General features: G+C 55.4%; 51 protein-coding genes and 7 tRNA genes (2 of these 58 cut by a window edge). 45 read left to right on the forward strand and 13 right to left on the reverse strand.

Features of this window, described 5'->3' with window-relative positions; translation table 11 throughout:
• From pxpC to URZ40_RS09865, 5 genes are all read right to left on the reverse strand, one after another.
• Nucleotides 1-48, reverse strand: partial view of a 5-oxoprolinase subunit PxpC gene (gene pxpC, locus URZ40_RS09845; protein WP_316380481.1) — the 5' portion only. The gene continues 885 nt to the left of window position 1, outside the view; only the first 48 of its 933 coding nucleotides appear in the window; its start codon is at nt 46-48; its stop codon lies beyond the left edge, outside the window.
• Complete coding sequence (gene pxpB / locus URZ40_RS09850; protein WP_166710450.1) at nt 42-698, reverse strand: 5-oxoprolinase subunit PxpB; 657 nt, start codon at nt 696-698, stop codon at nt 42-44. Before pxpB ends, pxpC begins: the two co-directional genes overlap by 7 nt.
• A 14-nt stretch (nt 699-712) precedes the next feature.
• Complete coding sequence (locus URZ40_RS09855) at nt 713-1456, reverse strand: type 2 GTP cyclohydrolase I (RefSeq protein ID WP_116343919.1); 744 nt, start codon at nt 1454-1456, stop codon at nt 713-715.
• 10 nt (nt 1457-1466) lie between these two features.
• Complete coding sequence (gene phrB, locus URZ40_RS09860; protein WP_320720479.1) at nt 1467-2879, reverse strand: deoxyribodipyrimidine photo-lyase; 1413 nt, start codon at nt 2877-2879, stop codon at nt 1467-1469.
• Nucleotides 2880-3478: 599 nt separating this feature from the next.
• Entirely contained in the window at nt 3479-3685 is a 207-nt protein-coding gene (locus URZ40_RS09865; protein WP_014069366.1) for a YbfA family protein, read from the reverse strand.
• Between the two features lie 309 nt (nt 3686-3994).
• Between URZ40_RS09865 and kdpF the strand changes: the two genes are divergently transcribed.
• From kdpF to potE, 9 genes are all read left to right on the forward strand, one after another.
• Complete coding sequence (kdpF, locus tag URZ40_RS09870; RefSeq protein ID WP_014069365.1) at nt 3995-4084, forward strand: K(+)-transporting ATPase subunit F; 90 nt, start codon at nt 3995-3997, stop codon at nt 4082-4084.
• Complete coding sequence (gene kdpA / locus URZ40_RS09875) at nt 4084-5763, forward strand: potassium-transporting ATPase subunit KdpA (protein ID WP_320720480.1); 1680 nt, start codon at nt 4084-4086, stop codon at nt 5761-5763. The genes kdpF and kdpA overlap by 1 nt, the downstream gene beginning before the upstream one ends.
• 18 nt (nt 5764-5781) lie before the next feature.
• Complete coding sequence (gene kdpB / locus URZ40_RS09880; protein ID WP_116343903.1) at nt 5782-7830, forward strand: potassium-transporting ATPase subunit KdpB; 2049 nt, start codon at nt 5782-5784, stop codon at nt 7828-7830.
• A gap of 12 nt (nt 7831-7842) precedes the next feature.
• A complete protein-coding gene (gene kdpC, locus URZ40_RS09885; RefSeq protein WP_316380485.1) occupies nt 7843-8418 on the forward strand; it encodes a potassium-transporting ATPase subunit KdpC in 576 nt (191 codons plus the stop codon).
• Nucleotides 8419-11106 carry a two-component system sensor histidine kinase KdpD gene (kdpD, locus tag URZ40_RS09890; RefSeq protein WP_116343901.1) on the forward strand — a complete coding sequence of 896 codons (2688 nt, stop codon included), beginning with the start codon at nt 8419-8421 and terminating at the stop codon, nt 11104-11106.
• Nucleotides 11103-11780 carry a two-component system response regulator KdpE gene (kdpE, locus tag URZ40_RS09895; RefSeq protein ID WP_024908812.1) on the forward strand — a complete coding sequence of 226 codons (678 nt, stop codon included), beginning with the start codon at nt 11103-11105 and terminating at the stop codon, nt 11778-11780. Before kdpD ends, kdpE begins: the two co-directional genes overlap by 4 nt.
• Before the next feature lie 278 nt (nt 11781-12058).
• Nucleotides 12059-12163, forward strand: coding sequence for a leader peptide SpeFL (gene speFL / locus URZ40_RS09900; protein ID WP_003858645.1), 105 nt, complete (start codon nt 12059-12061; stop codon nt 12161-12163).
• Between the two features lie 255 nt (nt 12164-12418).
• Complete coding sequence (gene speF / locus URZ40_RS09905) at nt 12419-14617, forward strand: ornithine decarboxylase SpeF (protein ID WP_320720481.1); 2199 nt, start codon at nt 12419-12421, stop codon at nt 14615-14617.
• Nucleotides 14614-15927: a putrescine-ornithine antiporter gene (potE, locus tag URZ40_RS09910; protein ID WP_116343898.1), complete on the forward strand. Its 1314-nt coding sequence runs from the start codon at nt 14614-14616 to the stop codon at nt 15925-15927. The genes speF and potE overlap by 4 nt, the downstream gene beginning before the upstream one ends.
• Before the next feature lie 98 nt (nt 15928-16025).
• Here the strand turns inward: potE and pgm are convergent, their stop codons facing one another.
• Entirely contained in the window at nt 16026-17666 is a 1641-nt protein-coding gene (pgm, locus tag URZ40_RS09915) for a phosphoglucomutase (alpha-D-glucose-1,6-bisphosphate-dependent) (RefSeq protein WP_320720482.1), read from the reverse strand.
• Nucleotides 17667-17690: 24 nt separating this feature from the next.
• Nucleotides 17691-18239: a replication initiation negative regulator SeqA gene (gene seqA, locus URZ40_RS09920; RefSeq protein ID WP_163330461.1), complete on the reverse strand. Its 549-nt coding sequence runs from the start codon at nt 18237-18239 to the stop codon at nt 17691-17693.
• Nucleotides 18240-18422: 183 nt separating this feature from the next.
• Here seqA and ybfF point away from each other — a divergent pair, with 183 nt between their 5' ends.
• The 4 genes from ybfF to fur all read left to right on the forward strand — a co-directional run bounded on the left by ybfF (nt 18423) and on the right by fur (nt 21035).
• Nucleotides 18423-19196 (forward strand): esterase, encoded by a 774-nt coding sequence (ybfF, locus tag URZ40_RS09925; protein WP_320720483.1) that lies wholly within the window; start codon nt 18423-18425, stop codon nt 19194-19196.
• Between the two features lie 128 nt (nt 19197-19324).
• Nucleotides 19325-19612: a LexA regulated protein gene (gene ybfE, locus URZ40_RS09930; RefSeq protein ID WP_014883017.1), complete on the forward strand. Its 288-nt coding sequence runs from the start codon at nt 19325-19327 to the stop codon at nt 19610-19612.
• Between the two features lie 155 nt (nt 19613-19767).
• The gene (fldA, locus tag URZ40_RS09935; RefSeq protein WP_008501067.1) at nt 19768-20298 is read left to right on the forward strand and encodes a flavodoxin FldA; all 531 of its coding nucleotides are present in this window, start codon (nt 19768-19770) and stop codon (nt 20296-20298) included.
• A gap of 290 nt (nt 20299-20588) precedes the next feature.
• Nucleotides 20589-21035, forward strand: a complete 447-nt coding sequence (gene fur, locus URZ40_RS09940) for a ferric iron uptake transcriptional regulator (protein WP_028012361.1) — start codon at nt 20589-20591, stop codon at nt 21033-21035.
• Nucleotides 21036-21127: 92 nt separating this feature from the next.
• On the opposite strand, the gene chiQ is transcribed toward fur, so the two are convergent.
• The 4 genes from chiQ to nagE all read right to left on the reverse strand — a co-directional run bounded on the left by chiQ (nt 21128) and on the right by nagE (nt 27143).
• Nucleotides 21128-21454: a ChiQ/YbfN family lipoprotein gene (gene chiQ / locus URZ40_RS09945; RefSeq protein ID WP_316380509.1), complete on the reverse strand. Its 327-nt coding sequence runs from the start codon at nt 21452-21454 to the stop codon at nt 21128-21130.
• 47 nt (nt 21455-21501) lie between these two features.
• Complete coding sequence (chiP, locus tag URZ40_RS09950; protein WP_320720484.1) at nt 21502-22899, reverse strand: chitoporin ChiP; 1398 nt, start codon at nt 22897-22899, stop codon at nt 21502-21504.
• Nucleotides 22900-23346: 447 nt separating this feature from the next.
• Nucleotides 23347-25014, reverse strand: coding sequence for a glutamine--tRNA ligase (gene glnS / locus URZ40_RS09955; protein ID WP_041910779.1), 1668 nt, complete (start codon nt 25012-25014; stop codon nt 23347-23349).
• A gap of 179 nt (nt 25015-25193) precedes the next feature.
• A complete protein-coding gene (gene nagE / locus URZ40_RS09960; RefSeq protein WP_320720486.1) occupies nt 25194-27143 on the reverse strand; it encodes a PTS N-acetyl glucosamine transporter subunit IIABC in 1950 nt (649 codons plus the stop codon).
• Between the two features lie 328 nt (nt 27144-27471).
• Here nagE and nagB point away from each other — a divergent pair, with 328 nt between their 5' ends.
• The 12 genes from nagB (at nt 27472) to URZ40_RS10020 (ending at nt 34337) form a co-directional block, all read left to right on the forward strand.
• Nucleotides 27472-28272, forward strand: a complete 801-nt coding sequence (gene nagB / locus URZ40_RS09965; protein ID WP_028012356.1) for a glucosamine-6-phosphate deaminase — start codon at nt 27472-27474, stop codon at nt 28270-28272.
• 55 nt (nt 28273-28327) lie between these two features.
• A complete protein-coding gene (gene nagA / locus URZ40_RS09970; RefSeq protein ID WP_028012355.1) occupies nt 28328-29476 on the forward strand; it encodes an N-acetylglucosamine-6-phosphate deacetylase in 1149 nt (382 codons plus the stop codon).
• Nucleotides 29477-29484: 8 nt separating this feature from the next.
• The gene (locus URZ40_RS09975) at nt 29485-30705 is read left to right on the forward strand and encodes an N-acetylglucosamine repressor (RefSeq protein WP_028012354.1); all 1221 of its coding nucleotides are present in this window, start codon (nt 29485-29487) and stop codon (nt 30703-30705) included.
• Nucleotides 30706-30750: 45 nt separating this feature from the next.
• Nucleotides 30751-31503 (forward strand): ribonucleotide monophosphatase NagD, encoded by a 753-nt coding sequence (gene nagD / locus URZ40_RS09980; protein ID WP_116343890.1) that lies wholly within the window; start codon nt 30751-30753, stop codon nt 31501-31503.
• 248 nt (nt 31504-31751) lie between these two features.
• The gene (gene asnB, locus URZ40_RS09985) at nt 31752-33416 is read left to right on the forward strand and encodes an asparagine synthase B (protein ID WP_316380491.1); all 1665 of its coding nucleotides are present in this window, start codon (nt 31752-31754) and stop codon (nt 33414-33416) included.
• Between the two features lie 226 nt (nt 33417-33642).
• A tRNA-Met gene (locus URZ40_RS09990) sits at nt 33643-33719 on the forward strand.
• A 9-nt stretch (nt 33720-33728) separates the two neighbouring features.
• A tRNA-Leu gene (locus URZ40_RS09995) sits at nt 33729-33813 on the forward strand.
• Nucleotides 33814-33836: 23 nt separating this feature from the next.
• A tRNA-Gln gene (locus URZ40_RS10000) sits at nt 33837-33911 on the forward strand.
• A 32-nt stretch (nt 33912-33943) separates the two neighbouring features.
• A tRNA-Gln gene (locus URZ40_RS10005) sits at nt 33944-34018 on the forward strand.
• Between the two features lie 17 nt (nt 34019-34035).
• Nucleotides 34036-34112 (forward strand) — tRNA-Met (locus URZ40_RS10010).
• Nucleotides 34113-34151: 39 nt separating this feature from the next.
• Nucleotides 34152-34226 (forward strand) — tRNA-Gln (locus tag URZ40_RS10015).
• Nucleotides 34227-34262: 36 nt separating this feature from the next.
• Nucleotides 34263-34337 (forward strand) — tRNA-Gln (locus URZ40_RS10020).
• Between the two features lie 108 nt (nt 34338-34445).
• On the opposite strand, the gene ubiF is transcribed toward URZ40_RS10020, so the two are convergent.
• The gene (ubiF, locus tag URZ40_RS10025) at nt 34446-35621 is read right to left on the reverse strand and encodes a 3-demethoxyubiquinol 3-hydroxylase (protein WP_316380492.1); all 1176 of its coding nucleotides are present in this window, start codon (nt 35619-35621) and stop codon (nt 34446-34448) included.
• A gap of 135 nt (nt 35622-35756) precedes the next feature.
• On the opposite strand from ubiF, the gene miaB reads away from it, so the two are divergent.
• The 10 genes from miaB to rihA all read left to right on the forward strand — a co-directional run bounded on the left by miaB (nt 35757) and on the right by rihA (nt 46034).
• Nucleotides 35757-37181: a tRNA (N6-isopentenyl adenosine(37)-C2)-methylthiotransferase MiaB gene (miaB, locus tag URZ40_RS10030; RefSeq protein ID WP_116341175.1), complete on the forward strand. Its 1425-nt coding sequence runs from the start codon at nt 35757-35759 to the stop codon at nt 37179-37181.
• A gap of 163 nt (nt 37182-37344) precedes the next feature.
• A complete protein-coding gene (locus tag URZ40_RS10035) occupies nt 37345-38391 on the forward strand; it encodes a PhoH family protein (RefSeq protein ID WP_080327896.1) in 1047 nt (348 codons plus the stop codon).
• Nucleotides 38388-38855, forward strand: coding sequence for an rRNA maturation RNase YbeY (ybeY, locus tag URZ40_RS10040; RefSeq protein ID WP_119915100.1), 468 nt, complete (start codon nt 38388-38390; stop codon nt 38853-38855). The genes URZ40_RS10035 and ybeY overlap by 4 nt, the downstream gene beginning before the upstream one ends.
• An 84-nt stretch (nt 38856-38939) precedes the next feature.
• Nucleotides 38940-39818, forward strand: a complete 879-nt coding sequence (corC, locus tag URZ40_RS10045; protein ID WP_021242574.1) for a CNNM family magnesium/cobalt transport protein CorC — start codon at nt 38940-38942, stop codon at nt 39816-39818.
• Between the two features lie 5 nt (nt 39819-39823).
• The gene (gene lnt, locus URZ40_RS10050) at nt 39824-41362 is read left to right on the forward strand and encodes an apolipoprotein N-acyltransferase (protein ID WP_320720488.1); all 1539 of its coding nucleotides are present in this window, start codon (nt 39824-39826) and stop codon (nt 41360-41362) included.
• A gap of 409 nt (nt 41363-41771) precedes the next feature.
• The gene (locus URZ40_RS10055; protein ID WP_014831086.1) at nt 41772-42677 is read left to right on the forward strand and encodes an amino acid ABC transporter substrate-binding protein; all 906 of its coding nucleotides are present in this window, start codon (nt 41772-41774) and stop codon (nt 42675-42677) included.
• Between the two features lie 155 nt (nt 42678-42832).
• Nucleotides 42833-43573, forward strand: a complete 741-nt coding sequence (locus tag URZ40_RS10060; RefSeq protein WP_028012347.1) for an amino acid ABC transporter permease — start codon at nt 42833-42835, stop codon at nt 43571-43573.
• On the forward strand, nt 43573-44247 hold the full coding sequence (gene gltK, locus URZ40_RS10065) for a glutamate/aspartate ABC transporter permease GltK (RefSeq protein ID WP_013097580.1): 675 nt from the start codon (nt 43573-43575) through the stop codon (nt 44245-44247). Before URZ40_RS10060 ends, gltK begins: the two co-directional genes overlap by 1 nt.
• On the forward strand, nt 44247-44972 hold the full coding sequence (locus URZ40_RS10070) for an amino acid ABC transporter ATP-binding protein (RefSeq protein ID WP_014883001.1): 726 nt from the start codon (nt 44247-44249) through the stop codon (nt 44970-44972). The genes gltK and URZ40_RS10070 overlap by 1 nt, the downstream gene beginning before the upstream one ends.
• A 120-nt stretch (nt 44973-45092) precedes the next feature.
• Complete coding sequence (rihA, locus tag URZ40_RS10075) at nt 45093-46034, forward strand: pyrimidine-specific ribonucleoside hydrolase RihA (protein ID WP_316380494.1); 942 nt, start codon at nt 45093-45095, stop codon at nt 46032-46034.
• Nucleotides 46035-46180: 146 nt separating this feature from the next.
• Here the strand turns inward: rihA and URZ40_RS10080 are convergent, their stop codons facing one another.
• Nucleotides 46181-46663, reverse strand: a complete 483-nt coding sequence (locus URZ40_RS10080; protein WP_316380510.1) for a zinc ribbon-containing protein — start codon at nt 46661-46663, stop codon at nt 46181-46183.
• 216 nt (nt 46664-46879) lie between these two features.
• Between URZ40_RS10080 and leuS the strand changes: the two genes are divergently transcribed.
• The 10 genes from leuS to dacA form a co-directional block, all read left to right on the forward strand.
• A complete protein-coding gene (gene leuS / locus URZ40_RS10085; RefSeq protein WP_116341181.1) occupies nt 46880-49462 on the forward strand; it encodes a leucine--tRNA ligase in 2583 nt (860 codons plus the stop codon).
• Between the two features lie 14 nt (nt 49463-49476).
• A complete protein-coding gene (lptE, locus tag URZ40_RS10090) occupies nt 49477-50046 on the forward strand; it encodes an LPS assembly lipoprotein LptE (RefSeq protein ID WP_232935945.1) in 570 nt (189 codons plus the stop codon).
• Complete coding sequence (gene holA / locus URZ40_RS10095) at nt 50046-51077, forward strand: DNA polymerase III subunit delta (RefSeq protein WP_316380511.1); 1032 nt, start codon at nt 50046-50048, stop codon at nt 51075-51077. Before lptE ends, holA begins: the two co-directional genes overlap by 1 nt.
• Complete coding sequence (gene nadD / locus URZ40_RS10100) at nt 51070-51735, forward strand: nicotinate-nucleotide adenylyltransferase (protein WP_316380495.1); 666 nt, start codon at nt 51070-51072, stop codon at nt 51733-51735. Before holA ends, nadD begins: the two co-directional genes overlap by 8 nt.
• Before the next feature lie 268 nt (nt 51736-52003).
• On the forward strand, nt 52004-52321 hold the full coding sequence (gene rsfS / locus URZ40_RS10105) for a ribosome silencing factor (protein ID WP_003858696.1): 318 nt from the start codon (nt 52004-52006) through the stop codon (nt 52319-52321).
• Nucleotides 52322-52324: 3 nt separating this feature from the next.
• Nucleotides 52325-52792 (forward strand): 23S rRNA (pseudouridine(1915)-N(3))-methyltransferase RlmH, encoded by a 468-nt coding sequence (gene rlmH, locus URZ40_RS10110; protein WP_003858701.1) that lies wholly within the window; start codon nt 52325-52327, stop codon nt 52790-52792.
• Between the two features lie 28 nt (nt 52793-52820).
• Nucleotides 52821-54722, forward strand: a complete 1902-nt coding sequence (gene mrdA / locus URZ40_RS10115; protein WP_163330468.1) for a peptidoglycan DD-transpeptidase MrdA — start codon at nt 52821-52823, stop codon at nt 54720-54722.
• 2 nt (nt 54723-54724) lie between these two features.
• The gene (mrdB, locus tag URZ40_RS10120; protein ID WP_042715186.1) at nt 54725-55837 is read left to right on the forward strand and encodes a peptidoglycan glycosyltransferase MrdB; all 1113 of its coding nucleotides are present in this window, start codon (nt 54725-54727) and stop codon (nt 55835-55837) included.
• Between the two features lie 16 nt (nt 55838-55853).
• Nucleotides 55854-56963, forward strand: coding sequence for an endolytic peptidoglycan transglycosylase RlpA (gene rlpA / locus URZ40_RS10125; protein WP_316380496.1), 1110 nt, complete (start codon nt 55854-55856; stop codon nt 56961-56963).
• A gap of 139 nt (nt 56964-57102) precedes the next feature.
• A protein-coding gene (dacA, locus tag URZ40_RS10130) for a D-alanyl-D-alanine carboxypeptidase DacA (protein WP_116341193.1) crosses the window boundary here: on the forward strand, nt 57103-57671 show its start. It continues 643 nt past the right edge of the window; 569 of the gene's 1212 nt are visible here — the first part of the coding sequence; the start codon lies at nt 57103-57105; its stop codon lies beyond the right edge, outside the window.

Here is a 57671-nt window from a genome sequence, read left to right on the forward strand (position 1 = left end):
GGCATCCTGAACGGAGGTGTAAAGCCCCGCGCGAATAAGCGTTAACATACCCCCTCCTTCTGCGGGATAAAGCGCAGGGTATCACCCGGTTGCAGGAGGATCGGCGCATCCTGCCCCGGTTCAAATAGCGGCATGGAGGTGTGCCCGATAAGCTGCCAGCCACCCGGTGAGGTAAGCGGATAAATTCCGGTTTGTTCACCGCCAATCGCCACCGTTCCCGCGGGAACGCTCAGGCGCGGTTCGGCCCGACGCGGGGTATGCAGCCGGGGAGATAGTCCGCCCAGATACGGAAAGCCCGGCTGAAAACCCAGAAACCAGACGACGTACTCCACCGAGCTGTGCAGTTCAACAACCTGCTTTTCCGTGAGCCCACAGTGTTCGGCTACTACGCGCAGATCGGGGCCGCCCTTACCGCCATAAACAACCGGGATCTCGATCGTCCTCGATTCCGGCTCCAGCGCTTCGCTCTCCTCCCACCAGCGCTGCAGGCGCTCAATCGCATCCAGCGCCCCCGTGTGCGGGTTACGCAACACCACCGTGATATTATTCATACCCGGAATGGCCTCAACGACGCCCGGCATGTCGGGCAGACGCTGTGCCAGCCGCCAGATACGCTTCTGCGTGGCGAGCGTAACCGGCGGTTCAAGCTCCAGAACGACTGCGGTTTCACCCAGAAGATAACAACGCGCTCGCTGCACTTAACTACCTCTCATCAGGCCGGATTAGGAATATCAATAAAAGTCACATCAAGATCGGTATTTTCCGTCAGCCACTCGCTGAGGGCGCGAATACCGCCGCGCTCGGTAGCGTGGTGGCCTGCCGCGTAAAAATGCAGCCCCTGCTCGCGCGCAGAGTGAACCGTCTGCTCGGAGACTTCGCCGGTAATAAACGCATCGACACCAAAGCGCGCGGCGCTGTCGATAAAGCCCTGACCGCCGCCGGTACACCAGGCCACACGCTTCACCTTATCCGGCCCGGTGTCGCCGCACCACAGCGGACGACGCCCCAGGCGCGCCTCGATCCAGGAAGCCAGCTCCAGGCCCGGTACCGGCATCGACAGTTCACCCCACGGCACCAGCGGCTCGATTTCGCCCATTACGGTAATCCCCAACAGCTGCGCCAGCTGAACGTTATTCCCCAGTTCCGGATGTGCATCCAGCGGCAGATGGTAACCGTACAGGTTGATGTCATTCGCCAGCAGCGTTTTGAGGCGATTGCGCTTCATGCCGCGAATAATCGGCGATTCGTTTTTCCAGAAGTAGCCGTGATGGACAATCACCGCATCGGCGTCCTGACGCACCGCCTCATCCAGCAGCGCCTGGCTTGCCGTCACGCCGGTGATGATTTTCTGCACCGTTTCGCGCCCTTCCACCTGCAGGCCATTCGGGCCGTAGTCGCTGAAGGAGGCGGTATTAAGCTTTTCGTTAATCAGGCGTTCCAGTTCACTGTTTTTCATCATCATTCTCTCAAACTTTTCGTGCGGCCTCGTACGCCGCCAGCGTGGCGACGCGCGCCTGTTTATGGTCAACGATCGGGCGGGGATAATCGAGCTTTACGCCCTGTTTATCCGCCCATGCCCACGGGTCGTGGATCGCTTTTGCAGGAACGTTCCTGAGCGCGGGCAACCAGCGGCGAATAAAGTCGCCGTTAGCATCAAATTTTTGCCCCTGGGTAGTCGGATTAAAAATCCTGAAATAGGGAGCCGCATCGGTGCCGGTAGAGGCCGCCCACTGCCAGCCGCCGTTATTCGCCGCCAGGTCACCGTCAATCAGCTGAGAAATAAAATAGCGCTCCCCGACGCGCCAGTCGATAAGCAGATCTTTCACCAGGAAGCTGGCGGTAATCATTCGCAGACGGTTGTGCATCCATCCGGTTTCATTTAGCTGGCGCATGGCGGCATCAACAATCGGAAAGCCCGTCTCCCCTTTTTTCCAGGCCTGTAAAAGTGCCTCATCGTGCTGCCATTTAACGTTATCGGTCCAGGGAATGAACGGACGATGCTTACAGAGATCGGGATGATACGTCATCAGATGGCGATAGAATTCACGCCAGATAAGTTCGTTCAGCCACACCGAGCCCGCCCCTCCGTCCAGCGCCTGCGGCTGTTCGGCCAGAAGACGATGTAAACACTGGCGAGGAGAGAGCACGCCCAGCGCCAGGCTTGCCGATAAACGGCTTGTCCCTTCAATTGCCGGGAAATCCCTGCGCGCGTCGTACTCTCCAGCACCCTGTTTGCAAAACTGGCGCAGCTTCGCAATAGCGGCCTTCTCATTGGCAGGAAACAGTAGTTCATCAAATGCCTGTTGGGGATAGTTAAACGTTAATTCAGGCTGATTGGTTATAACCTCCCCTCTGACGGCGGGCGCAGGTACGCACTCCGGCAGCGCCTCTTTCAGGCGTTTAACAAAAGCATTTTTAAACGGCGTAAACACTTTATACATTTCGTGACCGCCAGTCATCACGCTGCCCGGTGCCAGCATCACGCTGTCATCAAATCCCTCACAAACCACCTCTTCGAGCATTTTCTCCAGCTGGCGGTCCCGCTGCTGTTCGTTCAGTTCGTACTGGTAGTTATAAAAAAGATGTGTAACTCCGTTCTGCTGGCATATCTCCTGCAGCATATGAAGCTGCGCGGTAAAATCGCTGACCTCTTTGTAGATCAGCGGAATGCCTTTTTCGGCAAGCGCGCGTTGCAGTTCGTTCAGATGGGATTTGAGGTAAGCCGCCTGCCGCGGAGCCATATCGTGCTGCCGCCACTGCTCGGGCGTAGCCATAAACAGAGCCAATACGTTAGCGTCTTTGGCGCGACAGGCCGCCGCGAGTGCGATGTTGTCATGTACGCGCAAATCCGCGCGAAACCAAACCAGATGGGTGGGCATAAAACTCCAGGCGAATATCCATTATGTCCATAAGGGCATGCCGTAAAAGGAAAAAGCATGCATTGAACTACTTTGCCATGAAGTGTAGACGGGATGAAATAAAAAAGGCCGCTCAAGGCGGCCTTAACGCTACTTGTCCTGCGCTATCGTAGTTAAAGCGACAAACACATTCGGTTCATCGCTCTTTACAACGAGTACGCTGGCGACAATGAACGCGATGCAAAAATAGCGTTTCATTATGCGGTCCCTGCAGCTAACCGCTCCACCGTTCACCACCGGTGATAAGTCGGTGGACACAAGCCCGGGTAGGCGGGCTGCTTTACGGCTGTAAATACACCTTTCCCAGGACCGATGCCCATTTGCGAGATGGCGGAAAGGGACGCAGCATCATAATTAACATCCGCTATAAAGGTAAGATACTCGAATAAAATTAGGAATTTATAAAGGTTTCGAGGGGTTGCCATCTGATTACAGGAGGGTATGATAAGAATCCCGGGTAGGGGCTGCAAGACCACCCAACGGACCGCGAATCCCGAGGGACAAAAAAACCGCCATATTGCTATTGGCGGTTTTTTTTATAGCTACGCGTCAGCGTCGTTTCAGTAGAAATCGCAGGTCGCTTTCTCGGCCTGATCCATCCACACCGGCTTTTCGCTGGTTTTCGCCCAGACGCGGTGCAGATAACTGTAAAAACGCGCACGATCTTTCCAGAACAGCATCACCGGCAGGGCCAGCACGCCAGCCACTACGGCGAAAGTGCGACGCATGAACACGATATGAGCCGGATACTCTTTATAAAGATCCATATTTTTCTCCCCTGTAGTTGGCCGGAAATCTTCTCCGGAAAATGTGAAATCTGTGACCTGGCTAAAATAATATCGCTTTGCGTGTAATTTTACTACTCATCCGACCACTTATTTTTATCCATTTAGTGAATATTTACACTTCCGCCGTAATTAAGTTACAAAAAAGTTAACAGTTTACTTATCAATAGTTAATTTGTGGCCTTTGGCATTTTTATACTTTTTTTACATCCGCCCTCCGCATTTTTGCGAAATCTTTGCGCCGTAAATCCTACCGTTAGCACAACAACAAAAGTCACCCGGAGGTGGATTGTGAGTGCAGGTCTTATTGCCGGCATCGTGCTGGTGTTCCTGTTATTGGGTTATCTGGTCTATGCCCTGATTAACGCGGAGGCATTCTGATGACTGCTCAGGCGTTTTTGCTTATTGCCAGTTTCTTAGTGGTATTGTTCGTTCTGGCAAGGCCGCTGGGAACGGGACTGGCACGGCTTATCAACAACGTCCCCCTGCCCGGCACGGGAAGCGTTGAGAAAGGGATCTGGCGCGTACTGGGAATCGACGATCGGGAGATGAGCTGGCGTGAATATCTGATCGCCATTCTGCTGCTGAATATTGTCGGGCTGATTGCACTTTTTGCCATGCTGATGCTTCAGGGCATCCTGCCGCTGAATCCGCAACAGTTGCCGGGCCTGTCCTGGCACCTGGCGCTGAATACGGCAGTCAGTTTCGTTACCAACACCAACTGGCAGTCCTATGCCGGTGAAACCACGCTCAGCTATTTCAGCCAGATGGCTGGGTTAACCGTGCAGAACTTCCTCTCTGCCGCCAGTGGTATCGCGGTAATTTTCGCGCTGACGCGTGCGTTTGCGCGTCAAAAAATCAGTACTCTGGGTAACGCCTGGGTGGATTTAACGCGCATTACGCTGTGGATCCTGCTGCCGATTGCGCTGCTTATCGCGCTGTTCTTTATTCAGCAGGGCAGCCTGCAAAACCTGCTGCCTTACACGCCTTATACCTCGCTTGAAGGCGCAAAACAGCTCCTGCCGATGGGGCCAGTGGCGTCACAGGAAGCCATCAAGATGCTCGGGACGAACGGGGGCGGCTTCTTCAACGCCAACTCGTCGCATCCGTTTGAAAACCCTACCGCCCTGACCAATTTTGTGCAGATGCTGGCGATCTTCCTGATCCCCGCTGCGCTCTGCTTTGCCTTTGGTGACGTGGTCAACGATCGCCGTCAGGGCCGCACCCTGCTCTGGACCATGTCGCTGATCTTCGTGGTCTGCGTGGCGCTGGTGATGTGGGCGGAATGGAACGGTAACAGCCATTTCATGCAGCTTGGGGCGAATAGCAATATCAATATGGAAGGGAAAGAGAGCCGCTTCGGCATTCTCGCCAGCAGCCTGTATGCGGTGGTCACTACGGCGGCCTCGTGCGGGGCGGTGAACGCCATGCACGACTCTTTCACCGCGCTTGGCGGCATGATCCCGATGTGGCTGATGCAGATTGGCGAGGTGGTGTTTGGCGGCGTGGGTTCAGGTCTTTACGGCATGCTGCTGTTCGTACTGCTGGCGGTATTTATTGCCGGTCTGATGATTGGCCGCACCCCGGAATACCTCGGTAAAAAAATCGACGTTCGCGAGATGAAGTTAACCGCGCTGGCGATTCTGGTCACCCCGGCGCTTGTGCTGCTCGGCACCGCGCTGGCGCTGATGACCGAGGCCGGACGCAGCGGCATCTTTAACCCCGGCATTCACGGCTTTAGTGAAGTGCTTTATGCAGTCTCCTCTGCCGCCAACAACAACGGCAGCGCCTTTGCGGGCTTAAGCGCCAACTCACCGTTCTGGAACTGCCTGCTGGCGTTCTGCATGTTCGTGGGTCGCTTCGGGGTCATTGTGCCGGTCATGGCGATTGCCGGATCGCTGGTGAATAAGAAAATTCAACCGACCACCACCGGGACATTACCGACCCACGGCGCGCTGTTTATCGGCCTGCTGACGGGCACCGTGTTGCTGGTCGGCGCCCTGACCTTTATCCCCGCCCTCGCGTTAGGCCCGGTCGCGGAAACTCTCTCTTTACGCTGATTTTGCGGAGTATTTGTCATGAGTCGTAAACAACTGGCCCTGCTCGAACCGACGTTAGTTCGTCAGGCGCTTATGGATGCGGTCAAAAAGCTGAGCCCGCGCGTGCAGTGGCACAACCCGGTGATGTTTATTGTCTGGGCGGGAAGCGTCCTGACCACCGCCCTGGCGATTGCCATGGGGACGGGCCACATGCCGGGAAACGCGATGTTTACCGGCGCCATCAGCCTGTGGCTGTGGTTTACCGTGCTGTTCGCCAACTTTGCGGAAGCGCTGGCGGAAGGCCGGAGTAAAGCGCAGGCCAACAGCCTGAAAGGGGTGAAAAAAACGGCGTTTGCGCGCAAGCTGCGTGAGCCGAAATACGGCGCGCAGATGGACCACGTTCCGGCGGATGAACTGCGCAAAGGCGATGTGGTGCTGGTGGAAGCCGGAGACATCATCCCCTGCGACGGTGAAGTCATTGAGGGTGGCGCATCGGTAGACGAAAGCGCCATTACCGGAGAGTCCGCGCCGGTGATCCGTGAATCCGGCGGCGATTTTGCCTCCGTGACGGGCGGGACGCGCATTCTTTCCGACTGGCTGGTGATCCAGTGCAGCGTCAACCCGGGCGAAACTTTCCTCGACAGGATGATCGCCATGGTGGAAGGCGCCCAGCGCCGTAAAACACCTAACGAAATCGCCCTGACCATCCTGCTGGTGGCCCTGACAATCGTCTTCCTGCTGGCAACCGCGACGCTGTGGCCGTTCTCCGCTTACGGCGGCACCGCGGTCACCATCACGGTGCTGGTGGCGCTGCTGGTCTGCCTGATCCCCACCACCATCGGCGGCCTGCTGTCGGCCATCGGCGTGGCCGGCATGAGCCGCATGCTCGGTGCAAACGTCATCGCCACCAGCGGGCGTGCGGTTGAAGCAGCCGGTGACGTGGATGTCTTGCTGCTGGATAAAACCGGGACCATTACCCTCGGTAACCGCCAGGCGTCCGAATTCTTACCCGCTCCGGGCGTGGATGAAAAAACGCTGGCGGACGCCGCGCAGCTCTCCTCGCTTGCCGATGAAACCCCTGAAGGTCGCAGTATCGTGATCCTCGCCAAGCAGCGTTTTAACCTTCGCCAGCGCGACGTTCAGAGCCTGCATGCCACCTTCGTGCCCTTCACGGCGCAAACCCGCATGAGCGGTATTAACATTCAGGACCGGATGATCCGTAAAGGCTCCGTTGACGCCATTCGTCGCCACATTGAGGCAAACAATGGCCACTTCCCGCCAGAAGTGGACAGCCTGGTCGAAAGCGTGGCCCGTCAGGGGGCCACGCCGCTGGTGGTGGCAGAAGGCTCGAACGTGCTGGGGGTGATTGCCCTGAAGGATATCGTCAAAGGCGGCATCAAGGAGCGCTTTGCCCAGCTGCGTAAAATGGGCATCAAAACGGTGATGATCACCGGGGATAACCGTCTTACCGCCGCGGCGATTGCCGCCGAGGCGGGCGTGGATGATTTCCTTTCCGAGGCCACGCCGGAAGCGAAGCTCGCGCTGATCCGTCAGTATCAGGCGGAAGGCCGTCTGGTCGCCATGACCGGTGACGGTACCAACGACGCCCCTGCCCTGGCGCAGGCCGACGTGGCGGTGGCGATGAACTCCGGTACCCAGGCGGCAAAAGAGGCGGGGAACATGGTCGACCTCGACTCAAACCCAACCAAGCTGATTGAGGTGGTGCACATTGGCAAGCAGATGCTGATGACGCGCGGTTCGCTGACCACGTTCAGTATCGCTAACGATGTGGCAAAGTACTTCGCCATCATTCCGGCCGCGTTTGCCGCGACCTATCCGCAATTAAACGCGCTGAACGTGATGCACCTGCACTCCCCGGCATCGGCCATTCTGAGCGCCGTGATCTTTAACGCCCTGATTATTGTCTTCCTGATCCCGCTGGCGCTGAAGGGCGTGAGCTATAAGCCACTTACGGCGGCCGCCATGCTGCGCCGCAACCTGTGGATTTACGGCCTGGGCGGGCTGGTGGTGCCTTTCATCGGTATCAAGGCTATCGACCTGCTGTTGACCCTGTTCGGGCTGGTTTAAAAGGTGAATCAAATGACAATGTTACGCCCCGCTATACTTCTGTTTATTCTGCTGTCTCTCATTACCGGCGGGCTGTACCCGCTGGTAACTACCGCGCTGGGCCAGTGGTGGTTTAAGGATCAGGCCAACGGCTCGCTGATTATGCAAAACGGTGAAAATCGCGGTTCGCGCCTGATTGGTCAGAACTTTACGGATGCTCGTTACTTCCAGGGTCGCCCTTCCGCCACTGCCGAAAGCCCGTATAATCCGATGGCATCCGGCGGCAGTAACCTGGCGGGCAGCAACCCTGAGCTGGATAAAGCCGTTGCTGAGCGCGTGGCAGCCCTGCGCGCTGCCAATCCTCAGGCCAGCCGTGAGGTGCCCGTCGAGCTGGTAACCGCCTCGGCCAGCGGGCTGGACTACAGCCTGACCCCGGCAGCAGTGGCCTGGCAAATCCCGCGCGTCGCCGCCGCCCGTCAGTTGACCATCGAACAGGTGAGCAAGCTGGTTGCTGAGCACACGCAAAAACCGCTGGTCAGCTTCATCGGCATGCCCGTGGTGAATATTGTTGAGCTGAATCTGGCGCTGGACGCGCTAAGGAAAAACTAAATGACCGACGAGCCCATGCGCCCGGATCCGGACAGGCTGCTTGAACAGACGGCTGAAGCCCATCGCGGCAAACTGAAAATTTTCTTTGGCGCCTGCGCGGGCGTCGGGAAAACCTTCGCCATGCTGACAGAAGCCCAGCGGCTTCGGGCGCAGGGGCTCGATATTCTGATCGGCGTGGTTGAAACCCACGGACGTAAAGAGACGGCGTCGCTGCTGAAAGGGCTGGCTACCCAGCCGCCCCGCCGCATCAGCCACCGTGGTCGGTTAGTCACTGAGTTTGATATTGATGCCGCCCTCGCCCGCCGTCCCGCCCTTATCCTGATGGACGAACTGGCGCACAGCAATGCGCCAGGATCACGCCACCCAAAACGCTGGCAGGATGTTGAAGAGCTACTTGAAGCCGGCATCGATGTTTTCACGACGGTTAACGTTCAGCATCTGGAAAGCCTGAACGACGTGGTCAGCGGCGTGACCGGCATTCAGGTGCGAGAGACGGTGCCGGATCCCTTCTTTGATTCCGCGGACGAGGTGGTGCTGGTCGACCTGCCCCCCGATGATTTACGCCAGCGCCTGCATGAAGGCAAAGTCTACATCGCCGGCCAGGCCGAGCGCGCCATCGAACATTTTTTCCGAAAAGGTAACCTGATTGCCCTGCGCGAGCTGGCTCTGCGTCGTACTGCCGATCGCGTCGACGATCAGATGCGCGCCTGGCGCGACCTGCAGGGCCAGGAGCGCGTCTGGCATACGCGGGATGCCATCCTGCTGTGCGTGGGGCACGGCAGCGGCAATGAAAAGCTGGTCCGCACCGCTGCGCGCCTGGCAGCCAAATTTGGCAGCGTCTGGCATGCAGTGTATGTCGAAACGCCGCAGTTGCACGCTCTGCCCGAAAACCAGCGCCGCGCGATCCTGAGTTCGCTGCGCCTGGCGCAGGAGCTGGGCGCTGAAACCGCAACGCTCTCCGATCCACAGGAAGATAAAGCCATACTGCGCTACGCGCGAGAGCATAATCTGGGGAAAATTGTCATTGGCCGCCGCCAGCATCGCCGCTGGTTTAGCCGCGAATCCTTTGCCGACAAGCTGGCCCGCCGCGCGCCGGATCTTGATCTGGTGATCGTGGCGCTGGATGACAAGCCCACGCCGTTACCCAGCCGCGCCCCGGACAGCCGAGCCTTCAGCGATAAATGGCGCATTCAGCTTCGCGGCTGTTTTGTCGCCGTTGTGCTCTGCGCCCTGATCACTATTATTGCCAGCAAATGGCTGATTGCCTTCGACGCGGCCAACCTGGTGATGATCTACCTGCTTGGCGTAGTGGTGGTGGCGCTCTTTTACGGACGCTGGCCGTCGGTACTGGCGACGGTGATCAACGTCATCAGCTTCGATCTATTCTTTATTGATCCTCGCGGGACGCTCGCGGTTTCAGACGTGCAATACATCCTCACCTTCGGCGTGATGCTCACCGTCGGGCTGGTGATCGGGAACCTGACGGCCGGCGTGCGCTACCAGGCGCGTATCGCCCGCTATCGCGAACAGCGCACGCGCCATCTGTATGAGATGTCTAAATCGCTGGCGGTGGGCCGTACGCCGCTGGATATTGTGCAGACCAGCGAGCAGTTTATTCGCTCGACGTTTCATGCCAGCAACCTGATTTTACTCCCTGACGAACACGGTAAGCTGCGCCCGCTGACGTCGGCCTCAGGCATGACGCCCTGGGATGAAGCCATCGCGCGCTGGAGCTTTGATAAAGGGCTACCCGCGGGCGCAGGGACTGACACCCTGCCCGGCGTGCCCTATCAAATTCTGCCGCTGCGCAGTGCCGATAAAAATCAGGGGCTGGTGATTGTTGAGCCCTCCAACCTGCGCCAGCTGATGATCCCCGAACAGCAGCGACTGCTGGAGACCTTTACCCTGCTGGTTGCCAGCGCGCTGGAACGGCTGGCGCTCACCGCCAGCGAAGAACAGGCCCGGCTGGCGAGCGAGCGGGAAAGCATTCGTAACTCGCTGCTGGCGGCGCTGTCTCACGATCTGCGTACGCCACTTACCGTCCTGTTTGGCCAGTCAGAAATTCTGACGCTGGACCTGGCAGCGGAAGGCTCCAAACACGCCCTTCAGGCCAGCGAAATCCGCCAGCATGTGCTGAATACCACGCGCCTGGTGAATAACTTGCTCGATATGGCGCGTATCCAGTCAGGCGGTTTTAACCTCAAAAAAGAGTGGCTCACGCTCGAAGAAGTGGTGGGCAGCGCGCTGAAAATGCTCGAACCTGGCTTAGGCGGGCGGCATATTGCGCTGAACATGCCCGAGCCACTGACGTTAATTCACGTTGATGGCCCGCTCTTTGAGCGGGTGCTGATCAACCTGCTGGAAAATGCCGGCAAATATGCGGGTGCCAGCGCCCGGATTGGCGTGGATGCTACGGTGGACGATGGAACGCTTCATCTTGACGTCTGGGATACCGGACCGGGCATTCCTGCCGGGCAGGAGATGGCTATTTTTGAAAAATTCGCGCGCGGCAATAAGGAGTCGGCCATTCCGGGCGTGGGGCTGGGGCTGGCGATTTGCCAGGCAATTATTGACGTCCATGGCGGGACCATCTCCGCGGAGAATCGTCCGGAAGGCGGCGCGCGTTTTTGTGTTACACTTCCTCTGGAAACCCCGCCAGAACTTAATGAATTACCAGAGGATTTGTGATCAACGTTCTGATTGTTGAAGATGAGATCGCCATTAGCCGGTTTCTGCGCGCTGCGCTGGAAGGCGATGGTCTGCGCGTTCATGATGCGGGTACGCTTCAGCGGGGTTTAATTGAAGCCGCCACCCGCAAGCCGGACCTGGTGATCCTTGATCTTGGCCTGCCGGACGGTGACGGCATTGATTTTATCCGGGAAGTGCGTCAGTGGAGCCAGATGCCGATCCTCGTGCTCTCGGCCCGTACAGAAGAGACGGATAAAATCGCGGCGCTGGATGCCGGGGCGGACGATTATCTGATTAAACCTTTTGGTATCGGCGAGCTACAGGCTCGCCTGCGCGTGGCGCTGCGCCGCCACAGCGCAACCACGCCCGCTGACCCAACCTACACGTTTGGGGATATCCGGGTTGACCTGGCCGCGCGGCGCATTGTGCGCGGCGATGAGGAAATTCACCTCACGCCAATAGAATTTCGCCTGCTCGCCGTACTGCTCAACAACCACGGCAAGGTACTCACCCAGCGCCAGCTGTTAAGTCAGGTGTGGGGACCCAATGCTGTAGAACATAGTCATTATCTACGCATATATATGGGACATCTTCGTCAGAAACTCGAAGTCGACCCCGCTCGCCCTCGCCATCTATTAACTGAAACCGGTATCGGTTATCGGTTTATGCTTTGAATAACTATTCACTTTATTTTTAAATAAAACGAAATCCCTCAGAAAATATTTCACAAATAACCCATGCGTTATTTTTGCGGGTTATTTTCGCTCATTTAAAACATTAACAGAACAACCCATTAACACATCATCAACAAATCAGAGTTTTGATCTGCGATATTCATTTTAAACGAATATTTATTTCTGATTTGATCGGTTAACGGTGATCTACCTCACGGTTAATCGGCTTTTTCTGGATAAAATGACCATGCTTTCAATTACTGAAAGGAAAATGAAACATGGAAAACAACAATCGCTTAATGCCCCATATAAGGCGGACAACACATATCATGATGTTTGCCCACCGAAACTGCTTTGACTTTCATCTCTTTAATGCCCGGTAGTCCTTCGACTTCTGGCGCACTCGCTTACAGGCTATCCTTAAACACCTTATTTTACAGGCTATTGCCTGTTATCTCGTGCGCTCATTCATCCTGATTCAGAATCATCCGCACCGGGCGGACTGAATTTCAATCATCAAAAAAGCAATTCACTGATTTTAATCAGCGGCCACCCTTTGCTTTTTTTCCGGAAAAATTATCGATTTCTTTCTTGCAAGAAATCGAAGGACGCTTATTACCTAAAATAAAGAGAGAAAGATGAAAAGTTTAAAAATCGCAGCCAGCCGTGCATGTCCGGATTGCTTTACTACCCAACGTGAACTGGTGGATGTCCGCGCCTCTGATTATATTGATGTTGCCGCCATTGTTCTGACGGTTACGGATATTGCCAGCGGTATTCTGGACGAAATAGAAGCCACCGGTTTTGGCATTCCCGTATTTGTCGCAACGCACAAAGAAGAGTTCATCCCGGCAGACTATTTATCTCGCATTCATGGCGTATTTGAGTTCTCAGACACCAGCAACGACTTTTATGGACGCCAGCTGGAAGCGGCCGCCCAGAAGTATGAAACCCAGCTGCGCCCGCCGTTTTTCCGCGCCCTTGTCGACTATGTAAAACAGGGCAACAGCGCGTTTGACTGCCCGGGGCATCAGGGTGGCCAGTTCTTTCGCCGCCATCCTGCCGGCAATCAGTTTGTCGATTTCTTTGGTGAGACGCTTTTCCGCGCCGATCTGTGCAACGCCGACGTGGCGATGGGCGATCTGCTGATCCACGAAGGCGCGCCGTGCATCGCCCAGCAGCATGCGGCAAAAGTCTTTAATGCCGATAAGACCTACTTCGTGCTGAACGGTACCTCGTCATCCAACAAAGTGGTGCTTAACGCTCTGCTCACCCCGGGCGACCTGGTGCTATTCGACCGTAATAACCACAAATCTAACCATCACGGTGCACTCCTCCAGGCTGGCGCAACGCCGGTCTATCTGGAAACGGCGCGCAACCCGTACGGCTTCATTGGCGGCATTGACGCCCACTGCTTCGAAGAAAGCTATCTGCGCGAGCTGGTAGCAGAGGTGGCGCCGGGCCGCGCGCGCGACGAACGTCCGTTCCGTCTGGCGGTTATCCAGCTGGGTACCTACGACGGCACCATCTATAACGCCCGTCAGGTGGTGGATAAGATTGGGCACCTGTGTGATTACATCCTGTTTGACTCGGCCTGGGTGGGTTACGAGCAGTTTATTCCGATGATGGCCGACTGCTCGCCGCTGCTGCTGGAGCTGAACGAAAACGATCCGGGGATCCTGGTCACCCAGTCCGTGCATAAACAACAGGCTGGCTTCTCGCAGACCTCGCAAATCCATAAGAAAGACAGCCATATCAAAGGGCAACAGCGCTATGTCCCACATAAGCGGCTGAATAATGCCTTCATGATGCACGCCTCCACCAGCCCATTTTATCCGCTGTTCGCTGCGCTGGACATCAACGCCCGCATGCATGAAGGCCAGAGCGGCCGCAACATGTGGATGGACTGCGTGGTTAACGGTATCGAAGCGCGCAAGCTGATCCTGGAGAACTGCCGGTATCTGCGCCCGTTCGTGCCGGAGACAGTGGATGGCCGTCCGTGGGAAAGCTGGGACACGGCGGAGATTGCAACCGATCTACGCTTCTTCCACTTCGTGCCGGGTGAAAACTGGCACGCTTTTGAAGGCTACGCTGAGCACCAGTATTTTATCGACCCGTGCAAGCTCCTGCTGACCACGCCGGGCATTAACGCCCGCACCGGGGAGTATGACGACTTCGGCGTGCCCGCCACTATCCTTGCCAACTTCCTTCGCGAAAACGGCATCGTGCCGGAAAAATGCGATCTCAACTCGATCCTGTTCCTGCTCACGCCGGCGGAAGATATGGGCAAGCTGCAGCAGCTTGTGGCACAGCTGGTGCGCTTCGAAAAACTGCTCGAGAGCGATGTTCCGCTGAAAGAGGTATTGCCTTCTCTCTACAAACAACATCCGGAACGTTACGCGGATTACACCCTGCGCCAGATCTGCCAGGAAATGCATGACCTGTACGCCCGCCACAACGTGAAGCAGCTGCAAAAAGAGATGTTCCGCAAGTCTCACTTCCCACGCGTGATGATGAACCCGCAGGACGCGAACTACGCCTACCTGCGCGGCGAGGTCGAGCTGGTCTCCCTGCGCAACGCGGAAGGCCGCATCGCCGCTGAAGGTGCGCTCCCTTACCCACCGGGGGTGCTGTGCGTGGTTCCAGGGGAAGTCTGGGGTGGTTCCGTGCTGCGCTACTTTGCCGCGCTGGAAGAAGGCATCAACCTGCTGCCGGGCTTCGCGCCGGAGTTGCAGGGCGTGTATGTCGAGGAGTGTGACGGTCGCAAACAGGTTCGCTGCTACGTCATCAAACAATCCGCCGCTCAGCCCGCGCTGCTGAAAGGAGAGAAATTATGAGTAAGTCCAATAAGATGGGCGTGGTGCAGCTGACTATCCTTACCATGGTCAACATGATGGGTTCCGGGATCATTATGCTGCCCACCAAGCTCGCCGAAGTGGGGACGATTTCGATTATCTCCTGGCTTGTTACCGCCGTAGGATCGATGGCGTTGGCGTGGGCGTTCGCCAAGTGTGGGATGTTCAGCCGCAAGTCAGGTGGCATGGGCGGCTATGCAGAGTACGCCTTTGGTAAGTCCGGAAACTTTATGGCGAACTACACCTACGGCGTATCGCTGCTGATCGCCAACGTGGCGATTGCCATTTCCGCCGTCGGCTACGGCACGGAGCTGTTTGGCGTGACGCTCAGCCCGGTACAAATTGGGCTGGCGACCATCGGGGTTCTGTGGATCTGCACCGTGGCCAACTTTGGTGGCGCGCGCATTACCGGTCAGCTCTCCAGCATCACCGTCTGGGGCGTGATTATCCCGGTTGTCGGCCTGTGCATCATCGGCTGGTTCTGGTTCAGCCCAACGCTCTACGCCAACTCCTGGAATCCGCACCACGTGCCGTTCTTTACGGCAGTGGGCTCGTCTATCGCCATGACGCTCTGGGCCTTTCTGGGTCTGGAATCCGCCTGTGCGAACGCGGAAGTGGTAGAGAACCCGGAGAAGAACGTGCCGATTGCGGTCCTCGGCGGAACGCTGGGCGCGGCGGTGATCTATATCGTCTCGACTAACGTCATTGCCGGGATTGTGCCAAACATGGATCTGGCTAACTCCACGGCGCCGTTCGGGCTGGCCTTTGCCCAGATGTTCACCCCGGAAGTCGGGAAAGTGATCATGGGTCTGATGGTGATGTCCTGCTGCGGCTCGCTACTCGGCTGGCAGTTCACCATCGCGCAGGTGTTTAAATCCTCGGCTGATGAAGGTTACTTCCCAAAAATCTTCTCCCGCGTGACCAAAGCCGACGCGCCGGTGCAGGGTATGCTGGCAATTGTCATCTTCCAGAGCGGATTGTCGCTGATGACCATTAGCCCGTCCCTGAACAGCCAGTTTAACGTGCTGGTCAACCTGGCGGTGGTGACGAATATCATTCCGTATATTCTGTCGATGGCGGCGCTGGCGATCATTCAGAAGGTGGCGAAAGTTGATCCACGCAAAGCGCGTGCGGCGAATATTGTGGCGCTGATTGGGGCAATCTACAGCTTCTATGCGCTCTACTCATCCGGCCAGGAAGCGATGCTGTATGGCGCGATGGTGACCTTTATGGGCTGGACGCTGTACGGTCTGGTGTCACCGAGATTTGAATTGAAGAATAAGCATAGTTAAAAAAAAGCCCGGTGGCGCTAGCGCTTACCGGGCCTTTTTCTCCCTCTCCCTTTGGGAGAGGGCCGGGGTGGAGGCATCAGCCCGCACCAGAACCGCACTTACGCGTTTTTCAGCACTTCGCTGACAATCTCTACCGCTTCTTTCTCAATCTGCTGGCGGTGCTCAGCGCCGAGGAAGCTTTCGCAATAGATTTTGTACGCATCTTCCGTACCGGACGGACGCGCGGCGAACCAGCCATTTTCGGTCATCACTTTCAGTCCACCGATAGACGCACCGTTACCCGGTGCCGCCGTCAGACGGGCAGTGATCGGATCGCCTGCCAGGGTACTTGCGCTGACCATCTCTGGGGAGAGTTTGGACAATGCAGCTTTCTGCGCAGAGGTCGCGCCAGCCTGGATACGGTTATAGCTTGGCGCACCAAAGCGTGCCGCCAGCTCGTTGTAGTGTTCCTGCGGGTTTTTACCGGTAACCGCGGTGATTTCCGCAGCCAGCAGGCACATGATGATGCCGTCTTTATCGGTTGACCACGGGGTGCCGTCGAAGCGCAGGAAGGACGCGCCCGCGCTCTCTTCGCCGCCGAAGCCAAAGCTGCCGTCGTGCAGACCGTCAACGAACCACTTGAAGCCCACCGGCACTTCCACCAGCTTGCGGCCCAGCGCGTCCACCACGCGGTCGATCATCGCAGAAGAGACCAGCGTTTTACCGACAGCCACCTCTTTGCCCCACTGCGGGCGGTGCTGGAACAAGTAGTTGATCGCAACAGCCAGGTAGTGGTTCGGGTTCATCAGCCCGGCAGGGGTGACGATGCCGTGACGGTCATAATCCGGGTCGTTAGCAAATGCCAGATCGAACTTGTCGCGCAGCGCCAGCAGGCCCGCCATCGCGCACTCGGAGGAGCAGTCCATACGGATCGCGCCGTCTTTGTCCAGGTGCATGAAGCGGAAGGTCTGATCAACGTGATCGTTCACGATGGTCAGATCCAGCTTGTAGTGCTCGGCGATGCGCTTCCAGTACTCAATACCGGAGCCGCCCAGCGGATCCACGCCCAGCTTCAGGCCGGCTTTCTGAATCGCCGCCATATCGACGATATCCGCCAGCCCTTCCACGAACGGCTGAACCAGATCCTGCTCTTTCACGTGGCCGGAGGCCATCGCTTCATCAAGAGAAATACGTTTAACGCCTTTCAGGCCGTCGGCCAGCAGCGCGTTTGCACGATCTTCCACCACTTTGGTGACGTTGGTGTCAGCCGGGCCGCCGTTAGGTGGGTTGTATTTGATACCACCGTCTTCCGGCGGGTTGTGGGATGGCGTGATAACGATCCCGTCTGCCAGTGCGCCACCTTTTTTGTTGTGCACAAGGATTGCGTTTGATACCGCCGGCGTTGGGGTGAAGCCGTTGTTCTCCTGCACAATCATGTCAACGCCGTTTGCCGCCAGCACTTCCAGCACGGAAATGAACGCCGGTTCAGACAGCGCATGGGTATCTTTGCCCACGTAGCACGGACCGGTAACGCCGTTTTTGGCGCGCTCTTCCGCAATGGCCTGAGCAATGGCCAGAATATGCGGTTCGTTAAAGCTGTGGCGAGCCGCGCTGCCGCGGTGACCAGATGTACCAAACTTCACTGCGTGTTCTGCGTTGCCCACGACCGGTTTCAGCACGTAATACTGCGCGGTCAGCTGAGCGACGTTAATCAAATCGCTTTGTTGTGCAGGTTGGCCTGCACGGCTGTGATTTGCCATTACCGGGTCCTTATGATGCAAGGGTTAAATTGTACCGCAAACCTTTTCAATCAATTCCGCCGGGAACTGCATGGACTGCATGATGTGTTCAATCATGCTGCACTTGCGGCCCGTATTGGTATTGGTGATCACCCAGTACGGGGTGCCAGGGACATGTTTAGGTTTGGTTTGATTGCCATTTTGCAGCAGCGTCTGCTCGTCGCCCGCGAAATAGACGCGGGTACGGCCGTGCAGCGACTCGGTCGCTTCAGCAAACGCTTTGTTATCCAGGGCGTAAAGTGTAGACAGCACCAGCATAAAACGGTTGACCGCCTTTTTCTGCTCCGCATATTCGTCGGAGAGCAGCAGCTCACGCATCGCGCGCACTTTATCTTTTACCGGCGTCACGGCAGGTTTTGCCTGTGCAGCAACGCTCGGCTGAGACACGACATCTTTGGTAACTGGGGTGGCAGGCTGTGAAGCGGCGGAAATTTTAAGCATGCGCCGTAAAATGTCGGACGCGCTCTCCCCGATATGCCGCGTCTGGCTGGCAATATACTGATAGAGTTCGTCATCAACTTCGATTGTTTTCATCTTAATCCAGTGCGATATCTTATCTGAATACAAGTCATTGGGATTATAAGGTCAAATCCCAACAGCGGATAGCGTCAAACCAGGTTGGCGGCAAAAGTCAGATTAAACTGGAACCTTGCAGCCGGGCGGCAGAATGGTCAACATGATACCCTAACCTGACATACGTAAAAAAAGAACTTTGCCATGAAATTGAATACCCGAGCGCAAACTGCACAATCGCCGAACAATAATTCCCCCATCGTGCTGGTTCATGGACTTTTTGGCAGCCTGGATAACCTGGGCGTGCTGGCCCGCGATTTGGTCACCGATCACGATATTCTACAGGTTGATATGCGCAATCACGGGCTTTCCGGCCGCTCAGACGAAATGACCTATGCGGCAATGGCGAAGGATCTGCTGGATACGCTTGATGCGCACAATCTGCAGAAGGTGACCCTCATCGGGCATTCAATGGGCGGTAAAGCGGTTATGGCGCTCACCGCGCTGGCGCCAGAACGCATTTCCGGGCTTGTGGTCATTGATGTTGCCCCTGTGGACTACGACGTTCGACGTCATGATGAGATTTTCGCAGCAATTAATGCTGTAACTGCAGCTGGCGTTTCCACACGTCAGCAGGCGGCAACGGTTATGCGTGAGCATCTTGATGAAGAAGGCGTGGTGCAGTTCCTTTTGAAATCGTTTGTTGACGGGCAATGGCGTTTTAACGTGCCGGTGCTGTGGGACCAGTACAACAACATCGTGGGCTGGGAAACCGTCCCCACCTGGCCGCACCCTGCTCTCTTTATTCGCGGCGGCCACTCTCCTTATATTACCGACGCTTACCGCGACACGCTGCTGGCACAGTTCCCGCAGGCGCGCGCCCACGTGATTGCCGGGGCCGGGCACTGGGTTCACGCCGAAAAACCTGACGCTGTACTGCGCGCTATCCGCCGCTATCTCGCTGATACTGCAAATTGATTAAAAAGAGAGCGACTGGAAGATGACAGGCTTCCAGTCGTTGGCGTGCCGTTTTTGGTGATGTATGATGGCGCGCTTATCGCCCGGGCTTTAGCAGGGCGGCGTGTTTCCCCCGAAGTCTCAGAATCATGGCCAAAGAACAAACGGACCGTACGACACTAGATCTGTTCGCGAATGAGCGTCGACCGGGACGACCGAAAACGAATCCGCTTTCGCGCGATGAACAGCTGCGTATCAATAAACGCAATCAGCTTAAACGCGATAAAAATCGTGGGCTTAAGCGTGTCGAACTGAAGCTCAACGCTGACGCTGTCGATGCGCTTAACGAGCTGGCCGAGGCGCGTAATATCAGCCGCAGCGAGCTTATTGAAGAGATGCTCATCGCTCAGCTTGAGACGCTTCGCAGCCAGGCATAAGTCTGAAAAACCCCTTTATCGCCCTTTTCATGTAGCACAGAGTGCAGTCCTGCGCGATAGCGGTTTCCGCAGGGTTGCCAGTTCTGCTATTATTGCCCTTATCCGTGGCCGAATTGCGCCACCATACCATTAAGTTTCAAGAGGTTATTTTACTCATGGCAATCATCGGCATTTTCTTCGGCAGTGATACCGGCAATACCGAAAATATCGCAAAAAACATTCAGAAACAGCTCGGTAAAGACGTTGCTGATGTGCATGACATCGCCAAGAGCAGCAAAGAAGATCTCGAGGGCTATGACATTCTGCTGCTGGGTATTCCAACCTGGTACTACGGTGAAGCCCAGTGCGACTGGGACGATTTCTTCCCGACGCTGGAAGAGGTGGACTTCAACGGGAAGCTGGTCGCACTGTTTGGCTGTGGCGATCAGGAAGACTATGCCGAGTACTTCTGTGACGCGCTGGGGACGATTCGCGACATCATTGAGCCGAATGGCGCGGTTATTGTTGGTCACTGGCCGACTGCCGGTTACCACTTCGAAGCCTCTAAAGGCCTGGCCGATGACGATCATTTTGTCGGTCTGGCCATTGACGAAGACCGTCAGCCTGAGCTTACGGCAGAGCGTGTAGAGAAGTGGGTTAAGCAGATCCGTGAAGAACTCCACCTGGACGATATTCTCAACGCCTGATTTTTTCTACGGCGCAACGCAGGTTGCGCCCGTTTTCCAGGTAAAACCGATTAAATTAATTGCTACAAACTTTTAACTTTTTCGCCCAGACCTGTACAATGTCTCCCTGGCAAAATGTGGTTTCCATTGAGCAAGTTTGTTGGTGATACCACGTTTTTATAAGCATACTTTGCCTGAGACTTGCAGTTTTCATTTAGGCATGGCAGTTCTATAATGAGACGCATTAACCCAGGTGCATTTTCTGTCACTTCCTTCAGAAGTGAATCGTTTAGCAACAGGACAGATTCCGCATGACTGACAACAATACCGCATTAAAGAAGGCTGGCCTGAAAGTAACGCTTCCTCGATTAAAAATCCTCGAAGTGCTTCAGGGTCCAGACAATCACCATGTCAGTGCGGAAGACCTTTATAAACGTCTTATCGACATGGGTGAAGAGATTGGGCTGGCCACCGTTTATCGCGTGCTGAACCAGTTTGATGACGCGGGCATTGTTACCCGTCATAATTTCGAAGGCGGTAAATCTGTATTCGAACTGACCCAGCAGCATCACCACGATCACCTGATCTGCCTCGATTGCGGCAAGGTCATTGAATTTAGCGATGATTCCATCGAAGCGCGTCAGCGTGAAATCGCAGCTCGTCACGGCATTCGCCTGACCAACCACAGCCTGTACCTATACGGTCACTGCGCTGAAGGGGATTGCCGCGAGAATGAACACGCTCACGACACAAAATAAGTTAGCGTTCATACTCTGAGCCAGCCGCGAGGTTGGCTTTTTTTTGCGTCAAAAAAGCCCGGTAAGCAAAGTGCCACCGGGTGTAAAGCAACTTATTTATTGTTATTGCGTATCTCGTTCCAGATCTTATCGCAACGCTTCGCCACTTCCTGATCGTTACCGGTTTTACGCGCCTGAATACAGGCCTGATAATCCATCACCCGAACGTTCTCCTGCGTCGCGAACTGCTCATGCGCTTTCTCTTTCTTCAACACATTCAGCACGCTCCGACAGGCTTCGATTTTCTCCGGCGATCCTTCCGCGGTATTAATACAGGCGCTATACGCCTCCTTCAGACGGGAATCCTCTTTTGGCGCCTGAGTCTGAGCGCACGCCACCAGCCCTGATGCCAGCAACGCGACGATTACGATTTTTTTCATCATGTGCAGTCTCCAGACCGGCGGGACTCAGCCCGCCGGTGTGCTCATCAGAAGATGGTGAATGGGGCGATAACCATGAATTTGACGTCACGTTCATCCTGGAAGATGTTGCCGTAACCGCCCGCATAGCTTGGAATATCGGAGTGGTTGTCATACTGGGTGAAGTGCAGCTTGAACATCGTGCCTTTCGCGCGGCCATCCTGCAGGGTATAGATAGCATCCAGGCTGTAGGAGGACTCTTTCAGGCGATAGTTAGGATCGTAGTAGGCATCCGGCGTCGCCATGTCTGCTGGTTTTGCGTCCCAGGCGTATGCGTAAGAAGCCCCCACCGCCCAGCCAGGCAGGTTCCAGTTTTTCAGGTCATACATGGCGCCGAAGAAGACCGCTTTCTCGCCGTCGGCGTTGAAGTCGGAGCGGTTATCCCACCAGATATCCAGACGACCGTTGGATGATGCATAGGTCGGGGTCATACGCTGCAGGAAGTAGCCCTGCTGCCCTTCCGCCTTCACCCATGTCCCTTCCAGACGCAAATCAACCTGACCGACTTTGTAGCCGAAGGTCAGCGCCTGAAGCCACGCGGTGCCGTTATAAATGTCATTTACGCTGCCATCGCTGACCTTATCGCGCGTACCGTAGAACTGGTAGCTGGTGCTCAGCGGGCTACCGGCGATATCAAATTTGTAGCTGGCTTTAGCAAAATACTGATCGATATAGCCTTCCGCCTGACCAAATGCGGCTTCCAGAACCAGATCGTTTTTAAAGTCGTACTTCGCGCCCAGCGAGTGGAGGTAATCGACTTTGGTTTTCTTATCGTTCTGGTAGAACTTATCCATTTCGATGTGCCACGGCGCTTTGTACTCGTTGGTCCACATATAGGAGAAGCTCAACGCACCTGCGTCACCGTAGTCAAAGTTAGCCCCGGCTTCTGCACCCTGATAGGTACCAGGCATAAAGCTCCAGTGCGGCGCTAACAGCGTCTGGCCGGTTGGCTGAATATACCCCCCGCGCGCCCAGACCGGGCCGTATTTAAATTTCGCTGCAGCCTTATAAAGGCTGATACCGCTTTTATCTCCGGACCAGTCTTCGTCATAGGCTTTATTGCTGGAGGAGAAGGCAATTTCGTTCGGGTGGCCGCTGTCGCCGTTTTCCGCCATTTCGATTGCGGTAAATGCGGCAATATCCAGACCGAACATATCAGCGGCATAGCCTGACTGGAAGTCCAGGTTGGCGTTCCAGGTGGAGTGAGAGAGGTTGGTTTTGTATTTATCTTCTGTGACATCTTTACGGTCACGTTCACGCTGCCAGTAATAAATACCGCCAGTGAGGGTAGAATCTTCGATGAAACCTGCTGCTTTCGCCTCTGGTGTCACCACCAGGCCCGACATTGCTGTCACACCGGCAATAGCCAGCGCCAGCGTACTACGTTTGCCACTGAACGTACGCATAGATTATTCCTCTTTGACGAATTAAAACGCCTTAAACGGCGAAAATATAAAAGACCAAATGGTCAGGGGTAGTTATAAATACCCTCGAATTAACTACCGTCTTTAGGTTATTTTTCGCGACGCGAATTATCAATGCTTTTCAGTGGGCAAAAGTCAGGATTATGACGAAGTGCACATAATTGGTAGTGCTTTGTAACATTTAGTCGGATGCGAGGTATGGCGGGGCTAAAGCAGGTAATTTCAACGTATTAGATCGTAAAAAAACACGTATTTGTCTTTACTCTCTGTTTTATCAAAAAGACAAACTTTTTTTAGAAAAATAAGTAGCACCACGTTGACCAAAAATTTTAGTTGGCCTAATTACGGGTCTACTTTAACGATATGATCATTAAAAAAAAACACGCCGCTATAAGCGGCGTTTGTTTCTCATTGACCAGTGCAGCGTTATTATTCGCCGATCTTCGTCCAGGTATCACGCAGACCTACGGTACGGTTAAATACCGGCTTTTCTGCCGTACTGTAACGGCTGTCCAGGCAGAAGTAACCTTCACGTTCAAACTGGAATGCTTTGCCCGCTTCAGCCGCTTTCAGCGACGGCTCCGCGTAACCCTGTTTGATCACCAAAGATTCCGGGTTGATAGTCGCCAGGAAGTCTTCAGCTGCACCCGGGTTAGGCACGCTAAACAGACGATCGTACAGACGAATTTCTACCGGCAGCGCGTGGGAAGCGCTCACCCAGTGGATCACGCCTTTCACCTTGCGGCCATCTGCCGGATCTTTGCTCAGCGTCTCTGCATCGTACGAACAGAAGATGGTGGTGATGTTGCCTTCTGCATCTTTCTCTACGCGCTCGGCTTTGATGACGTAGGCGTTACGCAGACGCACTTCTTTACCCAGCACCAGACGTTTGTACTGCTTATTGGCTTCTTCACGGAAGTCAGCACGATCGATCCAGATTTCACCGCTGAACGGCACGTCGCGGCTTCCCATTTCCGGTTTGTTCGGATGGTTAGGCATGGAGACCAGCTCGCTTCCACCCTGCGGGTAGTTTTCGATAACCAGTTTCACCGGATCGATAACGGCCATCGCGCGCGGGGCGTTTTCGTTGAGATCTTCACGAATGCAGGATTCCAGAGACGCCATTTCGATGGTGTTGTCCTGCTTGGTCACGCCAATACGTTTGCAGAACTCACGAATAGAGGCGGCAGTGTAACCACGACGGCGCAGACCAGAGATGGTTGGCATACGCGGATCGTCCCAACCCTCAACGTGCTTGTCTGTTACCAGCAGGTTCAGCTTACGCTTGGACATCACGGTGTATTCCAGATTCAGACGAGAGAACTCGTACTGACGCGGATGCACAGGAATGGTGATGTTATCCAGCACCCAGTCGTACAGACGACGGTTGTCCTGGAACTCCAGCGTACACAGGGAGTGCGTAATGCCTTCCAGCGCATCGCTAATGCAGTGGGTGAAGTCGTACATCGGGTAGATGCACCACTTGTTGCCGGTCTGGTGGTGTTCCGCAAATTTAATGCGGTACAGCACCGGGTCACGCATCACGATAAACGGAGACGCCATGTCGATTTTGGCGCGCAGGCACGCTTTGCCTTCTTCGAAACCACCGGCACGCATTTTTTCAAACAGCGCCAGGTTCTCTTCCACGCTGCGATCGCGGAACGGGCTGTTTTTACCTGGCGCAGTCAGCGTACCGCGATACTCGCGGATTTCGTCAGCAGACAGTTCGTCGACGTATGCCAGACCTTTATTGATCAGCTCCACCGCGTAGGCATACAGCTGATCAAAATAGTCAGAGGAGTAGCAGATATCGCCAGACCAGTTGAAGCCCAGCCATTGCACGTCGTTTTTAATGGACTCAACGTATTCGATGTCTTCTTTTACTGGGTTGGTGTCATCGAAACGCAGGTTGCACTGCCCCTGGTAATCTTGCGCAATGCCAAAATTCAGGCAGATCGATTTCGCGTGACCAATGTGCAGGTAGCCGTTCGGCTCCGGCGGGAAACGCGTATGTACCGTGGTGTGCTTACCACTGGCCAGATCTTCATCGATGATCTGACGAATAAAGTTACTCGGGCGGGCTTCTGCCTCACTCATCGTGGATTCCTCAAAGCGTAAACAACGTATAACGGCGTATGATCTTATAAGCCGGACGTAGTGACAACCCTTAGTTACGGAAAATACGTATCAGATGAAAATAATGGGGGCATTTGCTGCAAAAAAAAGCGGCGGAGGATATCCCCCGCCGCTTAAGGCATGACTCTACTCAGGAGCGATTACTTGCCTTTAATCTCATACAGCGGTGTTTGGCCTGCAACTACCTGACCTTTCGCCTGAATGACCAGGCCGCTGAAGTCATCAATGTTGCTGCAAACGACCGGGCTAATCATGGAGCGCGCGTTGGCGTTCAGGAAGTCCAGATCCATTTCCAGAATCGGCTGACCCGCCACCACTTCAGCGCCCTCTTCTACCAGGCGAGTAAAGCCCTGACCGTTCAGCGCAACGGTATCGATACCCATATGGACAACGATCTCCGCGCCTTTTTCGGTTTCGAGGCAGAACGCGTGGTTGGTGTTGAAGATTTTCACGATGGTACCGGCCGCCGGAGACACAACGGTTTTGTCCGTTGGTTTCACCGCCACGCCGTCACCAACCGCTTTGCTGGCGAACGCTTCGTCAGGCACCTGCTCAAGCGCAACCACGTCACCGGTGACCGGGGACACCAGCGCAGCGATAGTCACCGCATTTGGCACGGCCTGCGGTTTTGCAACCGGCGCTTCAGCTACTGGAGCGCTATCCGTTGAGGCGGCAACAACCGGCCCACGGGCGACCACTTTTTTCATTTCATCGCCGATAGATTCAGCTTTCGCACCCACGATAACCTGGATGGTTTGCTTATTCAGTTTCACCACACCAGACGCGCCCAGGCGTTTACACATCGCATCGCTCACGCGCGCGGAATCACCCACGGTCAGACGCAGACGAGTAATACAGGCGTCAATCGCTTTCAGGTTGTCGGTACCGCCGACTGCGGCAATGTAGCTGGTCGCCAGCTGGGTTAAACCTTCTTCGGTATTGCTGTTTGCTTCACTGGTAACAACATCTTCTTTCGTATCTTCGCGGCCCGGCGTTTTCAGGTTAAACATACGAATCACCGCGCTGAACAGAACGAAGTAGATAACGAAGAAGATCAGGCCCATCACCACCAGCATCCAGACGTTGCTGCTTGCCGCCGGCAGGTTGTACATCAACACGTAGTCAATGGCGCCTGCGGAGAAGGAGAAGCCCGCATGGATACCCAGAAGGGTGGCAACGAACAGGCTGATACCGGTCAGGATTGCGTGCATGAGGTACAGCAGCGGAGCCAGGAACATGAACAGGAATTCCAGTGGCTCGGTAACACCGGTCAGGAAAGCGGTAATCGCAACAGACAGCAGCATGCCGCCAACCATCGGACGACGCGCTTTTGGCGCGGCCAGGTACATAGCAAGCGCAGCACCAGGCAGACCAAACATCATAATTGGGAAGAAACCGGACATAAACATGCCCGCGGTGCCGTCACCCGCGTAGAAGCGGTTGATGTCGCCGTGGAAAACGGTGCCCGCCGCATTGGTAAACTCACCAATCTGGAACCATGCGATGGTATTCAGCACCTGATGCAGGCCTGTAGGGATCAGCAGACGGTTAATGAAACCGAAGATACCTGCGCCCATCGCACCCGCAGAAACGATCCACTCGCCGCCCGCATGAATGGCATGCTGCACCGGCGGCCAAACGTAGCCAAAGATCGCTGCCAGAACCAGGCAGAAGAAGCCCGTCGCGATCGGAACGAAACGTTTTCCACCGAAGAAACTCAGGAAATCAGGAAGCTTAATATTTGCCCAGCGGTTATACACGGCGCCGCCAACCAGACCGGTAATGATACCCGCCAGCACGCCCATATTGATTTCAGGGTTAATGGTTACCATCGCTTTCGTCAGGATGAAATAACCGACTGCGCCTGCCAGAGCCGCAGCCCCTGCACTGTCTTTTGACCAACTGGACGCGACGCCGATGGCGAATATCAGCGCCAGGTTATCAAAAATAGCGCCGCCTGCCTGAGCAATGAACGGCACATTAAGAAGATCGGGTTGCCCGAATCGCAACAGTAATGCTGCAACCGGTAGCACGGCGATAGGGAGCTGCAAAGCCCTACCGAGGCGCTGGAAAAAACCTAAAATATTCATCCTATTCCCCCTACGAGGCCCGTTATCGGGCTCGTGCAGTAACTATGTTTTTATTGTGTCGACAACGATTAATACAGTTGATGATTCACTGGCATTGTGAGTGTGTGAAAAATTAATTCGTATCGCAAATTAAACACCCATTTTTTGTGATTTTTGTCACCAAATATCGTAATCCCCCCTCCCTTTCACTGGCTAACAGCCAAAACTTATTTTATCATTCAAAAAATCAAGACGGATTGATCCGGCCTGAAAGGTTCCAGGTTACGCTTAAGCATCAGGTTCCGATTACCATCCGCCCACTCTTCTACTTTAACTCTTGAGGTGAACAATGAGACTGATTCCCCTGGCAACTGCTGAACAAGTCGGTAAATGGGCCGCTCGCCATATCGTTAACCGTATTAATGCCTTCAAGCCTACTGCCGATCGTCCGTTCGTTCTTGGCCTTCCAACCGGTGGTACTCCACTGACCGCGTACAAAGCGCTGGTTGAAATGCACAAAGCGGGCCAGGTTAGCTTTAAACATGTTGTAACCTTCAACATGGACGAATATGTTGGCCTGCCAAAAGAACATCCTGAAAGCTACCATAGCTTCATGCACCGCAATTTCTTTGATCACGTTGATATCCCAGCTGAAAATATTAACCTGCTGAATGGAAATGCGCCTGATATTGACGCAGAATGCCGTCAGTACGAAGAAAAAATCCGTTCTTACGGTAAAATCCACCTGTTTATGGGTGGCGTGGGCAACGATGGGCATATCGCGTTCAACGAACCAGCCTCTTCTCTGGCTTCCCGTACCCGCATTAAAACGCTGACCCATGACACCCGCGTGGCAAACTCCCGCTTCTTTGACGGTGACGTGAACCAGGTTCCAAAATACGCCCTGACCGTTGGCGTAGGCACCCTGCTGGATGCCGAAGAGGTGATGATTCTGGTGCTGGGCGGCGTGAAAGCGCAGGCGCTCCAGGCTGCCGTTGAAGGCAACGTTAACCACATGTGGACCATCAGCTGCCTGCAGCTGCATCCTAAATCAGTCATCGTCTGCGACGAACCGTCAACGATGGAGCTGAAAGTGAAAACGCTGAAATACTTCAACGAGTTAGAAGCAGAGAACATCAAAGGTCTGTAATTGAATAACCGCCTCTTCCACAAGAGGCGGCCGCTTTTTTTAACCGGGGGTCGTTATGTACGCTTTAACCCACGGTCGGATTTATACCGGCCATGAAATTCTGGATGACCATGCGATTGTTATCGCCAATGGCCTGATTGAACGTGTTTGTCCGCTGGCAGAGCTGCCGCCGGAGATTGAACAGCGCTCACTCAATGGAGCAGTAATCTCCCCCGGTTTCATCGACGTACAGCTGAACGGCTGCGGCGGCGTGCAATTCAACGACACCGCCGAGGCGGTGACGGTTGAAACGCTGGAAATCATGCAGAAAGCTAACGAGAAATCAGGCTGCACCAGCTATCTGCCGACGCTCATCACCAGCAGTGATGACCTGATGAAACAGGGTATCCGCGTGATGCGCGAATACCTGGCGAAACACCCGAATCAGGCGCTGGGTCTGCACCTGGAAGGACCATGGCTGAATATAGTGAAGAAAGGCACGCATAATCCGGATTACGTGCGCAAGCCTGATGCTGAACTGGTCGACTACATGTGTGCCAACGCTGATGTAATCGCTAAAGTGACGCTGGCGCCTGAAATGACCGGCACTGAGGTCATCAGCAAACTGGCTGCCGCCGGGATTGTGGTTTCCGCAGGCCACTCAAACGCCACGCTGAAAGAAGCCAAAGCGGGCTTCCGTGCGGGTATTACCTTTGCCACGCACCTTTACAACGCCATGCCGTATATTACCGGCCGTGAACCGGGTCTGGTCGGAGCGATTCTCGACGAACCAGACGTCTACTGCGGCATTATCGCTGATGGTATGCACGTTGATTACACCAACATTCGCAATGCCAAGCGGCTGAAAGGTGACAAGCTCTGCCTGGTCACCGATGCCACTGCGCCAGCAGGTGCAAATATTGAGCAGTTCATTTTTGCCGGTAAAACAATATACTACCGCAACGGACTGTGTGTGGATGAAAACGGTACGCTGAGTGGCTCCTCTTTGACCATGATTGAAGGGGTGCGTAATCTGGTTGAGCATTGCGGGATTGCGCTTGATGAAGTCCTGCGTATGGCCACCCTTTATCCGGCTCGCGCCATCGGCGTGGATAAACAGCTTGGCGGAATTGCACCAGGTATGGTTGCAAACCTGACGGCATTCACACACGATTATAAAATTATTAAGACCATCGTTAATGGTAACGAGGTCGTCACTGAGTAAGTAAAAGTATGACACCTGGCGGACAAGCTCAAATCGGTAATGTCGATCTCGTTAAACAACTTAACAGTGCGGCGGTTTATCGCCTGATTGACCAACATGGTCCAATCTCGCGGATCCAGATAGCCGAACAAAGCCAGCTTGCTCCCGCCAGCGTGACAAAAATCACCCGCCAGCTCATTGAGCGCGGTTTGATCAAAGAAGTCGATCAGCAGGCCTCCACCGGGGGCCGCCGCGCCATCTCCATTATTACCGAAACCCGCAACTTTCAGGCCATTGGCGTCCGGCTTGGTCGTCATGACACCACGCTCACGCTCTACGATCTGAGCAGCAAAGCCATTGCCGAAGAGCACTACCCGCTGCCCGAACGCACCCAGGAGACGCTGGAACACGCGCTGCTGAATACCATCGCGCACTTTATTGAAAGCTGTCAGCGCAAGATCCGCGAACTCATCGCCATCTCCGTCATTTTGCCGGGCCTCGTCGACCCGGAAAGCGGTGTAATCCGTTACATGCCGCATATTCAGGTTGAGAACTGGGCGCTGGTCGACGCGCTGGAGAAACGCTTTAAGGTGACCTGCTTTGTCGGCCATGATATTCGATCTTTAGCGCTGGCTGAGCACTACTTTGGTGCGAGTCAGGACTGCGAAGACTCTATTCTGGTGCGCGTACACCGCGGTACGGGCGCTGGCATTATCTCCAATGGCCGTATATTTATTGGTCGCAACGGTAACGTTGGCGAGATCGGCCACATTCAGGTTGAGCCACTCGGCGAACGCTGCCACTGCGGCAACTTCGGCTGCCTTGAAACCATTGCCGCCAACACGGCCATCGAGCAGCGCGTTCGCCACCTGCTTGAGCAGGGTTATCAAAGTCGCGTCACGCTGGACGATTGCAAGATAGGCACCATCTGCAAAGCAGCCAATAAAGGCGACGCCCTGGCGTGTGAGGTGATCGAGCAGGTAGGTCGCCATCTGGGGAAAACCATCGCTATCGCAATTAACCTGTTTAACCCGCAGAAAGTGGTGATCGCCGGAGAGATTGTTGAAGCGGAAAAGGTGCTGCTGCCCGCCATCGAAGGCTGTATTAACACCCAGGCGCTGAAAGCATTCCGCCAGAATCTTCCGGTGGTTCGTTCGAAGCTTGACCATCGCTCGGCGATTGGCGCATTTGCGCTGGTCAAGCGCGCCATGCTCAACGGGATCCTACTCCAGCATTTGCTGGAATCCTGATCGGACCTTATAGTAACGCCTTCTTTTTTTGATGTCGGAATGTCCATGACCATTAAGAATGTAATTTGTGATATCGACGGCGTGCTGATGCACGACAACGTTGCCGTGCCGGGTGCTGCGGAGTTTCTGCACCGCATCATCGACAAAGGAATGCCACTGGTTCTGCTCACGAACTACCCTTCCCAAACCGGTCAGGATCTGGCGAACCGTTTTGCCACCGCAGGCGTCGACGTGCCGGACAGCGTGTTTTATACCTCGGCAATGGCCACGGCGGATTTTCTGAAGCGTCAGGAAGGGAAAAAAGCTTACGTAGTGGGTGAAGGCGCGCTGATCCACGAACTGTATAAAGCAGGCTTTACCATTACCGATGTGAACCCGGACTTTGTGATTGTCGGCGAAACACGCTCCTTTAACTGGGAGATGATGCATAAAGCTGCCTACTTTGTCGCCAGCGGAGCGCGCTTTATCGCCACCAACCCGGACACGCACGGGCGTGGTTTTTATCCTGCCTGCGGCGCGCTGTGCGCCGGTATCGAAAAAATCTCCGGTCGTCAGCCGTTTGTGGTCGGAAAACCGAGCCCGTGGATCATTCGCGCCGCGCTGAACAAAATGCAGGCCCACTCTGAAGAAACGGTCATCGTCGGCGACAATCTGCGCACCGATATCCTGGCCGGTTTCCAGGCGGGTCTGGAAACTATCTTAGTGCTTTCCGGCGTCTCGCAGATTGATGACATTGACTCAATGCCGTTCAGGCCAAGCTGGATTTACCCCTCCGTCGACGAAATCGACATTATCTGATACTGAACCACGCCTCAGGGCGTGGTTTTTCATTTTCAGCCATACAAACAAAACCCTATCTAACAAAAAGCGTGTTTTATTGCATAATCATCAATAAAAGGATGAGTGACGTACTCTTTTTTCACTATTCCACAATCACTATTGCACTATTTCCGTTTTAGCCCGTAAAACCCTTGCGCCCCTTCCCCCTTTGCGGCATTTTCATAAGCAAGCAATATCACAATGCAACAGGGTTAACGGAGAAGGTTATGTGTTCAATTTTTGGCGTACTGGATATTAAAACTGACGCGGGCGAACTGCGTAAAAAGGCACTCGAACTGTCCCGCCTGATGCGCCATCGCGGACCGGACTGGTCAGGCGTATACGCCAGCGATAAAGCGATTCTGGCTCACGAACGTCTGTCTATTGTTGACGTCAACGCCGGTGCACAGCCGCTGTATAACGAGAAAAAAACGCACGCGCTGGCTGTCAACGGTGAAATCTATAACCATCAGGCGCTGCGCACCGAGTACGGCGACCGCTACGCGTTCCAGACAGGGTCTGACTGTGAAGTGATCCTGGCGCTGTATCAGGAGAAAGGTCCCGAGTTTCTCGACGATCTGCAGGGCATGTTTGCCTTCGCCCTGTACGACAGCGAAAAAGACGCCTGGCTGATTGGCCGCGACCACATCGGCATTATCCCCCTGTACATGGGCCACGATGAACACGGCAACTTCTATGTCGCGTCCGAAATGAAAGCCCTGGTTCCGGTCTGCCGCACTATTAAAGAGTTCCCGGCTGGCAGCTATCTGTGGAGTAAAGACGGTGAAATCCGTCCGTACTATCAGCGCGACTGGTTCGATTATGACGCGGTTAAAGACAACGTGACGGATAAAGCCGAGCTGCGTCAGGCGCTGGAAGATTCCGTGAAAAGCCACCTGATGTCAGACGTGCCTTACGGCGTACTGCTTTCCGGCGGTCTGGACTCCTCCGTGATCTCCGCGATTACCAAGAAATTCGCTGCTCGTCGCGTGGAAGATCAGGAGCGCTCCGAAGCCTGGTGGCCGCAGCTGCACTCCTTCGCCGTGGGTCTGGAAGGGGCACCTGACCTGAAAGCCGCGCAGGAAGTGGCAAACCATCTCGGCACCGTGCACCATGAAATTCACTTCACTGTGCAGGAAGGTCTGGATGCAATCCGCGATGTGATCTATCACATTGAGACCTATGACGTGACCACCATTCGCGCCTCCACACCGATGTACCTGATGTCGCGTAAGATCAAAGCGATGGGCATCAAGATGGTGCTCTCCGGTGAAGGTTCTGATGAAGTGTTTGGCGGCTATCTGTACTTCCACAAAGCGCCAAACGCCAAAGAGCTGCATGAAGAGACCGTGCGTAAGCTGCAGGCGCTGCACATGTTCGACTGTGCGCGAGCCAACAAAGCGATGTCGGCCTGGGGTGTGGAAGCGCGCGTGCCGTTCCTGGATAAAAAATTCCTCGACGTGGCGATGCGCATCAACCCAGAGGACAAGATGTGCGGCAACGGCAAGATGGAAAAACATATTCTGCGTGAATGCTTTGAATCCTACCTGCCGGCGAGCGTGGCCTGGCGTCAGAAAGAGCAGTTCTCTGATGGCGTTGGCTACAGCTGGATCGACACCCTGAAAGAGGTGGCGGCAAAACAGATTTCTGACCAGCAACTGGAAACCGCAAGCTTCCGCTTCCCGTACAACACGCCGGGCTCGAAAGAGGCGTACCTGTACCGTGAGATCTTTGAAGAGCTGTTCCCGGTTCCGAGCGCTGCCGAATGTGTTCCTGGCGGTCCGTCCGTGGCCTGTTCATCCGCAAAAGCCATTGAATGGGATGAATCTTTTAAGGCGATGAACGATCCATCAGGACGCGCGGTTGGCGTTCACCAGTCCGCCTATAAATAATCACAACGATTTCAAACAGGCCCTCAGGGGCCTGTTTTTTTTGCCTCACCTTTCACCACCGAAAACCGATTAATAACCAATAATTGCCGAATATTCGGCCACGCTGTTCGCAACCTAACCAAACAGTCACATTCCGGCTATTTTCGTTGAAAAAGGTGTTGACGCTGCAAGGGTCTATACGCATAATGCGCCCCGCAACGCCGATAAGGTAACGCGAAAAAAAGATGGCTACGTAGCTCAGTTGGTTAGAGCACATCACTCATAATGATGGGGTCACAGGTTCGAATCCCGTCGTAGCCACCATCTTTTTTTGCGGGAGTGGCGAAATTGGTAGACGCACCAGATTTAGGTTCTGGCGCCGCAAGGTGTGCGAGTTCAAGTCTCGCCTCCCGCACCATTCCCGGGTAAGCGTTGCACGGATGGGGTATCGCCAAGCGGTAAGGCACCGGTTTTTGATACCGGCATTCCCTGGTTCGAATCCAGGTACCCCAGCCATATTTCTTCGATTTTGCGGTTCTCCGCGGTATTGGGGTATCGCCAAGCGGTAAGGCACCGGTTTTTGATACCGGCATTCCCTGGTTCGAATCCAGGTACCCCAGCCATCGAAGACTGCAGTACTGGCTACGTAGCTCAGTTGGTTAGAGCACATCACTCATAATGATGGGGTCACAGGTTCGAATCCCGTCGTAGCCACCAAATTAAGATTATCGATTTGTTTCGGTAATAAAAAATTGTTGGGGTATCGCCAAGCGGTAAGGCACCGGATTCTGATTCCGGCATTCCGAGGTTCGAATCCTCGTACCCCAGCCAATTTAAAAAGTCGTTAAGCCGTATGTTTAACGCAATTGGGGTGTCGCCAAGCGGTAAGGCTCTGGTTTCTGATACCAGCATTCCGGGGTTCGAATCCCTGCACCCCAGCCACTCAAAACAAATAAGCCCGCTCTGCGGGCTTTTTTGTTTTTGTTGCTCAGAATTGTGCGGCCTGATGCCCTCACCCTGGCCCTCTCCCACTGGGAGAGGGAATAATGATTAGAGTCCTAAGGCGTATTTCAGCGCCTGACGCTTCAGACCACCGGCACGCTCTGCTGCCATCAATCCGATGTTACGCAGAATGCGCACCGGAGCTACGTCATTGCTGAACCCGGCATAGAACAGATCCATCCCCGACTGCATGATGAAGTTATCCGCCATACGGCGCGTCTGGTAGCGCTTGAGTACCTGATGGCTGGCCCATGCCTCCGCATGACCGCGCGCATTGCTTAAAACATCCAGCAAGGCGTCGACGTCACGGTATCCAAGGTTGACTCCCTGCCCCGCCAGCGGGTGAATGGTGTGTGCCGCATCGCCCACCAGCGCCAGCCCTTCACGGGCATACTGTAACGCGTGGCGCCGCGTGAGCGGAAATGCCCCTGCGGCGACCGGCGTCACGTTGCCCAGACGGCTCGGGAAGTGAAGCAAGATCTCGCGCTGCAACTGCTCCATCGACAGCCCCTGCAGCTGGCGAATGCGCGCCGGCTTGTCGTACCAGACCAGCGACGCCCAGTTATCATACAGCGGTAAAAACGCGTGCGGACCGTTCGGAGTAAAGTGCTGCCAGGTGCTTTCGCCCGGCGCATTCTCACACTGAACGGTGATCAGCATACAGGACTGCTGGTACTGCCAGGCATGAACGCCGATGCCCGCCATCTCCCTGACCTGCGAGTTAGCGCCATCGGCCCCGACGACCAGCTTCACTGCCAGCTCATCGCCGCTGTCGAGGATCAGTAGATAGCCACTCTCGTGAGGATGCAGTGCCTTAAGTGACGCAGGCATACGCAGCGTCACCTTCGGATGTGCCTCCAGCGCCTGCCAGAGCGCCAGCTGGAGCACGTTGTTTTCCACCATATAGCCCAGGCGCGGCAACTTCAGCTCAGCGGCGTCAAACGACACGTGAGCATTTTCCCACTCCCAGGTTTCAAGGCGGCTGTAAGGATGCGCACGCATCGCCAGCACCGCCTCCCAGACGCTCAGGCCGCGCAGCAGATCGACGGACGACGCGCTGATGGCGGAAATGCGCACGTCCGGTTTGCTGGCGGGATCGAATGCCGGCGGTGCCGACTGCTCAATTACCGTTACCTCAAATCCCTGCTGCGCCAGCCCCAGCGCCAGCGCGCCGCCGACCATACCGCCGCCGACAACGGCAACTTCGGTGTGTTGGAGTGTCATGGTCATTTTTCCTTCTTGGAGAATCCCTTAAGTTTACCGGATTTTTGCGGTCATGAGACACATAACCGTCACACTGGTCACAACCCCACCAAAGCATTACAATACGCGGCTTGCAATCCTGAGCTGAGCAAGTCGATGACTAAAAAACTCCATATAAAAACCTGGGGCTGTCAGATGAACGAATACGATTCATCCAAGATGGCCGATCTGCTGGATACCACCCACGGATACCAGCTGACTGAAAATGCGAAAGAAGCCGATGTGCTGCTGCTGAACACCTGTTCAATTCGTGAAAAAGCACAGGAAAAAGTCTTTCATGTGTTAGGCCGCTGGAAGCTTCTGAAACGGAAAAATCCGGACCTGATCATCGGCGTGGGTGGCTGCGTCGCGTCGCAGGAAGGTAAGCTGATCCGCCAGAGAGCCCCGTATGTGGATATCGTCTTTGGCCCTCAGACCCTGCACCGCCTGCCTGAGATGATCAATCAGGTTCGCGGTAACCGCAGCCCGGTTGTTGACGTCAGCTTCCCGGAGATCGAAAAATTCGACCGCCTGCCAGAGCCGCGCGCCGATGGCCCGACCGCTTTTGTCTCCATCATGGAAGGCTGCAACAAATACTGTACCTACTGCGTGGTGCCTTACACCCGTGGTGAAGAGGTCAGCCGCCCGGCAGATGATATTCTGTTTGAAATCGCGCAGCTTGCCGCGCAGGGCGTCCGTGAAGTGAACCTGCTCGGCCAGAACGTTAACGCCTGGCGTGGGGAAAACTACGACGGCACCATCGGCAGCTTTGCCGAACTGCTGCGCCTGGTGGCCGCGATTGACGGTATCGACCGAATCCGCTTTACCACCAGCCATCCGATGGAGTTTACCGACGACATCATTGACGTGTATCGCGATACGCCTGAGCTGGTGAGCTTCCTGCACCTGCCGATTCAGTGCGGCTCTGACCGCGTTCTGAACCTGATGGGCCGCCCGCATACGGTGCTGGAGTACAAATCCACCATCCGCAAGCTACGTGAAGCGCGTCCGGATATCCAGATCAGCTCCGACTTCATTGTTGGCTTCCCTGGCGAAACCGCTGATGACTTCGAGCGCACCATGAAGCTCATCGGTGAAGTGAACTTTGACGTCAGCTACAGCTTCATCTTCTCAGCGCGTCCTGGAACACCCGCGGCCGACATGGTTGACGATGTGCCGGAAGAAGAGAAAAAGCAGCGTCTGTATATTCTGCAGGAGCGCATCAACCAGCAGGCAAACGCCTGGAGCCGCCGTATGCTCGGCACCGTCCAGCGCATTCTGGTGGAAGGCACCTCCCGCAAGAGCATTATGGAGCTGTCCGGTCGTACCGAAAACAACCGCGTGGTGAACTTTGAAGGCACCCCGGATATGATCGGTAAATTCGTGGACGTCGAGATTGTCGAGGTGCTGACCAACTCGCTGCGCGCGAAGGTGGTACGCACCGAGGACGAAATGGGCCTGCGTATCGCAGAGTCACCGGAATCCGTGATCTCGCGTACCCGCAAAGAAAACGATTCTGGCGTTGGGATTTACCAGCCTTAATCCTTCAGGCCTGCCGCTTTGGCAGGCCTTGTATTTCCTCTCATCGCCCCCAATATCTTCCGCAACGCTTGCGCCTTTATTCTGTGGCGTGAATAATTTCGGTAATGACCGTTTTATTGCGCCGTGTGGCAGCGGGTCAGTTAACCAATCAAAGAGGAACAGTTTGAACATAGATACGCGTGAAATTAGCCTTGAGCCCGCAGACAACGCTCGCCTGCTGAGCCTGTGCGGGCCGTTTGATGACAACATCAAACAACTGGAACGACGTCTGGGTATCGAAATCAATCGTCGCGATAACCATTTCAAACTCACCGGACGCCCTATCTGCGTCAACGCGGCTGCGGATATTCTGCGCAGCCTGTATGTCGATACCGCCCCAATGCGCGGCGAGATTCAGGACATCGAACCGGAACAAATTCACCTCGCCATTAAAGAGGCGCGCGTGCTCGAGCAAAGCGCGGAAAGCGTGCCGGACTATGGCAAGGCGATCAACATTAAGACCAAGCGTGGCGTCATCAAGCCGCGCACGCCAAACCAGGCGCAGTACATCGCTAATATTCTTGACCATGACATCACCTTCGGCGTGGGTCCGGCGGGTACGGGTAAAACCTATCTGGCGGTTGCCGCGGCGGTCGATGCACTGGAACGCCAGGAGATCCGTCGCATCCTGCTGACCCGCCCTGCCGTGGAAGCGGGTGAAAAACTGGGCTTCCTGCCTGGCGATCTGAGCCAGAAGGTCGACCCGTACCTGCGCCCGCTGTATGACGCGCTGTTCGAAATGCTCGGCTTTGAGAAGGTTGAGAAGCTGATTGAGCGTAACGTTATCGAAGTGGCTCCGCTCGCCTACATGCGCGGTCGTACGCTGAACGATGCGTTCATCATTCTCGATGAGAGCCAGAACACCACCATCGAACAGATGAAGATGTTCCTGACGCGTATCGGCTTTAACTCGAAAGCGGTCATCACCGGTGACGTCACCCAGATCGACCTGCCGCGCAGCACCAAATCCGGCCTTCGCCACGCCATCGAAGTGCTGGCCGAGGTCGACGAAATCAGCTTTAACTTCTTCCACAGTGAAGACGTAGTACGCCACCCGGTGGTCGCGCGCATCGTTAACGCCTATGAAGCCTGGGAAGAGGCGGATCAAAAACGCAGGGCAGAACAGGCCGCGGAACGTAAGCGCGAAGCGCAGGAGCAAGAACAGAAATGAGTCAGGTGATCCTCGATTTACAGCTGGCCTGTGAAGACAATTCAGGCATACCAGAAGAGGCACAGTTTCAGAAATGGCTGGATGCCGTTATTCCTCAGTTTCAGGAAGAATCAGAAGTCACGATTCGCCTGGTGGATGAAGCGGAAAGCCACGAGCTTAACCTGACCTATCGCGGAAAAGATAAGCCGACCAACGTGCTCTCTTTCCCGTTCGAAGCGCCGCCGGGCATCGAGATGCCACTGCTTGGTGATTTGATCATCTGCCGTCAGGTAGTGGAACAGGAAGCCAAAGAGCAGCAGAAACCGCTGGAAGCCCACTGGGCGCATATGGTGGTACACGGCAGCCTGCACCTGTTGGGCTACGATCATATTGAAGATGACGAAGCGGAAGAGATGGAGTCCCTTGAGACAGAGATAATGCTTGCTCTGGGCTATGAGGATCCGTACATTGCCGAGAAAGAATAGTCAGTTACTGACTACCATGCCGCCGCGCAGGGACATAGCGCGGTGGTTAACGTTGAACTAATAAGAGAACCCTTAACAAACGCCATGAGCGACGACAATTCACACAGTAGCGACACGACAACCAGTAAAAAGGGATTTTTCTCCCTCATTCTGAACCAGCTTTTCCACGGCGAGCCGAAAAACCGTGATGAACTGCTGGAGCTGATTCGTGATTCCGGGCAGAACGACCTTATCGACGAAGATACGCGCGAAATGCTCGAAGGGGTTATGGACATCGCTGACCAGCGCGTCCGCGACATCATGATCCCCCGCTCGCAGATGATCACCCTGAAACGTAACCAGACCCTGGACGAGTGCCTCGATGTGATCATCGAATCCGCCCACTCGCGTTTCCCGGTCATCAGCGAAGATAAAGATCACATCGAAGGGATTTTGATGGCGAAAGATCTGCTGCCGTTTATGCGCAGCGATGCCGAAGCCTTCAGCATGGAAAAAGTGTTACGCCAGGCCGTGGTTGTGCCGGAAAGTAAACGTGTGGATCGGATGCTGAAAGAGTTTCGCTCTCAGCGTTACCACATGGCGATTGTTATTGATGAATTCGGCGGCGTCTCAGGTCTTGTCACGATCGAGGATATTCTTGAACTGATCGTGGGTGAAATCGAAGACGAGTACGACGAAGAAGAGGATATCGACTTCCGTCAGCTCAGCCGCCACACCTGGACCGTGCGCGCGCTGGCCTCGATTGAAGACTTTAACGACGCCTTTGGTACTCACTTCAGCGATGAAGAGGTCGATACCATTGGCGGACTGGTGATGCAGGCCTTTGGCCATCTTCCGGCGCGCGGTGAGACCGTTGACATCGACGGTTACCAGTTCAAAGTAGCAATGGCCGACAGCCGACGTATTATACAGGTTCACGTCAGAACGCCGGACGATTCACCGGTGCCAAAACTGGAAGATTAATGTAAATGGCATTTGCCCCATTGCTTGAACGCCAGCGCGTCCGTTTGCTGCTGGCGCTGTTGCTCGGAGCCAGCGGTACGCTGGCTTTTTCTCCTTACGATATCTGGCCCGCGGCCATTCTCTCCCTGATGGGACTTCAGGGCCTGACCCTGAACCGTCGTCCGGTACAGGCCGCCGCCATTGGCTACTTCTGGGGGCTGGGGCTGTTTGGTTCCGGCATTAACTGGGTCTACGTCAGTATCGCCCAGTTTGGCGGGATGCCGGGCCCGGTTAACGTCTTCCTGGTCGTACTGCTCGCTGCTTATCTCTCGCTGTACACCGGTCTGTTCGCCGGTATCCTTTCTCGCCTGTGGCCTAAAACCACCTGGCTGCGCGTCGCCATTGCCGCGCCGGTAGTCTGGCAGATTACCGAGTTCCTGCGTGGCTGGGTGCTGACCGGTTTCCCGTGGCTACAGTTCGGCTACAGCCAAATTGACGGCCCGCTGAAAGGTCTGGCGCCGGTAATGGGCGTTGAAGCCATTAACTTCCTGCTGATGGTGGTGAGCGGCCTGCTGGTCCTGGCGCTGGTCCAGCGCTGCTGGAAACCGCTGGCTGTGGCGCTGGTGCTGTTCGCCCTGCCCTTCCCGCTGCGCTATATCCAGTGGTTCACGCCTGAGCCTGAGCGCACCATGCAGGTTTCCATGGTGCAGGGGAATATCCCGCAGTCCATGAAGTGGGACGAAAAAGAGCTGCTGAACACCCTGAAGATCTACGCCAACGCCACCGAAGAGGTGATGGGTAAATCGCAGCTGATTATCTGGCCAGAGTCTGCCATTCCCGATCTGGAAATCAACCAGCAGCCGTTCCTGAACATGATGAACGACCTGCTGGTAGCGCGCGGCAGCACGCTGATTACCGGCATTGTCGATGCGCGGCTGAATCAGCAGAACCGCTACGACACCTACAACACTATCATTACGCTTGGGAAAGATAGCGAGTACAGCTATCACTCTACTGACCGGTACAAAAAGAACCACCTGGTGCCGTTTGGTGAATTTGTCCCGCTGGAGTCGATTTTGCGCCCGCTGGCACCGTTCTTTGACCTGCCGATGTCCTCCTTCAGCCGCGGCCCGTACGTTCAGCCCCAGCTGCATGCGCACGGTCTGGCTCTTACGGCGGCCATCTGCTACGAAATCATCCTCGGCGAGCAGGTGCGGGATAACTTCCGTCCGGATACCGACTATCTGCTGACCATCTCCAACGATGCCTGGTTTGGTAAATCTATCGGCCCGTGGCAGCACTTCCAGATGGCGCGCATGCGTTCCCTGGAGCTGGCGCGTCCGCTGCTGCGCAGCACCAACAACGGCATCACCGCCGTGATTGGTCCGCAGGGTGAAATCCAGGCCATGATCCCGCAGTTTACCCGTGAGGTGCTGACCACTAACGTCACGCCAACCACGGGACTTACGCCGTACGCCCGCACCGGCAACTGGCCGCTGTGGATTTTGACCGCGCTGTTCGGCTTTGGCGCCGTGCTGATGAGCCTGCGTCAGCGTCGTAAGTAATCTCACCCCTCACCCTGGCCCTCTCCCCATAGGGGAGAGGGAACTGTTCTCTGCACATTTTCACTATCCAGCTCCGCCTTTTCCCCTCTCCCTTCCAGGGTGAGGGTGGAATTCAAATCTGGCACGCCTATTGCTTTATTTATTCACGCAAACGCAGTTTGGCTTAACGTGTAACCTTGTCGCACCAGCGTAGATCATCGGTAGCACCGAAACGGTGCAACGGGAGATTATTGCCTCTGAATGGTGCGGCGCGCTTCGCAAAAATAAACAATAACGCAGCAAAATCTTTACATTAAGCCAGACTAAATGTTAACAAGCTTGCATAACACTGCACTCGCATCGCGCGAGATATAACAACATCACAATGGGTATCAATGCGTCACTGGCGCTGATAAGAAAGGAGTTGGGTATGCAATTACGTAAACTGGCCACAGCAATGCTGGTTATGGGAATGTCCGCAGGCGTGGTTCACGCTGAAGACGCTCCGGCAGCAGGCAGCACTCTCGACAAGATTGCCAAAAACGGCGTCATCGTGGTCGGCCACCGTGAATCTTCCGTCCCGTTCTCTTACTACGACAACACGCAAAAAGTCGTGGGCTATTCACAGGATTACTCCAACGCCATCGTTGAAGCTGTGAAGAAAAAGCTGAACAAACCTGATCTGCAGGTGAAGCTGATCCCAATCACTTCACAGAACCGTATTCCACTGCTGCAAAACGGCACCTTTGACTTCGAGTGTGGCTCTACCACCAACAACCTCGAACGCCAGAAGCAGGCGGCCTTCTCTGACACCATCTTTGTCGTGGGTACCCGTCTGCTGACCAAAAAAGGCGGAGCGATCAAAGATTTTGCTGACCTGAAAGGCAAAGCGGTCGTTGTGACCTCCGGTACCACTTCTGAAGTCCTGCTGCACAAGCTGAACGACGAGAAGAAAATGGACATGCGCATCATCAGCGCGAAAGACCATGGCGACTCTTTCCGTACCCTGGAAAGCGGCCGTGCCGTCGCGTTTATGATGGATGACGCCCTGCTGGCGGGCGAACGTGCGAAGGCGAAGAAACCAGACAACTGGGATATCGTCGGTACCGCGCAGTCCAAAGAAGCCTACGGCTGTATGCTGCGTAAAGACGATCCGCAGTTCAAAAAGCTGATCGATGACACCATCGCTCAGGTTCAGACCTCCGGCGAAGCGGAAAAATGGTTCGACAAGTGGTTCAAGAACCCGATTCCACCAAAAAACCTGAACATGAATTTTGAACTCTCTGACGACATGAAAGCGCTGTTCAAATCTCCAAATGACAAGGCTCTTAACTAATTAGAACAACAGGGGCGGGATCTCCTGCCCTCTCGATTGTCGGGAAGCATGGACAGACTATACGTTGAGTGGTCGTTCCCCACTCAGCGCGAAAAATGAGCTTCTCACCAATCTTCGAGGGTAGCGCTGCTACCCTCTTTTTTCTGGAGTTTATTATGTCAATAGACTGGAACTGGGGCATATTCCTGCAACAAGCCCCGTTCGGCAACACCACCTATCTTGGCTGGCTGTGGAGCGGCTTTCAGGTTACCGTGGCATTATCGATAACGGCGTGGATCATCGCGTTTCTTGTCGGTTCGCTGTTCGGTATTCTGCGCACCGTCCCTAACCGTTTCCTTTCAACCATTGGCACACTGTATGTGGAACTGTTCCGTAACGTTCCGCTCATCGTGCAGTTCTTCACCTGGTATCTGGTCATCCCGGAACTGCTGCCGGAAAATATTGGCATGTGGTTCAAGTCGGAACTGGATCCGAATGTGCAGTTCTTTGTCTCCTCCATGATGTGTCTGGGGCTGTTTACCGCTGCGCGCGTTTGCGAGCAGGTGCGTGCCGCCATTCAGTCATTGCCGCGCGGACAAAAAAATGCGGGCCTGGCCATGGGCCTGACCCTGCCACAAACCTACCGCTATGTGCTGCTGCCTAACGCCTACCGCGTTATCGTTCCACCGATGACCTCTGAGATGATGAACCTGGTGAAAAACTCGGCCATCGCCTCAACCATCGGCCTGGTGGATATGGCTGCACAGGCGGGCAAGCTGCTGGATTACTCCGCTCACGCGTGGGAATCCTTCACCGCGATCACGCTCGCCTATGTTCTGATTAACGCTTTCATCATGCTGGTGATGAACCTGGTTGAACGCAAAGTACGCCTGCCGGGCAATCTGGGGGGCAAATAATGTACGAATTTGACTGGAGTTCTATTGTTCCATCCATGCCCTACCTGCTCGATGGTCTGGTAATTACCTTAAAGATCACCGCGATCGCCATCATCGTGGGTATCGTCTGGGGCACCCTGCTGGCCGTCATGCGACTGTCGAGCTTTAAGCCGCTCGCCTGGTTTGCGACCGCCTACGTTAACGTGTTCCGCTCTATTCCGCTGGTGATGGTGCTGCTGTGGTTTTATCTGATCGTCCCCGGCTTCTTACAGAACGTGCTGGGGCTGTCGCCGAAAACTGATATCCGCCTGATCTCCGCTATGGTGGCGTTCTCAATGTTTGAGGCCGCTTATTATTCAGAGATTATCCGCGCGGGTATCCAGAGTATCTCCCGCGGGCAGTCCAGCGCCGCGCTGGCACTGGGAATGACGCACTGGCAGTCCATGCAGCTCATCATTCTGCCGCAGGCGTTTCGCGCCATGGTTCCGCTCCTGCTGACCCAGGGTATCGTGCTGTTCCAGGATACCTCTCTGGTTTATGTTCTGAGCCTGGCGGACTTTTTCCGTACCGCGTCGACCATCGGTGAACGTGATGGTACGCAGGTCGAGATGGTGCTCTTCGCGGGTGCGGTCTATTTTGTGATTAGTTTAAGCGCGTCGCTGTTGGTCAGCTGGCTGAAGAAAAGGACGGTATAATGATTTCCCTGAAAAATGTTTCTAAATGGTATGGGCACTTTCAGGTGCTGACCGACTGCTCCACCGAAGTCAAAAAAGGCGACGTGGTGGTGGTGTGCGGGCCGTCCGGTTCCGGTAAGTCCACGCTGATCAAAACGGTTAATGGTCTGGAGCCTGTGCAGCAGGGCGAAATTGTTGTGAACGGCACCAAAGTGAACGATAAGAAAACCAACCTCGCCCAGCTTCGCTCTCACGTTGGCATGGTGTTCCAGCATTTTGAGCTGTTCCCTCACCTCTCCATTATTGAGAACCTGACGCTGGCGCAGGTAAAAGTGCTTAAGCGTGATAAAAAAGCGTCGCGAGAGAAAGGGCTGAAGCTCCTGGAGCGTGTGGGGCTTTCTGCGCATGCCGATAAGTTCCCGGCGCAGCTTTCCGGCGGCCAGCAGCAGCGTGTGGCGATCGCGCGCGCGCTGTGTATGGATCCGGTGGCCATGCTGTTCGATGAGCCCACGTCGGCGCTCGATCCTGAAATGATCAACGAAGTGCTGGACGTGATGGTCGAGCTTGCGCACGAAGGGATGACCATGATGGTGGTGACGCACGAAATGGGCTTCGCCCGTAAAGTGGCCAACCGCGTGATCTTTATGGACGAAGGGAAAATTGTCGAAGACTCACCGAAAGAAGAGTTCTTCGCCAACCCGAAATCCGAACGCGCCAAAGATTTCCTCGCGAAAATCCTGCACTAATCTTCTCGGTGCGCAATCTGCGGATTGCGCACTGCTTCACGCTTTCACTCAGTTCCTCTCGTCGGCGTCACATTGCAGCGTTAACCTTGTCACAAAATAACGCTACGTATGGAGAACGCTATGGCACAGCCAATTATTCTCGATTGCGATCCGGGTCATGATGACGCGATCGCGCTCGTCCTTGCACTTGCCTCCCCTGAACTCGATGTAAAAGCGGTCACCTCGTCCGCTGGAAACCAAACGCCTGATAAAACCCTGCGCAACGTGCTGCGCATGCTGACGCTGCTCAAACGCACCGATATTCCTGTCGCCGGCGGGGCCGTGAAGCCGCTGATGCGCGAGCTGATCATTGCCGACAACGTTCATGGGGAAAGCGGCCTGGACGGTCCGGTACTGCCGGAGCCGGGCTTTGCGCCGCAAAACTGCACCGCCGTGGAGCTGATGGCGAAGGTGCTGCGCGAAAGCGCGGATCCCGTGACGCTGGTAGCCACCGGACCGCAAACCAACGTTGCGCTGCTGCTAAACAGCCACCCGGAACTGCACGGTAAAATCGCCCGTATTGTGATTATGGGCGGCGCGATGGGGCTGGGGAACTGGACGCCGGCTGCGGAGTTCAACATCTTTGTCGACCCGGAAGCTGCTGAGATTGTCTTCCAGTCCGGCCTACCGATTGTGATGGCTGGGCTGGACGTTACCCACCGCGCGCAGATTATGGCGGACGATATTGAGCGTTTCCGCTCCGTGGGTAATACGGTCGCGACAACCGTGGCCGAACTGCTCGACTTCTTTATGGAGTATCACAAAGCCGAAAAGTGGGGTTTCCACGGCGCGCCGCTGCACGACCCGTGTACCATTGCCTGGCTACTGAAGCCTGAGATGTTTACCACTGTGCACAGATGGGTTGGCGTCGAGACGCAGGGGAAATACACCCAGGGGATGACGGTGGTGGATTACTATTCGCTGACGGGGAATAAACCGAATACAACCCTGATGGTGGATATCGACCGGGGGGCGTTTGTGGATTTGCTGGCGGAGAGACTGGCTTACTATAGTGCGGCCTGATGCCCTCACCCCAACCCTCTCCCACGGGGAGAGGGAGCAAACACTAAAAACGGCAACAGGTTGCCGTTTTGCTTTTACCTTTTGCGGCCTGATGCCCTCACCCTGGCCCTCTCCCACCGGGAGAGGGAACAAACCTGCGCTTTTATCTAAGGCTCAAACGGGCGACGCTGGAACTGATCGTACCCACACTTCGGACACAGCGGCAACACATCCGGCGTATACACCGCAATATGGTGATGGCACTTCTCACACACCAGATTCCCCAGCCCCACGACTTCACCGCTCTGGTACACGCCGTGATGGTTTAAATCCTGGAATACTTCGCGCCACTCCAGTTGGGTTTTATCGGTAATATCCGCCAGCTCCTGCCACAGGCTCTCTTTGATCACCCGCATAAAGACGCTGTCCGTGACCTCTTCCTGGCTCTCTTCGTAGCTACGCGCAAACTCCTCAAGATCGCGGCGCACGGCGCGCGTCACCTCTTCCACTTCGGTTCGCGTTAACTCACCCGTTTGCGTCACCCGGGCACGCGCCTGTTCGACCAGCGCGTCAATATCGCGCTCACCGTTACGCAGCCGTTCCGTCAGTGTCGCCACCAGTTCGCGGTAAAATTGAGCAACCTTGTTCATCATTTTGCCTCCCGGGTAAGTAACTATTTCTAATAATAGACCTTATTTCACCGCCGCTTTGTCAGGTGAAGCACAGACCCGGTAAATTCCTGCAAAGTGCAATTGCGCGAAAGGCTGTTTTGACGCGGGCGTTTGGGCTATGCTATGCGGATCTGAATTACCACATCCATTGGCTACATTTTTGTAGCTGTATTGAACACAGGACCACTGGCTGCCATGCAAGAGCAATACCGCCCGGAAGAGATAGAATCAAAAGTCCAGCAACACTGGGACGAGAAGCGCACCTTTGAAGTAACCGAAGACGAGAGCAAAGAGAAGTATTACTGCCTGTCGATGCTTCCCTATCCTTCTGGTCGACTACACATGGGCCACGTGCGTAACTACACCATCGGTGATGTGATCGCTCGTTACCAGCGCATGCTGGGAAAAAACGTTCTGCAGCCAATCGGCTGGGATGCGTTCGGCCTGCCTGCAGAAGGCGCAGCGGTTAAAAACAATACCGCTCCGGCACCATGGACGTATGACAACATCGCGTACATGAAAAACCAGCTCAAAATGCTGGGCTTCGGTTATGACTGGAGCCGCGAGCTGGCGACCTGTACCCCGGAATACTACCGCTGGGAGCAGAAGTTCTTCACCGAGCTGTACAAAAAAGGCCTGGTATACAAGAAAACGTCTGCCGTTAACTGGTGCCCGAATGACCAAACCGTTCTGGCGAACGAGCAGGTTATTGACGGCTGCTGCTGGCGCTGCGACACCAAAGTTGAGCGTAAAGAGATCCCGCAGTGGTTTATCAAAATCACCGCTTACGCTGATGAGCTGCTGAACGATCTGGATACGCTGGACCACTGGCCTGACACCGTTAAGACCATGCAGCGCAACTGGATCGGCCGTTCTGAAGGCGTGGAAATTACCTTCAACGTTGAGAACTACGATCAGACCCTGACCGTCTACACCACCCGTCCGGACACCTTCATGGGCGCGACCTACCTGGCCGTGGCCGCAGGTCACCCGCTGGCGCAGAAAGCGGCAGAGAACAATCCGGAACTGGCTACCTTCATCGACGAGTGCCGCAACACGAAAGTGGCCGAAGCCGACATGGCGACGATGGAGAAAAAAGGCGTTGCGACGGGCTTCTATGCTAAGCACCCGCTTACTGGCGAAGCGATCCCGGTCTGGGCGGCAAACTTCGTGCTGATGGAGTACGGTACCGGTGCGGTAATGGCCGTTCCGGGTCACGATCAGCGCGACTACGAATTTGCCACCAAATACAACCTGCCGATTAAAGCCGTTATTCTGGCTGCCGATGGTTCTGAACCCGACCTGACCGAGCAAGCGCTGACCGAAAAAGGCACCCTGTTCAACTCCGGCGAATTCAGCGGTCTGAGCTTCGAAGAGGGCTTCAACGCCATCGCCGACAAGCTGGCCTCACTGGGCGTGGGCGAGCGTAAAGTGAACTTCCGTCTGCGCGACTGGGGCGTCTCCCGTCAGCGCTACTGGGGTGCGCCGATTCCAATGGTGACCCTGGAAGATGGCACCGTGATGCCAACGCCGGAAGATCAGCTGCCGGTGATCCTGCCGGAAGACGTGGTTATGGACGGCATCACCAGCCCGATCAAAGCCGATCCTGAGTGGGCAAAAACCACCGTCAACGGCCAGCCTGCGCTGCGTGAAACCGACACCTTTGACACCTTTATGGAGTCGTCATGGTACTACGCGCGCTATACCTGCCCGCAGTACAAAGAAGGTATGCTGGATTCTGACGCCGCCAACTACTGGCTGCCGGTAGACATCTACATTGGCGGCATCGAACACGCCATCATGCACCTGCTCTATTTCCGCTTCTTCCACAAGCTGATGCGCGATGCCGGCATGGTGAACTCTGACGAGCCCGCTAAACAACTGCTGTGCCAGGGCATGGTGCTGGCAGACGCCTTCTACTACGTTGGCGCGAACGGCGAGCGCAACTGGGTTTCTCCGGTTGATGCAATCGTTGAACGCGACGAGAAGGGCCGTATCGTTAAGGCGACAGACGCTGAAGGCCATGAACTGGTTTATACCGGCATGAGCAAGATGTCCAAGTCTAAGAACAACGGTATCGACCCGCAGGTGATGGTTGAGCGTTACGGCGCGGATACCGTGCGTCTGTTCATGATGTTTGCCTCTCCGGCTGATATGACGCTGGAGTGGCAGGAATCCGGCGTGGAAGGCGCGAACCGCTTCCTGAAACGCGTCTGGAAACTGGTGTACGAACACACCGCACAGGGTGATGCCCCGGCACTGAACGCCGCTGCGCTGAGCGAAGATCAGCAGGCGCTGCGTCGTGATGTTCATAAAACGATCGCGAAAGTGACCGATGATATCGGTCGTCGTCAGACCTTCAATACCGCAATTGCGGCTATTATGGAACTGATGAACAAGCTGGCGAAAGCCCCGCAGGACGGCGAGCAGGATCGTGCCATCATGCGTGAAGCGCTGCTGGCCGTCGTTCGCATGCTGAACCCGTTCACGCCGCACGTCAGCTTCACCCTGTGGCAGGAGCTGAAAGGTGAAGGCGATATCGACAACGCGCCGTGGCCGGTGGCTGACGAGGCAGCGATGGTGGAAAACACCACGCTGGTGGTGGTCCAGGTCAACGGCAAAGTCCGTGGTAAAATTACCGTGGCGGTTGATGCAACTGAAGATCAGGTTCGCGAGCGCGCGGGCCAGGAACCTCTGGTTGCGAAATATCTTGAGGGCGTTACCTTACGTAAAGCGATCTACGTACCGGGTAAACTGCTCAATCTGGTCGTTGGCTAAGCGCGGGAGGAAACGTGCGACAACTGGCAACAATACTCTTATCTCTGGCGGTGCTTGTCACCGCTGGCTGTGGCTGGCACCTGCGCAACACCACGGCGGTGCCACCTGAAATGAAAACGATGATTTTCGACTCATCAGATCCGAATGGCCCGCTCAGCCGGGCTATCCGTAATCAGCTGCGCCTGAATGACGTTGAGCTTATCGAGAAAGGTACGCTTCGTCAGGATGTACCGTCCCTGCGTGTTGTCGGAGGGGGACTGTCTAAAGACACCGCCTCTATTTTCCAGGATGGTCGTACCGCTGAGTATCAGATGGTGTTGACGGTCAACGCGGCTGTACTGATCCCTGGTAAAGACATCTATCCGATCAGCACGAAAGTGTATCGTTCGTTCTTTGATAACCCGCAAACCGCGCTGGCGAAAGATGCCGAAGAGCAGATTATTATCAACGAAATGTATGACAAGGCGGCGGAACAGCTGATCCGCAAACTGCCAGGTATTGCAGCGTCTAACCGGGAAGGTTCTGACATTATTGAAAAACCGGATGCCAGCACGCCTCCTGTTTCTACCTCTCTGGGTAAATGATGATCAGGCTGTATCCTGAACAACTCCGCGCGCAGCTCAATGAAGGGCTGCGCGCGGCGTATCTGCTGCTCGGAAACGATCCGTTGCTACTTCAGGAAAGCCTGGATGCCGTGCGGCATGCGGCCGCGGCTCAGGGCTTTGATGAACACCATACCGTTCAGGTGGATAACACCACCGACTGGAACGCCCTCTTCTCACTCTGTCAGGCGATGAGCCTTTTTGCATCGCGCCAGACAATCCAGATCCTGCTGCCGGAGAACGGCCCTAACGCGGCCATCAATGAGCAACTCGCCACCCTGGTGAGCCTGTTGCACAGCGATCTGCTGTTAATTGTGCGCGGCAGCAAGCTTACCAAAGCGCAGGAAAATGCGCCGTGGTTCACCCAGCTCGCGACCCACGCGGTACTGGTCACCTGCCAGACGCCTGAGCAGGCGCACCTGCCTAAATGGGTGGCGGCGAGAGCAAAGCAGAACAACCTTCAGCTGGACGATGCGGCGAACCAGCTGCTCTGCTACTGCTATGAAGGCAACCTGCTGGCTCTGGCACAGGCGCTGGACAGGCTTTCCCTGCTCTGGCCGGACGGCAAGCTGACCTTACCGCGCGTTGAGCAGGCCGTGAACGACGCAGCGCACTTTACGCCGTTCCACTGGGTGGATGCGCTGCTCTCGGCGAAAAGCAAACGCGCCCTGCATATTCTTCAGCAGCTGCGCCTGGAGGGCAGTGAACCCGTCATTCTGCTGCGCACGCTGCAGCGCGAACTGTTGCTGCTGATAACGCTCAAGCGCCAGTCGGCCCATACGCCGTTGCGCTCCCTGTTTGATAAACACCGGGTGTGGCAAAACCGGCGGGCAATGACCACCGAGGCCATCAACCGCCTGAGTCATGAACAGCTTCGCCAGGCAGTGCAGCTTCTGATGCGCGCCGAGCTCACCCTAAAACAAGATTACGGCCAGTCGGTGTGGGCAGAGCTGGAAAGCCTTTCCCTGCTGCTCTGCCACAAGGCGCTGGCTGACGTATTTATTGATGGATAGTATGCACTCTTTACAGGCCCTGTATGGCGGCACCTTTGACCCGGTACACTACGGGCATCTGAAGCCGGTAGAAATTCTGGCGAATCTGATCGGCCTGCAGCGCGTTACCATCATGCCCAATAATGTCCCTCCGCACCGCCCCCAGCCTGAAGCAACCAGCGAGCAGCGAAAAGAGATGCTCGCTCTGGCTATCGCGGATAAGCCGCTCTTCAGGCTGGACGAACGGGAATTGCGTCGTGACACCCCCTCGTGGACGTCGGAAACGCTGCAGGAGTGGCGAGCTGAGCAAGGGCCGAACCAGCCGCTCGCCTTTATTATCGGTCAGGACTCCCTGCTCAACTTTCCCACGTGGCACAAGTATGAAACCATTCTGGAGAACAGCCACCTGCTCGTCTGCCGCCGTCCGGGCTACCCGCTGACCATGCGAGAAGCGCAATATCAGCAGTGGCTTGAACACCATCTCACCGATAACGTTGAAGATCTTCACAACCAGCCCGCCGGAAAGATTTATCTGGCGGAGACGCCGTGGTTTGACATCTCAGCCACCCTTATTCGCGAACGTTTACAGCAGGGTTTAGCCTGTGACGATCTGCTGCCAGCCCCGGTGCTGGCGTATATTCATACGCACGGGTTGTATCAGAAAACCGCAGATAAATAGCCGGAAGGCATAAAAAGCAGCATATTGATTATCCTGCCTTGACAGGTTAAGCCATACTGTTATCCTCCGCTGCCAGACTTTCCCGCCGAACGTTGCTTTACAGAAATTGTTTTACAAAAATGGCGATGCAATCTCAGGCGGAGGGTGGGATGATACCCGCCTTCAAAAACCCGGACGGCGACATTTGTCCCGACAGGGGCGTCAGTTCAGGTATACTGTCTGGCCACGAATTCATAGTTGTACAATCTCATTCACCCAGGGGGAAAACTTGCAGGGTAAAGCACTCCAGGATTTTGTTATCGACAAAATTGATGACCTGAAAGGTCAGGACATCATCGCTATCGACGTTAAGGGTAAATCCAGTATTACCGACTGCATGATTATCTGCACCGGGACCTCTACGCGTCATGTTGTTTCGATTGCCGACCATGTGGTTCAGGAATCGCGTGCAGCAGGACTGTTACCGCTTGGCGTTGAAGGTGAAGCAACCGCTGACTGGGTGGTTGTTGACCTCGGCGATGTAATTGTCCACGTCATGCAGGAAGAGAGCCGTCGCCTGTATGAGCTGGAAAAACTCTGGGGTTAATGCGTGAAGTTGCAGCTGGTCGCCGTCGGCACCAAAATGCCGGACTGGGTACAAACCGGTTTTACTGAATATCTGCGTCGTTTTCCAAAAGACATGCCGTTCGAACTGGTGGAGATCCCCGCCGGGAAGCGCGGCAAGAACGCGGATATCAAACGTATTCTCGACAAAGAGGGTGAACTGATGCTGGCTGCCGCAGGCAAGAACCGCATCGTCACTCTCGATATTCCAGGTAAACCCTGGGATACGCCGCAGCTGGCGCATGAACTGGAGCGCTGGAAGCAGGATGGCCGCGACGTCAGTCTGTTGATTGGCGGGCCTGAAGGGTTATCCCCCGCCTGCAAAGCGGCAGCAGAACAAAGTTGGTCTCTCTCTGCGCTGACGCTGCCCCACCCGCTCGTTCGGGTCCTGGTGGCGGAAAGCTTGTATCGCGCGTGGAGCATTACTACCAACCACCCCTATCACCGCGAGTAATGACTGACCAGGGTAGATTAAGCAGCGGATGAAACTACAGAATTCTTTTCGCGACTATACGGCTGAGTCCGCGCTGTTTGTGCGCCGGGCGCTGGTCGCCTTTTTGGGGATTTTGCTGCTTACCGGCGTGCTGATCGCTAACCTTTATAATCTGCAAATTGTCCGCTTTACCGATTACCAGACGCGTTCAAACGAAAACCGCATTAAGCTGGTGCCTATCGCGCCCAGCCGCGGCATTATCTACGACCGTAACGGCACCCCGCTGGCGTTAAACCGCACCATCTATCAAGTCGAGATGATGCCGGAGAAGGTTGATAACGTGCAGAATACGCTGGAGGCGCTAAGAAGCGTTGTCGATCTTAACGATGATGATATCGCGGCCTTCAAAAAGGAGCGCGCCCGCTCGCACCGTTTCACCTCCATTCCGGTGAAAACCAATCTGACGGAAGTCCAGGTCGCCCGTTTTGCGGTGAACCAGTACCGCTTCCCCGGAGTGGAAGTGAAGGGTTACAAGCGTCGCTACTATCCTTACGGCTCCGCGCTGACGCATGTGATTGGCTACGTTTCCAAGATTAACGATAAAGACGTCGAGCGTCTTGATAAAGACGGCAAGCTGGCGAACTACGCCGCGACGCATGATATCGGCAAGCTGGGGATTGAACGCTACTACGAAGATGTCCTGCACGGGCAGACCGGCTATGAAGAAGTTGAGGTTAACAACCGTGGCCGCGTCATCCGCCAGCTTAAAGAAGTACCGCCTCAGGCGGGGCACGACGTCTATCTGACGCTAGATCTCAAACTGCAACAGTATATTGAAACCCTGCTGGCTGGCAGCCGTGCGGCCGTGGTGGTCACAGACCCGCGCACCGGCGGCATTCTGGCCATGGTTTCTATGCCAAGCTATGACCCGAACCTCTTTGTTGACGGCATATCCAGTAAAGACTACTCCGGCCTGCTGAATGACCCTAACACCCCGCTGGTGAACCGCGCTACGCAAGGCGTTTACCCGCCGGCATCAACGGTTAAACCTTACGTGGCAGTCTCAGCGCTGAGTGCGGGCGTTATCAACCGCAATACCAGCCTGTTTGACCCGGGCTGGTGGCAGCTCCCCGGCTCTGAAAAACGCTATCGCGACTGGAAAAAATGGGGTCACGGCCATCTGAACGTCACTAAATCGCTGGAAGAATCTGCGGATACTTTCTTCTATCAGGTGGCGTATGACATGGGCATTGACCGCCTGTCTGAGTGGATGAGCAAATTCGGCTACGGACACTACACCGGCGTGGATCTGGCAGAGGAACGGTCCGGCAACATGCCCACCCGCGAGTGGAAGCTGAAGCGCTTTAAGAAGCCGTGGTATCAGGGTGATACCATACCGGTGGGTATCGGCCAGGGCTACTGGACGGCTACACCGCTTCAGATGAACAAAGCGATGATGATCCTCATCAACGACGGCGTGGTTAAGGTCCCGCACCTGCTGCAAAGTACCGTTGAAGACGGCAAAAAAGTGCCGTGGGTGCAGCCCCATGAAGCGCCGGTGGGTGACATCCATTCCGGCTTCTGGGAAATAGCGAAAGACGGTATGTACGGTGTGGCAAACCGTCCAAACGGAACCGCGCACAAGTATTTCGCGGGTACGCCATATAAAGTAGCCGCGAAATCCGGTACGGCACAGGTCTTTGGCCTGAAAGCCAATGAAACCTATAACGCACACCGCATTGCCGAACGTCTGCGTGACCATAAGCTGATGACGGCGTTTGCCCCTTATGATAACCCGCAAGTAGCGGTGGCGATGATTCTGGAGAACGGCGGCGCTGGCCCGGCGGTAGGGACCATCATGCGCCAGATCCTGGACCACATTATGCTGGGTGATAACAACACCGAACTGCCGGCTGAAAACCCGGCCGCCGCTGCGGCGGAGGACCAATAATCATGACGGATAATCCAAATAAAAAATCGCTGTGGGATAAAATTCACATCGACCCAGCCATGCTGCTGATCCTGCTGGCCCTGCTGGTTTACAGCGCCCTGGTTATCTGGAGCGCCAGCGGCCAGGACATCGGCATGATGGAACGCAAGATCGGCCAGATCGCGATGGGTCTGGTCATCATGGTAGTGATGGCGCAGATCCCGCCGCGCGTCTATGAAGGCTGGGCACCCTATCTCTACATCTTCTGCATTATTTTGCTGGTGGCGGTAGATGCGTTCGGTGCCATCTCAAAAGGGGCACAGCGCTGGCTGGATCTGGGCATTGTCCGATTCCAGCCCTCGGAGATTGCCAAAATCGCGGTCCCGCTGATGGTAGCGCGCTTTATCAACCGTGACGTCTGTCCGCCGTCACTGAAAAATACCGCTATCGCCCTGGTGCTGATATTCCTGCCGACGCTGCTGGTTGCGGCGCAGCCTGACCTCGGTACCTCAATCCTTATCGCCCTCTCCGGCCTGTTTGTCCTGTTCCTGTCGGGCTTAAGCTGGCGCCTGATTGGTATCGCGGTGGTGCTGGTGGCCGCGTTTATCCCTATCCTGTGGTTCTTCCTGATGCATGACTACCAGCGCCAGCGCGTCATGATGCTTCTCGATCCGGAAACCGATCCGCTCGGTGCGGGCTATCATATTATTCAGTCCAAGATTGCGATTGGCTCCGGTGGCCTGCGCGGTAAAGGCTGGCTGCACGGTACCCAGTCACAGCTGGAGTTTTTACCGGAACGCCACACCGACTTTATCTTTGCGGTACTGGCGGAAGAGCTGGGACTGGTTGGCATCCTGATCCTGCTGGCGCTTTACGTGCTGCTCATCATGCGAGGATTGTGGATTGCGGCACGCGCGCAAACCACCTTTGGCCGCGTCATGGCAGGTGGATTGATGCTGATTTTATTCGTTTATGTCTTCGTAAATATTGGTATGGTGAGTGGTATTCTGCCGGTCGTAGGCGTACCGCTGCCGCTGGTGAGTTACGGGGGCTCGGCACTGATCGTGTTGATGGCCGGGTTTGGTATCGTGATGTCGATCCACACCCACAGAAAAATGTTGTCAAAAAGCGTATAAAAATAAGGGGATCGGAATGCGTAAGCAGTGGCTGGGGATCTGCATTGCGGCAAGTTTACTTGCGGCCTGCACAAGTGATGATGGTCAGCAACAGGCAACCGTCGCGCCGCCGCAGCCTGCGGTGTGTAATGGCCCAATCGTTGAAATCAGCGGTGCCGATCCCGTTTATGAACCGCTGAATGCCAGCGCGAATCAGGATTACGAACGCGACGGCAAAAGCTACAAAATCGTGCAGGATCCGTCCCGCTTTAGCCAGGCTGGCTTTGCCGCCATTTATGATGCTGAGCCGGGCAGTAACCTGACGGCATCGGGTGAAACATTTGATCCAATGCAGCTGACTGCGGCGCACCCGACGCTACCGATCCCAAGCTACGCCCGTATCACCAACCTGGCGAACGGCCGAATGATCGTCGTGCGTATTAACGACCGCGGCCCGTACGGTAACGACCGGGTAATTTCCCTGTCGCGCGCGTCAGCCGATCGCCTGAACACCTCGAACAACACCAAAGTTCGCATTGACCCGATTGTCGTGGCGCAGGATGGTTCGCTCTCCGGGCCGGGAACCGCGTGTACCACGGTGGCGAAACAGACCTATGCCCTCCCTGACCGCCCAAATCTGGACGGCGGCATGGGAAGCGTCTCCTCGCCAGCAGAGCCTTCTCAGCCGGCGGGAGAAATACGCCCGATCAGCAATGACACCCTGCAAAGCGATGATTCCACTGGCGCACCGGTAAAAAGCAGCGGCTTCCTTGGCGCACCAACGAACTTAGCCTCGGGCGTGCTGGAGGGCAGTGAGCCGACTCCCGCGCCGGTTGCCGCCCCCGTCGTGCAGCAGCCTGCCCCCGTAACGGCTCCGGTCACGACCCAGAGCGCAGCCGTTGCCGCTCCCGCAGCAGCCAGCGGCGGCTTTGTCGTTCAGGTGGGGGCTGTGAGCGATCGGGCCCGTGCCCAGCAGTATCAGCAGCGTCTCAGCCAGCAGTTTGGCGTACCAGGACGCGTCGAGCAAAACGGCGCGGTCTGGCGTATTCAGATGGGGCCGTTCTCCAGCAAGTCGCAGGCGGCGTCCCTGCAGCAGCGTTTGCAGAGTGAGGCACAGCTGCAGTCCTTTATCGCTGTTACGAAGTAATTAATCGGCGGTATCCGAAATGTCAGTTTGTGTAAAACACATTCACAAACTCATGCTTAAAGTCGGATGCCTGCCTGAATAGCATTTGCTATAGTAAGGCACTTTTTTTAATTCCATCACGGATGTCGTAGTTCTGACCATGAAGACCACTTTTTCTGCTCGTTTTGTGCAGCGCATGGCGCTGACCACGGCCCTTTGCGCGGCTGCACTCTCTGCAGCTCATGCTGATGACCTGAATATCAAGACCATGATCCCTGGCGTTCCGCAAATCGACGCGGAATCCTACATCCTGATCGATTACAACTCTGGCAAAGTGCTGGCAGAACAGAATGCCGATGCCCGCCGTGACCCGGCCAGCCTGACCAAAATGATGACCAGCTATGTTATCGGTCAGGCAATGAAAGCCGGTAAGTTCAAAGAGACGGATCTGGTCACCATCGGTAACGATGCGTGGGCTACCGGGAACCCGGTTTTCAAAGGTTCCTCGCTGATGTTCCTGAAACCAGGAATGCAGGTTCCGGTTTCTCAGTTAATTCGTGGTATTAACCTGCAGTCCGGCAACGATGCCTGTGTGGCCATGGCCGATTTCGCCGCCGGTAGCCAGGATGCTTTCGTCGGTCTGATGAACAGCTACGTTACCGCGCTGGGCCTGAAGAACAGCCATTTCCAGACCGTACACGGTCTCGATGCAGACGGTCAGTACAGCTC

It is taken from the genome of Enterobacter sp. 296B2 (assembly GCF_034106185.1).
Classification (GTDB): Bacteria; Pseudomonadota; Gammaproteobacteria; order Enterobacterales; family Enterobacteriaceae; genus Enterobacter; species Enterobacter cloacae_N.

Excerpts from the sequence above, each read along its gene's own strand:
- URZ40_RS09855 (WP_116343919.1), bottom strand. The coding sequence starts at position 1,456 with ATGAAAAACAGTGAACTGGAACGCCTGATTAACGAAAAGCTTAATACC.
- phrB (WP_320720479.1), bottom strand. The coding sequence starts at position 2,879 with ATGCCCACCCATCTGGTTTGGTTTCGCGCGGATTTGCGCGTACATGAC.
- URZ40_RS09865 (WP_014069366.1), bottom strand. The coding sequence starts at position 3,685 with ATGGATCTTTATAAAGAGTATCCGGCTCATATCGTGTTCATGCGTCGC.
- kdpA (WP_320720480.1), top strand. The coding sequence starts at position 4,084 with ATGACTGCTCAGGCGTTTTTGCTTATTGCCAGTTTCTTAGTGGTATTG.
- kdpB (WP_116343903.1), top strand. The coding sequence starts at position 5,782 with ATGAGTCGTAAACAACTGGCCCTGCTCGAACCGACGTTAGTTCGTCAG.
- kdpC (WP_316380485.1), top strand. The coding sequence starts at position 7,843 with ATGACAATGTTACGCCCCGCTATACTTCTGTTTATTCTGCTGTCTCTC.
- kdpD (WP_116343901.1), top strand. The coding sequence starts at position 8,419 with ATGACCGACGAGCCCATGCGCCCGGATCCGGACAGGCTGCTTGAACAG.
- speFL (WP_003858645.1), top strand. The coding sequence starts at position 12,059 with ATGGAAAACAACAATCGCTTAATGCCCCATATAAGGCGGACAACACAT.
- speF (WP_320720481.1), top strand. The coding sequence starts at position 12,419 with ATGAAAAGTTTAAAAATCGCAGCCAGCCGTGCATGTCCGGATTGCTTT.
- potE (WP_116343898.1), top strand. The coding sequence starts at position 14,614 with ATGAGTAAGTCCAATAAGATGGGCGTGGTGCAGCTGACTATCCTTACC.
- pgm (WP_320720482.1), bottom strand. The coding sequence starts at position 17,666 with ATGGCAAATCACAGCCGTGCAGGCCAACCTGCACAACAAAGCGATTTG.
- seqA (WP_163330461.1), bottom strand. The coding sequence starts at position 18,239 with ATGAAAACAATCGAAGTTGATGACGAACTCTATCAGTATATTGCCAGC.
- ybfF (WP_320720483.1), top strand. The coding sequence starts at position 18,423 with ATGAAATTGAATACCCGAGCGCAAACTGCACAATCGCCGAACAATAAT.
- ybfE (WP_014883017.1), top strand. The coding sequence starts at position 19,325 with ATGGCCAAAGAACAAACGGACCGTACGACACTAGATCTGTTCGCGAAT.
- fldA (WP_008501067.1), top strand. The coding sequence starts at position 19,768 with ATGGCAATCATCGGCATTTTCTTCGGCAGTGATACCGGCAATACCGAA.
- fur (WP_028012361.1), top strand. The coding sequence starts at position 20,589 with ATGACTGACAACAATACCGCATTAAAGAAGGCTGGCCTGAAAGTAACG.
- chiQ (WP_316380509.1), bottom strand. The coding sequence starts at position 21,454 with ATGAAAAAAATCGTAATCGTCGCGTTGCTGGCATCAGGGCTGGTGGCG.
- chiP (WP_320720484.1), bottom strand. The coding sequence starts at position 22,899 with ATGCGTACGTTCAGTGGCAAACGTAGTACGCTGGCGCTGGCTATTGCC.
- glnS (WP_041910779.1), bottom strand. The coding sequence starts at position 25,014 with ATGAGTGAGGCAGAAGCCCGCCCGAGTAACTTTATTCGTCAGATCATC.
- nagE (WP_320720486.1), bottom strand. The coding sequence starts at position 27,143 with ATGAATATTTTAGGTTTTTTCCAGCGCCTCGGTAGGGCTTTGCAGCTC.
- nagB (WP_028012356.1), top strand. The coding sequence starts at position 27,472 with ATGAGACTGATTCCCCTGGCAACTGCTGAACAAGTCGGTAAATGGGCC.
- nagA (WP_028012355.1), top strand. The coding sequence starts at position 28,328 with ATGTACGCTTTAACCCACGGTCGGATTTATACCGGCCATGAAATTCTG.
- URZ40_RS09975 (WP_028012354.1), top strand. The coding sequence starts at position 29,485 with ATGACACCTGGCGGACAAGCTCAAATCGGTAATGTCGATCTCGTTAAA.
- nagD (WP_116343890.1), top strand. The coding sequence starts at position 30,751 with ATGACCATTAAGAATGTAATTTGTGATATCGACGGCGTGCTGATGCAC.
- asnB (WP_316380491.1), top strand. The coding sequence starts at position 31,752 with ATGTGTTCAATTTTTGGCGTACTGGATATTAAAACTGACGCGGGCGAA.
- ubiF (WP_316380492.1), bottom strand. The coding sequence starts at position 35,621 with ATGACACTCCAACACACCGAAGTTGCCGTTGTCGGCGGCGGTATGGTC.
- miaB (WP_116341175.1), top strand. The coding sequence starts at position 35,757 with ATGACTAAAAAACTCCATATAAAAACCTGGGGCTGTCAGATGAACGAA.
- ybeY (WP_119915100.1), top strand. The coding sequence starts at position 38,388 with ATGAGTCAGGTGATCCTCGATTTACAGCTGGCCTGTGAAGACAATTCA.
- corC (WP_021242574.1), top strand. The coding sequence starts at position 38,940 with ATGAGCGACGACAATTCACACAGTAGCGACACGACAACCAGTAAAAAG.
- lnt (WP_320720488.1), top strand. The coding sequence starts at position 39,824 with ATGGCATTTGCCCCATTGCTTGAACGCCAGCGCGTCCGTTTGCTGCTG.
- URZ40_RS10055 (WP_014831086.1), top strand. The coding sequence starts at position 41,772 with ATGCAATTACGTAAACTGGCCACAGCAATGCTGGTTATGGGAATGTCC.
- URZ40_RS10060 (WP_028012347.1), top strand. The coding sequence starts at position 42,833 with ATGTCAATAGACTGGAACTGGGGCATATTCCTGCAACAAGCCCCGTTC.
- gltK (WP_013097580.1), top strand. The coding sequence starts at position 43,573 with ATGTACGAATTTGACTGGAGTTCTATTGTTCCATCCATGCCCTACCTG.
- URZ40_RS10070 (WP_014883001.1), top strand. The coding sequence starts at position 44,247 with ATGATTTCCCTGAAAAATGTTTCTAAATGGTATGGGCACTTTCAGGTG.
- rihA (WP_316380494.1), top strand. The coding sequence starts at position 45,093 with ATGGCACAGCCAATTATTCTCGATTGCGATCCGGGTCATGATGACGCG.
- URZ40_RS10080 (WP_316380510.1), bottom strand. The coding sequence starts at position 46,663 with ATGAACAAGGTTGCTCAATTTTACCGCGAACTGGTGGCGACACTGACG.
- leuS (WP_116341181.1), top strand. The coding sequence starts at position 46,880 with ATGCAAGAGCAATACCGCCCGGAAGAGATAGAATCAAAAGTCCAGCAA.
- holA (WP_316380511.1), top strand. The coding sequence starts at position 50,046 with ATGATCAGGCTGTATCCTGAACAACTCCGCGCGCAGCTCAATGAAGGG.
- nadD (WP_316380495.1), top strand. The coding sequence starts at position 51,070 with ATGGATAGTATGCACTCTTTACAGGCCCTGTATGGCGGCACCTTTGAC.
- mrdA (WP_163330468.1), top strand. The coding sequence starts at position 52,821 with ATGAAACTACAGAATTCTTTTCGCGACTATACGGCTGAGTCCGCGCTG.
- mrdB (WP_042715186.1), top strand. The coding sequence starts at position 54,725 with ATGACGGATAATCCAAATAAAAAATCGCTGTGGGATAAAATTCACATC.
- rlpA (WP_316380496.1), top strand. The coding sequence starts at position 55,854 with ATGCGTAAGCAGTGGCTGGGGATCTGCATTGCGGCAAGTTTACTTGCG.